Genomic DNA, 57,671 nt, shown 5'->3' with positions numbered 1-57,671 from the left:
TGGGCGAGCGGTAGAACGAAATCACGCAGCGCCGATTGCCCTGACGCGATACCAGATTGCACTGGTGCGAGCTGCCACGCGGATGCGCGCTGTTGGCTTTGGCCTTCATCTGGATCAGCAGTGGGTCTTGCATGCGCAGCATTTCCCGCAACAGCGGATGGTCATTCAGCGCATGCACGGTCTGCGGGGCAGACCAGTCATTTTGCAGCCCGGCGCTGCCGAGCAGCTTGATGTCGAGCACGCTGTCGCGCAGTTCGTCCAGGGTCCATTCACTCAGGTCGACCAAGTGAATCGGTACCCATTTATCCACCAGATGCAGCATGTTGGCGGCGAAGTTTTCCTGGCCGCTGTTAGAAATCAACTCGCCCATTTCTGCATAGAAATGCGGGCTGTGCGTGTCGCCAATACTGCGGGTCAGACTCATAGCCATCTCATCCTTGATGTCGAAAACCGTCAACGGACGCCCTGGGTCTGTGTGGGGCTATCCGTACTCCTTGAACGTAACTCGGCGTTCGAGATTTTATTTAGCCATAGCGATTTGTCCTACGTATGTAGCGGAAACGAGGGACACAACCTGCCATAAAGTCCACGTCATTAATTCGACGTTTCTGACGGCGGATGCCACCCACGAAAAGCCACAAACGAATTTTAGGATTATTTAACCATATGATATTTAACGAAAAATAATTTCAGCTAAACACGCTGGAGAAAACCACAGCGGCCAGATATAGCCAATCTCCTACAACGCTTTAATCGATCCAGCAATGAACCATCAGCCAGACCCGGTTCTGTCCCCTCGGATGTCCGGGTTTAGGGTGACAGACAGGCCCCGACCCCCATGCTCAAATCCGGCAATTTCGGCGTAATGGGCCCCTGCGCGGCCAGTGCCTGACCCCCATGAGAAGGATCTTATGAAGCATTCCACCAGCCTGCCGCCCAGCTTCCCCCTCACTGCCGCCCAACAGGACATCTGGCTCGACCAACTGCGCGTGGGCAACTCGCCGCTGTACAACATTGGTGGGTATGTCGACTTCGCCGGCCCGATCGTGCCGGACCTGATCCAGCGTGCCGTCGAGCTGCTGGTAGCCAAGCACGATGCCTTGCGTACCCAACTGCACAGCGACGCCAACGGCTTGCCCCGGCAAACCTTCGCCGCCACGTTGAAGGTGGAGGTGCCACACCACGATTTCTGCGCATTGCCCGATCCGCAGACGGCCGCCCAGGCCTTGATGCAAGCGCAAATGGCGCGGCCCTATGCCATGGCCGGTGAACCGCTGTTTCGCTTTTTCCTGGTCAAGCTCGACGACGACCATTACCGCCTCGGCACCCAGGCCCATCACCTGATCCTCGACGGCTGGGGCTTCGGCCAGATGCTGCAATCCCTGGCTCGTCTCTATACCGACCTGAAGCAGGGTCGGCCACCGGAGCCGCATGCGCCGTCCTATATCGACTTTATCGACACCGACCAGCGCTACCTCCAGTCCGCCCGTTATGCCCGCGACCGTGCCTACTGGCTGGATAAATACAAGGCATTACCCGAGCCATTGTTGGCACCTCGGCACAACGCCCAGGCGCCAAGTAACACTCTGGTAGAACCGTTTCCGGTGGCACTGCTCAACCGGATGGAACAAGTGGCCAACCGTTACCAGGCCTCGGCATTCCATGTGCTGCTGGCCGCGATGTACGTGTATTTCACCCGCACCAGCCAGCGCGATGAGTGGGTGGTGGGGTTGCCGATTCTTAACCGTTCCAACGCGCGGTTTCGCTCCACAGTAGGGTTGTTTGCCCAAGTCAGTGCGGTGCGGTTTCAGTTCGATCAGCAACTACCTTTCAGCGCACTCGTGCGTGGCGTGCGTGACCAGCTCAAGCAGGACTTTCGCCACCAGCGTTTCCCTTTGAGCGAGATGAACCGTGAACTGGGCCTGCGACGATCCGATCGCGGCCAGCTGTTTGATCTGTCGGTGTCCTTCGAGCAAGACGACCATGACCTGCGTTATGGTCAGGTCCAGGCTCGTGCGATCAAGGTGTCCAACCACCATGAGCCGCTGCCGATTGCCATCCACCTGCGCAGCAACCGTTACCAGGACACCGCGTGCCTGCATTGCGTGTACAACGAGGCGTATTTCAGGCATGACGAGGTACAGGCGTTGGCGCAGCGCTTCACCAGTCTGCTGGAGCAGGGGTTGCAGAACACCGCGTTGACGGTCGCCGAGTTTTCCCTGGTGACACCCGCCGAACAGGCCCAGCTGCAGCAGTGGAATGCCACTGCACAGCCCAATGCCACACCGCAAACCCTGCACCGGCGCATTGAAGCGCAAGCTGCGCGCGCTCCGGAGGCTATCGCGGCGGTGTACCAGGGGCGGCAACTGACCTATGCCCAACTTGATCAGCAGGCCAATGCGCTGGCTCATCAACTGCTGGAACACGGCGTACAGCCGGATGATCGCGTGGCGATCGTGGCCCGACGCGGGCTGGACACCCTGGTCGGGCTGTTGGCGATTCTCAAGTCCGGCGCCTGTTATGTGCCGGTGGACCCGGCCCATCCCGCCGAGCGCCTGAACTACCTGCTGCACGACAGTTCACCCGTGGCGGTGTTGACCCAGCATGACGTGCTGCCGCGCCTGCCCATGCTGGACGTGCCGGTGATCCGGCTGGATCAGCAAACCTGCGCCCTCAGTGACAGCCCGCGTGTGGTGGTCACACCATCAAACCTTGCCTATGTGATCTACACCTCAGGTTCTACGGGGTTGCCCAAAGGTGTGATGGTCGAGCACCACACAGTGTCGAACCTGGTGGACTGGCACTGCCGGGCGTTCAACCTGCACGCGGGCAGCCACACCGCCAGCGTGGCCGGGTTCGGCTTTGATGCGATGGCCTGGGAGGTCTGGCCGGCGCTGTGCGTGGGGGCGACGCTGCACCTGGCGCCGGCGCACGACGGCGCCGAAGACATTGACGCGCTGCTCGACTGGTGGCGCGCGCAGCCGTTGTACGTGTGCTTTCTGCCGACACCGGTGGCCGAGTACGCCTTCAGCCAGCGCCTGGAGCATCCGACCCTGCGCACCTTGCTGATCGGCGGCGACCGCTTGCGCACCTTCACGCGGGCGCAGACCTTCGATGTGATCAATAACTACGGCCCCACCGAAGCCACCGTGGTCGCCACGTCCGGGCGTGTCGAGGGCGGCCGGCCGCTGCATATCGGCGGGCCAATCGCCAATGCCACGGTCTATTTACTGGATCAACAGCAACGGCCGGTGCCCATCGGTGTGGCGGGGGAGTTGTACGTCGGCGGCAAGGGCGTGGCGCGCGGTTATCTGAACCGTCCCGAGCTGAGCGCCGAGCGCTTTCTGCACGACCCTTTCAGTCAAGGCCGGATGTACCGCACCGGCGATCTCGCGCGCTGGATGCCCGATGGCAATCTTGAATACCTGGGGCGCAATGATGACCAGGTGAAAATCCGTGGTGTGCGTATCGAGTTGGGGGAAATCGAGTCCGCGCTGGCCAGCCATCCTGCCGTCAAGGAAGCGGTGGTGCAGTATCGCGAAGGTCAACTGCTGGCCTGGTTTATTGCGCAGCACAGCGTCGCCATCGAAGGGCTACGGGCCCATCTGCAAGCCTCGCTACCGGACTACATGCTGCCGGCGGCCTATGTGAAGCTGGATGTGCTGCCCCTGACCGCCAACGGCAAACTCGACCGCAAGGCGCTGCCTGCACCCACGCAGGCGGCGTTTGTCACGCGCTTGTTCGAGGCGCCGCGCGAGGGTGTGGAAACCCGACTGGCGCAGATCTGGGCCGAGCTACTGCAAGTGCGGCAGATCGGGCGGCATGACCATTTCTTTGAGCTGGGCGGGCACTCGCTGTTGGCGGTGCAGTTGGTACAACGCATGCGTCAGGCAGGGTTGCATGCCGATGTGCAGGTGCTGTTCGGCCAGCCGACGCTCGCCGCGCTGGCAGCGGTCACGGGTGGCAGCGACGTGCACGTGCCTGCCAATCGGATTCCGTCAGGTTGTACCCATATCACGGCAGACATGCTCGCACTGGCTGAACTCGACCCGGACAGCCTTGAGCGCATTGTCGCCGGTATCCCCGGTGGCGCGGCGAATGTGCAGGAAATCTACCCGCTGGCGCCGTTGCAGGAAGGCTTGCTCTACCATCACATCACCGACGAGCGCGACCTCTACCAGCAACATGCGATGTTCAGCTTTGCGCGTCGCGAGCAGTTGGACGCGTTTGCTCAGGCCTTGCAGCAAGTGATCAACCGCCACGATATCCTGCGCACCAGCCTGGTGTGGGACGCTCTTGAGCAGCCGATGCAAGTGGTGTGGCGCGAAGCTCGCTTGCCGCTCGGACCGCTCAGCGAACAGCATGCGCCGCTGGACTTGCGCCAGGCCCCGCTGATGGCGCTGGACTATGCCGAAGACCCGCACAACCAGCGCTGGATCGCCAAGTTGCGCTTCCACCACCTGGTCAATGACGCCACTTCAATGACGGTACTGGCGGACGAAATTCGCGCGCATATGCTGGGTCAACAGGCGCAGCTTCCCGCGTCGGTGCCGTATCGCAATGTCGTGGCGCAGAGCCGCTGCACTGAGCGACAGGCCGCTCACGAGGCGTTCTTTCGAGAGCAATTGGCGACTGTCGACGAGCCGACCCTGGCCTTCGGTATGCAGGAGCACCAGGTCGATCGTGCTGAGATCGAAGCCTTTGAATGCCCGATAAACGACGCCCTCAGCCAACGCCTGCGCGGCCAGGCGCGTGCTCTTGGGGTCAGCGCCGCCAGCCTGTTTCACCTGGCTTGGGCCCAGGTACTCAGGCAGGTGTCAGGGCGCGACGACGTGGTGTTCGGCACCGTGCTGCTGGGCCGTTTGCAAGCGGGCGAGGGCGCCGACCGTGCCCTCGGCATGTTCATCAACACCTTACCGTTGCGTGTGCGGCTGGCCGGGCAAACCGTGGTCGACGCGCTGAGTGACACTCACGCGCAGCTGAGCGCTTTGTTGGCGCATGAACAGGCGTCCCTTGCGCTCGCCCAGCGTTGCAGCAGCGCGTCGCCGCTGTTCAACAGCTTGCTCAACTACCGACACGCCAGTGCCGACATGGATTTCAAGCTGGTGCCAGGCGTCGCTTTGCTCGGCAGTGAAGATATCCTCAGCTATCCGCTGATGGTCACGGTGATTGATGTCGCAAGCGGCTTTGATCTCAAGGTCATGGCGCCCTGCAAGGTCGGCGCCGAACGACTCTGGGGCTATCTCGATACCGTGCTCAACGGGCTCGTGGACGCGCTTGAACACACGCCGAAAGCGCCCTTGCGCGAGGTGCAGGTGTTACCCGCCAGTGAGTTGCGCAGGTTATTGGTGGACTTCAATACGACCGAAACCGACTACCCCGAAAACCTCACCGTACACGCATTGTTCGAAGCCCACGCGCGCCACATTCCGCATGCCATCGCTGTGCAAGCCGGTAGACGGCAATTGACCTACCGCGAGCTCAACGAGCGCGCTAATCAGTTGGCCTTCCACCTGCGCGAGCGCGGGGTGCAGCCCGATTCACGGGTGGCGCTGTGTGTCGAGCGCGGCCTGGATCTGGTGGTGGGATTGCTGGCGATCCTCAAGGCGGGCGGGGCCTATGTGCCACTGGACCCGGGCTACCCGCGCGAGCGCCTCCTTTACATGCTCGAAGACAGTCGCCCCGTGGTGCTGCTGGTGCAGGCCGCTACCCGCGATCTGCCGGGCGAAGTGTCGATCCCGGTTCTCGACTTCGACCGTTGTGCCTGGAGCCAGGCGCCAACCGGTAACCCATTGGTGCCAGGCTTGACCGTCGCCAGCCTGGCCTATGTGATGTACACCTCAGGCTCCACAGGCACACCCAAGGGCGTGATGGTTGAGCATCGCGGCCTGGGCAACCTGATGCATTGGGCTTCCCTGCTGTGCCCGAACGCCGAGGGCGGTGCGTTGCTGCAAAGGGCGCCGTTCAGCTTCGACGGTTCGGTGTGGGAGCTGTTCTGGCCGTTGACCAATGGCATGCGCCTGGTACTGGCTCGGCCCGATGGTCATCGCGACCCGGCCTACCTGGCACAGGTGATTCGCGAGCAGCACATCACCGTGATTCAGTTTGTGCCGGCGATGTTGCAGCAGTTTCTCGAACTGGAGGAGTCGGCCCTCTGCACCAGCCTCACTGACGTTTTGTGCGGCGGCGGTGAACTCTCCGAAGCGTTGGCCCGTGGCGTGCAGGCGCGCTTGCCCAAGGTGCGATTGCACAACGTCTACGGCCCCACCGAAGCAACCGTGGACAGCTGCGCCTGGACTCTGGAGCCGGATGCGCCGGTGCCCACCCGGCAATTGCCGATCGGGCGGGCGATCAACAATACCCGCCTGTACGTGCTGGATGAATACGATGCACCGGTACCAATGGGCGTCAGCGGCCAGTTGCATATCGGCGGTGTCGGCGTTGCCCGCGGCTACCTGGGGCTGGCTCAGATGACTGCCGAGCGTTTTATCGACAGCCCCTTCGTGGTCGGCGACCGTCTGTATCGCACCGGCGACCTGGTGCGTTACTTGCCGGATGGCAACCTGGAATTCCTGGGGCGCAATGACTTTCAAGTGAAATTGCGCGGCGTGCGCCTGGAGCTGGGCGAAATCGAGTCACGCCTCGCGGCGCACCCGGCGTTGCGAGAGGTGGCGGTGTTGATTCGCGATGAGCGTTTGGTGGCGTATTTCACCTTGCGCGGCCAGGCGCCGACCCTGGAAACCTTGCGCGCCCATGTGCTGGAGCAATTACCCGAATACATGGTGCCGGCGGCCTTTGTCCAGCTTGACGCATTACCCCTCAACCCCGCCGGCAAACTCGACCGCAAGGCGCTGCCGGAGCCCGGATTGGAGTCGGTGGTGAGTCGTGCTTATGAAGCACCGGTAGGCGAAGTGGAAACGTTGATGGCGGGTATCTGGGCCGACGTCTTGAAGCTGGAGCGGGTAGGGCGCCACGACCACTTCTTCGAACTGGGCGGGCATTCCTTGCTGGCGGTAAACCTGGTGGCGCGCCTGCGCAAGGCAGGGCTGGCGGTGGATGCGCGAACCTTATTCAGTCAGCCGACACTGGCGCAGTTGGCCGCGTGCACGGTGGCGCAGGTGTCACGCGTAGAGGCCCCTCAAACCGCGATCCCCCAACTCAACCGCCGCCGCCGAATCTGAAGATTGAGTTGAAATACAATTAATCGTGAGAGGGGGCTTGCTTCCGATTGCGGTGGTTCAGTTTGTACATGGGGCGCACTTCAATTCGCCAAATGCGGTGCGCTTGCTGTTCGGCAGGTGCAACTGCACACGATGGCTGCTGATCGATTGCAAGCTCTGCAGAGGGAGGGGCGCCAGCGTCGTCGGCAACATCACTTCCGGCGGCACGCTCACCGACAACTGGACCCGCGGGGTATGGCGAGCACAACGCAGTTGCCGGAATCCACAGATCATCGAGCCTGGCGCATTCACCCGCCTGGGCTAACTGAATCCATTGCTCTGGCCGCGCTCCCCAATCGGGTGTGCCTAGGGGCATCAACCAGCGGAATTCAAGGGGCATCTACAAGCGCCATGCCTGCCGCTGCAACAACCGTTTGAGCGTCTGGGCCCGGCTGATAGACAGTCGCTGGTGCTGCCCCTGGTGTTTGCCTGGCAGCCCAGATCCTGTGGGGGACGTAGCCAAGTACCCTGTAGTAACCCACGACAAGACCTTGCCGGTGTCGCTTCCGGAGCGGTTTACTCGGTTCGGGGTTATTCGTAACGGGACGGAGTGTCGGTCGGGCGGTAAAGGACAGGTGGCGGTGCACATCAACAAGATGAATTGATTGCTTAGTGACGAAGTGGATTCCAATTAGGGGTGCATCTTTGTTCGGAAGGTCAGGTTGAGTTGAACCATTTGTCGGATTATTTCCTGATTTTTGTGAATGTGATCTTCTTCCTACAAAAAACGTTTGCGATAGAACTTGTTTGTTTTTATAGGTCGACAATGCGTAACGTATTAATTTTATAAAGTTTTGATGTTGTCATCTAAGTTGAAATGCGGTTTTAGTGTTTTATACAACCATTAAGCGTCCGATTTTTTTGAGTGAAACTTCCTGTTGTTGATAGTCAGGCTTCCTAGATGAGGTTTTTGAAAGTGTTGCCATTTTTTTAGGTAGGGCTAGAGTGTTTTTGTCGCTTGTTAATAAGTGGCTCACGATCAACGCAGGTACGGAAGTTGGAGAGTTGAAATGGCCAATGAAGAGTTTGGAGAGTTTATTTTTAGTTTTGATGCGGAGTATGGTTTTAACCCGTATGCAGGTAATGCCGGTGCGTCTGGCAGTCAAGGAGGCTGCGGTGGTAGCGGAGGGTGTGGCGGCGGCGGTGGATGTAACGGAGGAAGTGGTGGGTGTCATAATTCGATAACGGAGCATCCAACAGCGGCTGAGTAGATTCAGTAATCACTCACCTAAAGAGGTTTTCTGGCGTACTACAGAAAACCTCTACAGGAGATCGTGCTATGAATATAATCATACCCAATTATGAGATCCTAAATTTTGAAACGGAAAGCCTAGTCATTTCTGAGCTTGGAATGTCGAAAGTCCACTCGCAGCCGTTGCTGAAAGCATTACGTAAACTAAAGCTGTCGAAGGTGATGACGAGAGTAGAGTTTGATGAGGTACTAACGGAAAACGGCCTGAGTAAAAATAAGGCGTTTGAGTTTCTAGAAAGAATTATTCCTTTTAAGTTTGTGGAGGAAGTGTATTTTGAAGAGACGATAGTTGTCCATGACTGGCAAGGTCAGGTTGATGTTGAAGCGTTGATTAAGAAAGATGTTTCTGGCAGTCTGGAATTTAAGTCGTTTTCAAGTGGCATGGTTGAGCGGGTCCGGGGTAAGAGATGCTTCATTGTTTTGTTGTGTCATTCCTATGAATATGAAAGTGTTAAAAGTTTATATTTCGAACTCGCGTACGCATCGCCCGAAAGCGCCATTAGCGTGTGCTGGCAAATGGGTAACTTTTTTTGTATGGGGCAGCCCTATATTGCAGAGATAGGAAATCCTTGTCATTTCTGTACCGTCGACAGGCTTAATAATAATGAGTCGATGATGCCGGGCAAAAATAGTTGGGCGAGTGTTCTGGCTTTTTGTAGGAAAAAGCATGTGGGTGTCCCTGCCAAGTCACTTAGCCTTTATCAAGAGATGATCGTTGTCGGTGCGGTTATCAGAATGATAAAATTTTTCACTCAATACAGTGACGGTTGTAAATACCAGGACAATATTCTGCATGGCGCATACCTTCAATTAACCGATGGCCAGATTTTCGAAGAGCCTAATTCGCACTGGTACATGTGTGATTGCTTGAGGGGAGAAAAGTGAAAAATATTCCTCATGACTACTATTTAAGATTCATAGAATCCGCAGTGTATGATGAAGTGCTTGAATTTCATTGCAAAGGCAATTTTACGTTTCATAAGGCGATCAAGGATCGCACCTGTCTGCATCGGTTGGATGAAAAGCACCTCGGGCAACTAACAGGGAATGAATTGGCTTTTTATCCAGACTTGGATTTGACAGTGACGTTCACCTTGCCTCAGGAAGAAAGAGTTAAATCGTTGTACAGAAATGAATCGTGTGAACGGTTTTTACCTCTGCCTTTAGATTTTACGGATGTTGAAAAATTGATGTGTCCATTGCTTTCAAGGAGGAATGATTCACACAAAAGAGGATATCCAAGAGGCGGTGCACTTTACCCTGCCGAAGTTTTTCTCTGTTCACTGACTGAGGAGAATTCTAACTGGCCCTGCGCTGGGAAAATTTTGCATTTACTCCCGAGATCCCGAAAATTTGAAGTGATGCAGATTGACACGGACATCGAAGCGCTAAAAGCGGCCCTGCTGTCTTCTCCCCATGACATCGGAACACCCAGCCTTGCGCTCATTTACGTAAGCTATATGCCGAAAAATTTGTTCAAGTATCGGTACCGTGGGTACCGGATGGCACTTATGGAAGTTGGCTCAATTTATATGCTTGTGGAACTGCAAGCTAAAAAGCTGGGGCTGGCGTGTCGGCTGTGGTCTGCGTATACAGACTCGATGCTTTGTAAGGTTCTCGGGATTAACCCTGCTTTGTTCTTTCCAATGTGCGTTCATTTTATAGGTAAACAGCATGAGACTTATTAATGCAATGCAGAAGCCAGATCTCCCCGGAATACTATTATTTCAGCCTGCGTGCGTGCGCTCCTTACCTAATACTGTAGAAGTGTCAGATGCCCTGTCCGCGAACGGGTCTGGTGTGGGGGATGGTTCGAATTCAATTAAAACAGGTTTGGGTGAGTATTTTGAGCGTCGTCATTTTTACAGAGAAGTTCTTCCAAGACGACGAGGTTGTCTTGGTGAATTTTTAACAGAGCCTGAGGTGTGTCGTTTTGCAGAAGCATTTATTCAGACGGCGTCCAGGAAATTTTCAATCGGGGAAATTGAAGAGTATAACTTTGCTTTGACTGAAGTGGTTAGGGCGTCGGACTTTACTAAGTGTTTTATTCCTACCGCTTGTATTTCGCTCTCGTCGTATGGTGCAGATGAGGATAGCGTGCTTTATCCCCTGCGAGATACATGTGGGTGTAGCTTTCACTGGCATTCAGATGTCGCCTTCTTGGGAGCAATTAAGGAATACTTTGAACGCCAAATGCTTATCAGGTTCTGGCTGACGAAGAAATGCCGCTCTCGAGTTTCTCTTGCTCACGTGAGTGAAATGCTAGTGGGGAGAAGTGTTCAGTACTTATGTAGTGCTCTGGCTGCTTCAGGAGAAATAAGCTTTTTTGATATATCCGATGCCAGGTTTCCTGGCGTTTGTATACTGGTTGTTTATGGGCAGAAACAAACTCAGCGTCACGTAAAATATTGTGCCGGGATGTCCTATTCGTCGGACCTGCCTGTCGCCTTGGAGAAGGCGTTGCTTGAACTATGGCAAACGTTTCGGTTTATGGACTTGTTCAAGGCGACTGATTCGGAAGAGGCGATGCTTGAAGACTCCTATATTCGTTATTTCCTGAGTTGCAATACGTATAAAACCTATCAGGAGATTACCGACGTTCTAGAGTGCGGAGGTGTGGCGTCTCAGCACCCATTTACCCTTCCCGGATTCTTGTCGATACTCAAACAGTTGGATATTTTGGGTTATTTTTATTCAAGGTTCGAGAAGGTCAATGGAGTAGGTTGTGTTTTTGTTAAGTTTGTCTCTCCTGACGTGTTCCTTCATATGAATAATTCGAAAAATTTCAATTTAAAGAATAAATATTCGAGAGGGTTCAAGTCCTCGATACTGCGCTCCCGGTTGGAAAAGATGGTCCCGTTTCCGTGAGGTGAATAATGAGTCCGTATTCCTTGTTCAAGCCCGTTAGGCTGGCTGCGCTATTTGTGAAGGAGCAATTAAAAGAGCCTGTGGCATTGTTTTGGACAGTGATCTCTCCCGTGGTGACCTACTATCTGATCATGTACACGAGGGCGCCAGTGAGTAAGGCGCCAAGCGATTACTTTTCCAGCACCTCATGGTTTTATGCTTTTGTGTCTTCAAGCGTTGCATTGTTTGGTTTGGCGTTTTATATAGTGGGCCGAAGAGAAAGTGGTTTTCTGCGGTCTTTCGTTTATACAGGTCGCACGAAAATTATCTTTCTTGTTGGGCAGTTCCTTGCCTATTCGGTTGTTTCGATAGTGTACTGCTCTGTTTTCTACGTGCTGACACGCAATGCCTCTGGTGTTGCCGGTAGTGCTGGGGTTGCGGAGTATCTAGTCGTTATTGGGCGATTTTATGTCTGTTTCCTGATGTTCTCTATACCCTCATTGTTGCTGACATTGGTCCCTCTAGGGTTTCAGAATGCGAGTACTGTTTTTTCCATGTTGTCTCTGGCGATGTTGGCGTTGGGAATAGTCAGTCTCAATTCCTCCAGTCCAATGCTTGCTTACGTCAAGTTTATTAACCCTATGTGGTGGGCAAATAGGGTGATGTTGGCTGGGGTCGCGGAATACTGGCTTGTTGTTTTGGTGGTTTTCGTTTTATTGGTGTTTTTATTTGTGGTGATGGTTCGATTTTTAATAATTAATCCAGTGTGGAGTCGTTATTGATGGCGCGACTTATCGTAAGCTCACTTCATGTCAGGTATGCCAGTCATGTCGTGTTCCAAAGCGCTTCGTTGGGAGTTGAAGCCGGTATGATCTCGGGTTTGCTGGGTCCTAACGGCTCTGGCAAAACCACCTTTTTTGATGTGATTTGTGGTCTCAAGAAAATAAATGGCGGTGAGATAAACAGCTCCTTCTCCAAGCTGCTTTACCTGTCGCAAATCGTCAGCACACCGCCCGTATTTCGCATGTTCGATATCTTCAAAATGACCATGCTTTTTTGCTCCGACAAAAAGGTCACCCAACAACATGCGCTCGATAAAATCGAAAAATGGAGCCCTGGTATCGCAGAACGATACTGCGAAATCTGGAACAAAAAGTCCTCTCTTTGCAGCTACGGGGAAAAACGTTGTTTTTTCACCCTTTCCCTGCTTTGTGCCAACGCGGACTTTGTGATTCTTGATGAGCCTACTGCAGGCGTGGATCCTGAATTTCGCTACCACATCTGGAGATGTCTGGAGGGCGCGGCGGCGGAAGGGGTTGCGGTGTTGGTTTCATCACACAACGTTGATGAAATTGTTGCTCATTGCGATGACTTTTACATGCTGAGTCAGCAGCGTTTCGACCGCTTCACTGACGCGCAGGGCTTCATGAATGCTTATGGTGCTAACAGTTTGGATGAGGCTTTTATTCACGCGGCAAGCCTGCCAAGAATCTAAAGCAGGCTTTGTCAGGTGCTGTCAGTTACCCATCGGTACAAACGCCACGCTGCCGCCTGAGCGCTTCTTGAACATCCGCTCGCCATTGTCTGGCTGAGTAGTGACCACCGTGTGATCTTTGCCCAGGTAGGCCAATGGCGTCGGGTCGTCCTTGGAATACTGCGCGACGATAATGGTGTGCTGCGGGTCGAAGCCCTGGCCGCTGGTTTGTTCCAGCCAGGCCATCAAGGCAGCGCTGTCGCCCTGGCGTGGGAAGTCCTGGGTTTCGCTGACGTAGTAGAACGGTTTGCCGCCGTTCTGCAGGTACATCGGCAGCTTGTTGTCGACTTCCACCAGCACCATCTGCCATTGGTTCCACGGTGCGCTTTTGACCGCTTCGGCTTGTACATCCTCGGCGAAGCGGGTTACGCCGCCATTGCCGGTGGTCCAGGGGTAGATCACACCCAGCACCAGCATCAAAAAGCCCGCGGTAATACCAAAGCCTTTTTGCCAACGTGGCCAGCTGGCGGTTTTTTTCTCCAGACGCTCACTCAACCACCAGGCGGCCAGCAACTGCGCGAAAGGCACCAGTGGCAACACGTAATAGCTGCGGCGGCTGCCACTGGCGGTGAAGAACACAAACAGCAGGCCCAAGCCCCATACCAGCCAGCGCACGTTTGGTGGCGTCCGGCGCCAGTGGCGCACAGCCAGCCACAAACCGAGCAACCAGCACGGCGCCCATGGCAGGGTGTAGGCAGGCAGGTAGATCAAGTAAGTATAGATCGGCCCCATGTGGTCGAACGGGTCGAAGAAACGTACGACGTTTTCCTTGAACACCAGTTCGAGGCCGCTTTCGCCGTAAGTTGGCGCGCCATAGAAGTGGGAAAGCACAAAAGGAATCGCGTAGAACGCTGCAGCGATCAGCATGGCCAGCAACAGGCGCAGGTTCAGGTGACGCTTGTAGCGGTGTTCGCTGAGCAGGTGCGGTAACAGCACCAGGCCCGGCAGCACAAAGCCGATCAAGCCTTTGAACAGCGACGTCGCGGCCAGCAGCAGGAAAAATACCGTGTAGCGCCCCAGCCGGGTGTCATCCGGCCCACGCCAGTACCACCAGACAGCTGCCAGCACACCACACACAGTGAGCACATCGGCGGTGGCCACCCGTGCCCAGAACAGAAAGTAGAAGGTGGTGGCCAGCATCCAGCCGGCAATCAGCCCGGTGCCTTTGCGAAACAAGCGTTCGCCAATCAGATAGACCAGCCAGATACTCAGCCAGGCCCCAATGACCGACGACAGGCGCAGCGACCACGGGCCGAGCCCGCCCATCACGTTGGCGAAACCGGTGATCAGCCAGTAAGAGGGCAGGGGTTTATCGTAATAGGGCGCGCCCTTGAGGTACGGGTCGAAGTAGTCACCGCTCTGCAGCATCTGCAGAGCGATGTTGGCCCAGCGGGTTTCCGGCCCCCACAAGTCGCGACTGCCCAGGCCCAGCAGCAGGAGTAACGCCGAGACGCCAAGCAGCAACACCAAGGCGCCGCGTTCGGTTTTCCAGAAGCTCATGGGCTTTTCTCACAGCAGACGTAACGTTAAGGAAGCTTCGGATAGATGATCAGTAACAGGGCGCCCTTGCGATACCGCTTGCCTCCCGGTGGTAGCTGGCCTTCTTCACGGTGTTCGCTGGTGCTCTTGACCCGCATCAGCACGCCCACAGAACCTTGCTGGCGCGCCTCGGCGAGCCAGGTCTGGACGCTGTCGAGGTCGACCTTGCGCTGCACCGAATCGGCATACGTCAGGCCATAGCGCAGTTCGCCTTCGGTGTCATAAAACGACACTTCAGGCCGACGCAGACGCCAGGACAATGCCGACGCCGAGCCCAGCTCGTTGCTTAGCAGAGCATGGGTTTGTTGCAATTCATCCAGATGCTCAAGCACGAACTGATCAGGCATTTCGGTATCGGTGATCATTGCCGGCATACCTGCCGGCAACAACGCCACCAGCAAACCGATGCCCAGTGCCGGTGTCGCCCATAAGGTCAGCGGGCGAACCGCTTGCAGCAGGTTGGCCAGGATCCAGGCCAACAGCACGATGAAGGCCAGGGACAGGCTGAACATCTCGGCGTGACTGTTGCCGTACATCGGGTTGCTGATTTGCAGGTAGATCAACCCCACCATCGCCACCAGGCCGATCACGGCATTAACCAGGCCATTGATCAGGATCGTGCGTGTTTTGCCTTGTTTGATCAGGTCAGTCAGCGCATGGCCCATCAGCAGGGCCAGGGGCAGCAGGCACGGCATGATGTAGGTCGGCAGTTTGCCGCGGCTCAGGCTGAAGAAGGCCAAGGGCAGCAGCATCCACAAGGCGATAAAGACGATGGGCGGCTGGGCTTTTTCTTTCCAGGTTTTGATCAGGGTCGCCGGTAGCAACCCGGCCCACGGCAAGCATGCCACGACCATGATCGGCAGGAAGAACCACCATGCGCGTGCGTGCTGTGCGTTGTCGGCCGCGAAGCGACGGATGTGCTCATGCCAGAAGAAGAAGCGCCAGTAGTCCGGTTCCTGCAAGTGAATGGCCAGGGCCCACGGTACGCAGACCAGTGCGGCGACCACTATCGCCAATGGGCCATACCGCAACAACTCGCCCACGCGACGCTGCCAGAGTATGTACGGCACGGCAATCAGCACGGGCAACAGCCAGGCCAGAAAGCCCTTGGTCATAAAGCCCATGCCGCAAGCAACGCCCAGCACTGCCCAGGCGCCCAACCGGCCACGCGCGGTTTGGCTGTCCAGCGCAAACCACAGCGCAACCAGGCTGAGGTTGACCCAGAACGTAAATTGCGGATCGAGGTTGGAATACCCGGCCTGGCCGGCTACCAGCCCGAAGCTCATGTAGAGCAGGGCGCAGGCGAAGCTTTTGCGTGGGTCGTTCCACAAGCGGCGGGCGATGAGGTAAGCCAGTACGACGCTCAGCCCGGTGGTCAAGGCCGAGGCAATACGCACGCCGAACAGGTTTTCGCCGAACACAGCCTGGCCCAGGGCGATCAGCCAATAGCCGGCGGCGGGTTTTTCAAAATAGCGCACACCCATGAAATGCGGTGCGACCCAGTTGCCGCTCAGGAGCATTTCCTGGCTGACCTGGGCATAGCGGGTTTCATCCGGGATCCACAAACCGTGCAGGCCCATGGGCAACAGGTAAAACACCGCAAAGGCCAATAGCAATAGCGGTAGGGGTTTCAATCGGGTCATGAAAACGTCGCTCCCTGACGTTTAATGGCTGCATAGGAGGGTGTACAAGTAATAACGGAAAGCATCACAAAGTTCACTAAGTGGCTGAAAATATTCATGACGTCCTGAAGTAACGGGCGCAGCTAAACATGCCAGAAGAGGGCTGTCGCCTTGCTGAACATGAATGTTGCGAAGTGTGTCGAAAAGTGTCTAGAGCTTCTTCAGCACGTTAGCCCACGCCACGCTGTTGATTTTTCCCAGCGTCTCGAACTTGCCGTTTGCCAGCACCCGCACAAACAAGGCACTGCCATACTCGGAAAACCTCGCACGGGGGAAACCCAAGGCTGTTTCGAAGTCGGAGATACAGCCGCTGTGAGTGACAAATACCAGATTGCGTCCAGGCTGTTTGTGGCTGAGCAATTCTTCGCCAATGGCTTTGCCGCAAATGGTTTTTTCGCTGGTGGTCAACTCGGCCTTGCCGAACATGAAGTGCGAAGTCTGTGCCGTACGCAACGCCGGGCTGGCAATCACGTCGCTGTTTTCCATACCCAGGGCCTTGAAGGCCTTGCCCACTTCTTGAGCACGCTGGGTGCCCAGGACGGTGAGGCCTTCAGGCGCTGCGAAGCACGGGTTGGGCGAACGGTCGCAGCGCTCTTCATGACGCACTAATACGATCAATTCGCCTTTGCGCCATGCGGGCACTACTTGTGAGTTCAGCAGGCGATCGCCAATGCCAAGATCACGCGGAGATGCTGGCCACAACATAAACCCGGCGAGCAGCAGCACGATGACTGCAAGGCCTGCCCACCACTTTTTGAATCCTTTGAAATAGCCACGGCGCACGCGCGGTTTGGTCAGGGTAAGGTCAACCACATCATTCACCATGGGCACTGTAGGCAGTGTTTTATTAAGTAGGCGCAACGCATCGACGCAATCCCGTAGGGGAGTGAGAGGCTGTCACAGGGCTGCTGTCTTTTCGCTGAACATCTCGCGGTTATAAGAAGTCGCGGCTGGCAACTAACAAGTTGCCGAATTTCGACGCGTGGAGGGCAATTTAGAGGGGCGAGGGTGGGCAAGCGGTGAAATCCATGTGAAAAATTTGCGTAGGGCTGACAGTCAGCCGTTATTCTCGTTCGGAGTCCTTCAAACGAGCGTTCTTATGTTGCAGGTGCAAGGTGTGCTTAAAAGCTATGTCACCCCGCAAGGCCCGTTGCCAGTGCTGGCGGGCGTCGACTTGTACCTGGGTGAGCGTAGCAGCTTGGCGCTGATGGGCGAGTCGGGCAGCGGAAAAAGTACCTTGCTGCACCTGGTGGCCGGGCTCGATCGGGTGGACGGCGGCCGTATTCAGGTGGGCGAGCAACGTCTGGATCAACTGAGCGAGGCGCAACTGGCCCGCTGGCGTCGTACCGAAATTGGCCTGGTGTTCCAGCAGTTCAACCTGATCGGCAGTTTGCGTGTCGAGGACAACCTGGCGTTCCAGGCCCGCTTGGCAGGTCGCTTTGACCCGCAGTGGCAGGCGCAGTTGGTTGAGCGCCTGGGCCTGGGGGACTTGCTCAAACGCTATCCAGAACAGCTGTCCGGCGGCCAACAGCAGCGGGTCGCGGTGGGGCGTGCGTTGGCGTCGCGCCCCGCTTTACTGCTGGCCGATGAGCCCACCGGCAATCTCGACGAAGCCACCAGTGATGATGTGCTGCAATTATTGCTGGACCTGCTGCGCGACAGCCCGACCAGCCTGTTGATGGTCACCCACAGCCCGCGCATCGCTGCGCGCCTGGACCAGCAGGTGGTGTTGCACCGTGGCCGTGTCGTGCCTGCGGATGCGTGTTGAGATGGCGGTGTTTTATTGGACGTTGCGCGCGCTGCTGAGCCATTGGCGGCGGCACCCGGTGCAGTTTTTCAGCGTGCTGACCGGGCTGTGGCTGGCCACTGCGCTATTGACCGGCGTGCAGGCGCTCAACAGTCAGGCGCGAGACAGCTACGCGCGTGCCAGCCAACTGATTGGCGGTGAGCCGCAGGCCAGTCTCACTGCGCCGGACGGTGCGAGCTTCCCCCAAACACTGTTTGCCGAACTGCGCCGCGCCGGGTGGCCGGTGTCGCCGGTGGTGCAGGGGCGTTTGGTGCTCAAGGGGCAAGAAGAACAACGCCTGCAATTGATGGGCATCGACCCGTTGTCGTTGCCTGGCGGCGGGGCCGTGGCGGGACAGCGGTTGAGCCAGGCCCAGAGGGTTGCGTTTTTCAATCCGCCGGGGCGTACCTGGATCGCCCCGCAAACCTTGTCGGCCCTGGGCTTGCACGAAGGTGAGCAACCGCTGACCACAAGCGGGCGAGCGTTGCCGCCGTTGCAGGTGCAGCAGGACATGGCCCCCGGCGTGTTGTTGACCGATATCGGCTTTGCCCAGCCCTTGCTGGAGATGCCCGGGCGACTGTCACGCTTGCTGCTGGACAAGGCGTTTGCTGCCAGCCACCCCACACCGCCGGCCACGCTGCAACTCAAACAGGGTGAGGAAAACAACCTCGCGCGCCTCACCGAAAGCTTTCACCTGAACCTCGACGCCCTGGGCTTTTTGTCCTTTGTGGTGGGGCTGTTTATCGTCCACGCGGCCATTGGCCTGGCGCTGGAGCAACGGCGTGGGCTATTGCGCACCTTAAGGGCTTGTGGGGTCAGCGCTCGGATGCTGATCCTCAGCCTGGGTGTCGAACTCGGCGTGTTGTCGCTGCTGGGCGGCGTGCTCGGTGTCGCGAGCGGTTATCTGTTGGCGAGCCTGTTGCTGCCGGATGTGGCCGCCAGCCTGCGCGGTCTTTACGGCGCTGAGGTGCCGGGCCAATTAAGCCTCAGCCCAGGGTGGTGGTTGGCTGGGTTGGGCTTGAGCCTGCTGGGCGCGCTGCTCGCAGGCGGCAGTAGCCTGTGGCGCGCGGCGCGTTTGCCCCTGCTGGCGCTGGCCAATGCCCAGGCCTGGCACGATGCCCATGGGCGCTGGTTGCGGCGTCAGGGCTGGGTGGCGGGGACTGCGCTGGTCATCGCCTTGCTGGCGCTGTGGTTGGGTGACAGCCTGGCCGCCGGGTTCGTGCTGATGGCCAGCCTGTTGCTGGGGGCGGCGCTCGGCCTGCCGGTGGTGCTCAATGGTGTGTTGACGGTGGTGCTCGGGCGCAGCCGCTCAGTGCTGGGCCAGTGGTTTCTCGCCGACTGCCGCCAGCAACTGCCTGCCTTGAGCCTGGCGTTGATGGCATTGCTGCTGGCGTTGGCGGCGAATATTGGTGCGGGTTCCATGACCTCGGGCTTCCGCCAGACGTTCAACAACTGGCTGGAACAACGCCTGACTGCCGAGTTGTACCTCAACCCGCAAAACCCGGCCCAGGCCGAACAGCTCACGACCTGGTTGGCGCAGCAACCGCTGGTGCAAGCGGTGCTGCCTACGTGGCAGGTCGCGGTGCAATTGCAGGGCTGGCCGGCGGATGTATTTGGGGTGGTCGACGACCCGACTTATCGCCAGCACTGGCCATTGCTGGAGGCCGCGAGCGCGCCTTGGGACCGGTTGCTGCAAGGCGATACCGTGATGCTCAGTGAGCAATTGGCGCGCCGGTTAAGCGTGCGGCTGGGGGACGCGATTGCTATCCCCACACCTGCCGGCCAGTGGTCGCCCAACGTGGTGGGGATATACGCCGACTACGGCAACCCCAAAGGCCATCTGCTGGTCAACGCGCAGCACCTGTTGGCGCATTGGCCGACGCTGACACCGGCGCGTTTCAACCTGCGGGTGCTGCCGCAGAACGTGCCACCGTTGGTGCGTGAAATACAGCGCGTATTTGCCCTGGAGGACAACCGCATCGTCGATCAGCAGCAACTCAAAGGCTGGTCGAGCCAAGTGTTTGAACGCACCTTCGCCGCCACCGCCGCCTTGAACAGCCTCACCCTCGGCGTGGCCGGTGTGGCGTTGTTTATCAGCTTGCTGACCCAGAGCCAGAGCCGTCTGGGTCAACTCGCGCCACTCTGGGCGCTGGGGGTGACGCGGCGGCAATTGATGCTGCTCAACCTTGGCCAGACCTGGCTGCTGGCCGTATTGACCCTGGTGCTTGCTTTGCCGTTGGGCCTGCTGCTGGCATGGTGCCTGGACGCAGTGATCAATGTGCAGGCGTTCGGCTGGCGTCTGCCGTTGCAGGTGTTCCCGTGGCAGCTTGCCCAATTGTTGGGGCTGGCGATGCTCGCCACCCTGTTGGCGTCGGCCTGGCCGCTATGGCAGTTGTACCGCAGCCGCCCGGCTGATCTGCTGAGGACCTTTGCCAATGAAGATTAAAGCGCTGTTGTGGGCAACGGTATTGCTGTTGAGCGCGTGCGACAAAGTGCCCGCGCCGCAAGAAAGCTTCGCGGGCCTTGGCAGCGATGCGGCGGACTTTGCCCAAGTGGTGCCGGGTAGGGTCTTCAGTTTCCCCGAGGACCATGGCCCGCATGATGGCTTTCGCATCGAATGGTGGTACGTCACTGCCAATCTCAAAGACGCGCAAGGCAATCTGTTCGGCGTGCAGTGGACTTTGTTTCGCAACGCGTTGAAGGCCGAGCCTACGCAGCCGGGCTGGCACGACTCGACGATTTGGCTGGGCCATGCCGCCGTCACCTCCGCTACCCACCATTACGCCGCCGAGCGCTACGCCCGTGGCGGTATTGGCCAGGCGGGTGCTCAGGCAGTGCCGTTCAATGCCTGGATCGATGACTGGAATTTCGTCACCCGCCCAGGCGCGGCAAGCTCGTTGGCGGATATGCAACTCAAGGCCGGCGGCCCGCAGTTCGCCTACGACTTGCACCTCACGTCCAGCCGTCCACTGGTGCTGCAAGGTGACAAGGGCTATAGCCGCAAATCCGATCAGGGGCAGGCGTCCTACTACTACAGCCAGCCGTTTTTTGCGGCGGCCGGCAGCGTCAGTATCGACGGTAAAACCTACCAGGTCAGCGGCCCTGCCTGGCTCGACCGCGAATGGAGCAGCCAACCCCTGGCAGCCAGCCAGACCGGTTGGGACTGGTTCTCGCTGCACCTGGACCGTGGCGAGCAGTTGATGCTGTTTCGCGTGCGGCAAAAAGACGGCGCGGGTTACCTGACCGGCACCTGGATCGACCAGCAGGGCCAAACCCAGACCCTGCACAATGCCGATATCCAGCTCACACCGCTGGCCACCACCGACATTGACGGGCGAGCTATTCCCACGCGCTGGTCGCTGAAAATACCCGGTAAACAGCTGGATATAACCACCCAGGCCGTCAACCCGAAAGCGTGGATGAACCTGAGTATTCCGTACTGGGAAGGGCCGGTGCAGTTTGACGGTGGCGTGGGGTATTTGGAGATGACGGGGTATTAACCGCGCTTGTTCTCTTGCCAGCAGGCAACGAGTCCATATCAATATAAAAAATACTGTACATGCATACAGCTATGTCCTACAGTCCATCCCAGGTGACCGGATGTCACCGGTCACCCGAGCTTCAATTTTTTAACTATGGATGGATAAAAAATGAAACCCACAAAAGCCCTGATGCTGGGCGCGGCCATGATGGCCTCCTGCTTCATTTCGGCCTCTGCCCTGGCCGAGCAAACCCTTCCCCAACTCACCCCCGGAACGGTCAACCAAGGTGTGATCGATGCGCTGAAACCTGGCGGCACACTGACTGCAGTGCCGATCTCGGACGAGCTACGGCAAAAGTTCCTGGACGCCAAAAATGGCAAGGTAAACGCAACGCCCAAGGCGGCCAAGTCGGCGCCGTTCAACACCGCCGTCAGCGCGTTGAAAAAACCGAGCCAGGCCAGCCTTAAAAGTGCTGCTGTCGCCGCCTTTGAACCGCTGTTTCCCACCCTGGAGATCAACACCCTTTACACCATCACCGAGGTGCAAACCGGCCAGGAATTTCCCTACCACTTCAACCTGCCGAAAAACGCCCGGGTGCTGGTGCAGTTGATCAATCAGAGTGCCGGCGCCGATATGTCGCTGACCCTGTTCCGTGATGACGGCCAGGGTAATCCGCAGTTGATCGACACCTCCGACAACCCGGGCAATGCCGATGAATACCTGGGCGGCGTACTGCCTGCTGGGGACTACTACTGGTACATGGTGGCCAAGACCGCGAACAACGCGCAGTTCAGTTTCGGCGTGGCGGCGGACACCAACATCGATGCCTTTGAGCCCAATGACAGCGCGCAAACCGCCTTTGTGCTGCCGGACTCGATGAACAAGGTGACCGGTAACCTCGACAATGCCAACGACGTCGATTACTTCGACTTCAAGGCCGTGCGTGGCCAAAGCGTGAGCATGTACCTGGCGGGCGATGAGAGCGGCAGCCGCAACCAGTGGATCTTCGACCGCTTCGATGGCACCAATTGGGTCACCGTGCCGGCCGGTTCCACCTCGACTTACCCGAGCGTAACGCCGGGCGCGACCGTCAAGGTGCGGGTGCGTGCCAACCCTGCGGTGACGCAGGACCCGACCAAGCAGTACGCATTGAGCCTGGGCTCCACGCCACGGTTGAACACGTCGGAGGTGAAGGGCGACAACATCGTGCGGGTGCCGGCATCGATATTCTGGATGGCGACCCAGGCTGGACGCACGTTGAACTGGAGCACCAATTGGTCCGACTCCACTGGCGCGCCTCTGTTGGGGGTCACGCCGGTCCTGCGCGTCGACAAGCGCTTTGATGGCGCCGAGTTCCACTGGACCGACTTCAAGGCCAGCACCAACAGTGCGGGCACATCCCAGGCCAGTGCCGCGCTCGGTGAATGCTTCGGCGAATACCGCGTGCAATACCCGGACAGCAGCACCGGTGTGAAGTACAACTGGGAAACCACCTTCAACTTCGGCGGCTGGCGTATCGAGTTGGCAGAGTTCCCGGGGGTGGGTGTCGGCGGTGACAATGTGCCTTATGTGACCTTTGGGCACATCTGCACGCAGAACATCATCCACTGATACGCTGAGTCATGGAAAAGGGGCAGCCTGATTGGGCTGCCCCTTTTTTGTCAGTCGCGAGCCAGCGCCTGTTTCAACGGCAAGCGCGCCATGCTCGTGCTTTTCAACGAGCCGAGGTACAACCAATCGCCATATTCCCGCGCGGTGGTAATCGGCGAGTAATTGCCCGGGCTGCCATCCTGCAAGTTGGCGATGACCTGGCCGTCGGTGTCCAGCCCGAGCACGAAGGCTTTGTGCTCGATGGGTTTGGGCACCACCATCAACGCCCGCACCATGACCTTGCGCAAGAAGGGATAGCCGGCGAAACCATCCAGCAATGGACTGCGTGGCGAATACAGGGCGACCCAGAAACGGTCGCGCCCGTTGAAACTGAGGTTGTCCGGCAAGCCTGGCAGGTTGTCGGCAAACAGATCGTGGCTGCCGGCTCGAGCGCCTTTGAGCCAATAGCGGCTGATGCGATAGGCGCCGGTTTCATTGACCAGCACATAGTTTTCATCCGGGCCCAAGGCCACGCCGTTGGCGAATTGCAGATGGTCGAGCAACACCTGGGTGGTCCCGTTACTGAAGTCATACCGCAACAAGCGGCCGTCGCCGCCATGCTCGATCACGGCTTCGCCATCCTGGCCGTAGCCCCAGCGGCTTGATGAATCGCTGAAATACCCATAGCGCCCGCTGGCGTCGATGGTCACGTCATTGGTAAAGCCAAACGGTACGCCGTTCGCGGCGCTGCTTAACGGCGTGAGTTGGCGATTGGCATCGAGTGCAAGCAAGCCCTTGACCCCGTCAGCCACGATCAAGCGCCCATCCGGGTGAAACGCCAGGCCGAGGGGCCGGCCGCCGGTGTTGGCCAGCACTTCCAGGGTATGGCTGTCGGGCGATGTGCGGATGATGCGCCCGTCATGCAAGCCGCTGATCAGAAACCCCTGGGCATCCAGCAACAGGGCTTCAGGGCCGGGAATGTCTTGTGCGCCAATCTTTTGTACGGCCTTAAGCCGCTGGTTCTCGGCGTAGGTGCCTTCCCTCATCGACGGCGCCTTGGGCGCAGACCAATTCACCGGTTGCACTTTGGTCGGCATCAACAGCAGAAAGGCGATCACCGCAAGCGCAAGCACGAACAGTAAATGACGCAGGTTTTTGGGGCGGTGGCTCATGACTATTCCTGGTTGTCGTAGGCGTTCGGTTCCCAGTGCAAGGTACCGAACAGGTAATCCATCAGCGGTAGAACGATATTGAAGTTGCGCCCTTGCATGAGCTCGCGACGGTGATGCAGAGCGTGCAGTTGGTGCATCTGGCGAATCCACGGCAGGCGCGCCACCGGATGGTGGGCGGGCAGGTGTTCGCAGGCATGGAACACTTCATAGAGCAAGTAGCCGAGGATCATGCACCCGGCAAACAGCCCGGCCACATTAGGGCTCAGCTGCTTGAGCAGCCACCACGCGGGGAGGGTGATGGCCAGGCTGTGCAGCACGATCAACCAGGCGGGAAACAGAATCACACGCCAGTCTTTGGGGCTGTCGAAGGTCATGTGGCCGGGGGTGAAGAAGCTGTGATGATCGCCGGTGTGGCGTGCGTAGAACAGGCGGGCGAAGGGGTGTTTGTGGTGCCCGAGGTGGCGGTGCACGAGATAGATGCAGAGGTTGAAAAACACTAGGGTCAGGGGGACGGTCAGCCACTGGAGTGGGGTGATGTGTTCGGTGGAGCACCAGGCCAGGGTGATGCAAAAGAGGCCGTAGCCGAGGACAAAACTTGCATGCAGCCATGGGTTGTAATGGCGGTTCACTTCGCTGCGGTAGCGGGTGCGAAAGGTTTCGGTGGGGTGTGCCATGGCGGGAAGCTCGGTATTTTTTTGTTGGAGGCTGAGCTTAGTTGGTGCGCGAGATTGTGCGAGTTTTTGCGCAGTACACGCAGCCTCTGTGGGAGCTGGCTTGCCTGCGATGGCATCCACGCGGGATGCCTGATGCACCGGGGTGTCGGCCTCGCGGGCAAACCATCTGTCACATTTGATCTCGTTCGATTTGGAGTGCCATTCGGCCCCGAGTGACCAATGGCCTCTTGCACAGCCCCCATTTACTTGCTAGTTTCTCGCAAAATGTTAACGATAACATTTGCTCTAAAAATAAAAACAAAACAGAGACCCACGCCATGAAAATGCTCCCGAAAACCCTGTGTTTACTGGCTGTCAGCATCACCCTCGGCAACGCCGCTCCCGTTTTCGCCGACGCCGCCAAGCCCATCCGCATCGGCGCCTCCTTCCAGGAGATCAACAACCCTTATTTCGTCACCATGAAAAACGCCCTCGAAGAGGCCGGCGCAACCATCGGTGCGAAACTGATCATCACCGACGCCCGCCACGACGTGTCCAAGCAGGTCAGCGACGTCGAAGACATGCTGCAAAAAGGCATCGATATCCTGCTGATCAACCCGACCGATTCGGTCGGCGTACAGTCTGCGGTCAAATCCGCCCACGCGGCCGGTGTCGTGGTGGTCGCAGTAGACGCCCAGGCCGATGGCCCGCTGGACTCTTTCGTCGGCTCGAAGAACTTCGACGCCGGCTTCCAGGCCTGTGAATACCTGGCCAAAAATATCGGCGATAAAGGCAATATCGCGATCCTCGACGGCATCGCCGTGGTGCCGATCCTCGAACGTGTACGCGGTTGCAAAGAGGCCGTAGCCAAACACCCCGACATCAAGATCGTCAGCATCCAGAATGGCAAGCAGGAACGTGACCAGGCGCTGACCGTCACCGAAAACATGCTGCAGGCCCAGCCGACGCTCAAGGGTATTTTCAGCGTGAATGACAACGGCTCCCTCGGTGCACTCTCGGCCATCGAAGCCAGCGGGCTGGACGTGAAATTGGTCAGCGTCGACGGCGCGCCGGAAGCGATCAAGGCGATCCAGAAACCCGGCAGCAAATTCATCGCAACCTCGGCGCAATACCCCCGCGACCAGATCCGCCTCGCCCTGGGCATCGCCCTGGCCAGGAAGTGGGGCTCGCAAGTACCCGCCACTGTCCCGGTGGACATCACTTTGATCGATCAGGCCAAGGCCAAGGACTTCAGCTGGTAATTCGCCCAGGCCCCACGCAACCCGTGGGGCTTAAGGTCACCTACTGAATACGAGGTCGGCGGTATGAGCAGTCTTCTGAAGCTGGAAAATATCTGTAAGCGTTACCCGGGCGTACAGGCCCTCAAATCCATCAACCTGCAAGTGGAGCGCGGCGAGATCCATGCGCTGCTCGGGGAAAATGGCGCGGGCAAATCGACCCTGATGAAGATCCTCGGCGGCGTCGAGCATCAGGACGAAGGGCAAATCCTGATCGACGGCCAGGCGCGGCAGTTCGCGACCTACCGCGATGCGATTGCCGCCGGTATCGGCATTGTGTTCCAGGAATTCAGCCTGATTCCCTACCTCACGGCCGTGGAAAATATCTTCCTCGGCCATGAGTTGAGCAACCGCTTCGGCCTGTTGCGCAAGCGTGAGATGGTCGAAGCATCCGAGGCGTTGTTCAAGCGCCTGGGCGTGACGATCGACCTGCAATGTGCGGTCAAGCACTTGAGTGTGGCCGAGCAGCAGTTTGTCGAAATCGCCAAGGCCCTGGCCCTGGATGCGCGCTTGCTGGTGCTTGATGAGCCGACCGCTACCCTCACGCCCAGCGAAGCCGAGCTGCTGTTCGACATCATGCGCGAGCTCAAGCGCCAGGGCGTGGCGGTGATTTTTATCTCGCATCACCTGGAGGAGATTTTCCAGGTGTGCGACCGCATCAGTGTGCTGCGCGACGGCGGCAATGTGGGCGTGACCGATGTGGCCGACAGCGATATCGACCACCTGGTCGAGATGATGGTGGGCCGCCGCCTGGAATGCAGCTTTCCACCCAAGCCGACTACCGAGCGCGGCCCGCTGTTACTGGAGGTCAAGGACATCCAACTGGTGCGCAACGGCCCCCACAACAGCTTCCAGCTGCACAAAGGCGAGATCCTCGGCTTCGCCGGGCTGGTGGGCTCAGGCCGCACCGAACTGGCGCTGGGCATGATGGGCGCGCTGCCGTCAGTGAGCAAAGACGTTTGGCTGCGCGGCGAAAAAGTCACGCTGGATGACCCGGCGCAGGCCCTGGCCCAAGGCATCGGCCTGCTTCCGGAAAGCCGTAAGAGTGAAGGGCTGATCACTGATTTCAGCATTCGCGAAAACATTACCCTGAACAATCTGCCGAAATACCAGAACGCCAGTGGCTTGATCGATAAGGGCCGCGAATGCGCCAGCGTCGACAGCCTTATGACGCAGCTGTCGATCAAAGCCCCCAGCGGCGAAAGCCGGGTGTTCAACCTCAGCGGCGGCAACCAGCAAAAGGTGGTGATTGCACGCTGGATCAACCACCACTGCGACGTGTTGGTGTTCGACGAGCCCACACGCGGCATCGACGTCGGCGCCAAGGCACAGATCTACGCACTCATGCGCAGCCTCACCGAACAGGGCTACGCAATCATCATGATTTCCTCCGAACTGCCGGAAGTCATCGGCATGTGCGACCGCGTCGCCGTGTTCCACAAGGGCGCCATCGTCAAGGTACTTGAAGCGTCCTCCGTCAATCCTCAAGAGGTCATGCGCCATGCAACAGGGGGCTCAAGTGAATACGTCCATTAACACCGGCGACACCGGCCGACTGCGCCTGAACCTGGCGCGGCTGGTGCGTTCGCCGGCGTTTTATCCCTTTGTCGGACTGGTGGTGGTGACCCTGGTGATGATCCTCGCCAGCGACACTTTTCTCACCGCCAGCAACTTATCGAACATCGCCCGCCAAGTGTCGATCAACGCGATTATTGCGGTGGGCATGACCTGCGTGATTCTCACCGGCGGCATCGACCTGTCGGTGGGGCCGGTGATGGCGCTGTCCGGCACCCTGACCGCCGGCCTGATGGTCGCAGGCCTGCCGCCGGGCTTGGCGATTGGCGCCGGGATGTTGATCGGCGTGGCCTTTGGCATTGGCAACGGGCTGTTCGTCGCGTACCTGCATATGCCGCCGATCATCGTCACCCTGGCGACCATGGGCATCGCCCGTGGCCTGGGCCTGATGTACACCGACGGTTACCCGATTTCTGGGCTGCCGGAGTGGTTCGGCTTCTTCGGTCGCCAGAGCCTGTTCGGCATCGAAGTGCCGATCCTGATCATGTTGATCACCTACTTTGCCGCCTACGTGTTGCTGCAACACACGCGCATCGGCCGCTACATCTACGCCATCGGCGGCAACGAAGAAGCGGTGCGTTTGTCCGGGGTGCGCGCGGCGCGTTTCAAGTTGCTGGTGTACGGCATCAGTGGCCTGACGGCGGCGATTGCCGGGCTGGTGCTGACCTCACGCCTGATGAGCGGCCAGCCGAATGCCGGCGTGTCGTTCGAGCTGGATGCGATTGCGGCCGTGGTGCTCGGCGGAGCCTCGATTGCCGGTGGGCGCGGCGTGATCGTCGGCACGTTGCTCGGCGCGATGTTGCTTGGCGTATTGAACAACGGCCTGAACATGCTCGGCGTCTCGCCCTACGTCCAGAGCGTGATCAAGGGCGCAATCATCTTGCTGGCGATCTTTATCAGCCGTCAGCGCCATAAATAAATGCCTCTCAAGACAGGATCGAACACCATGGACAAGCACATCGAAATGCAAGCCGTCGTCTGCCACGGCCCGAAGGACTACCGCCTGCAACGCATCAGCAAACCCCAGGCACGCCCCAATGAACTGGTGATTCGCATCGCCGCCTGCGGCATCTGCGCCAGCGACTGCAAATGCCACTCGGGTGCGGCGATGTTCTGGGGCGGCGACAACCCGTGGGTCAAGGCACCCGTGGTGCCGGGCCACGAGTTTTTTGGCTACGTGGTGGAAGTGGGCGAGGGCGCTGAAGAGCACTTTGAAGTCGCGGTCGGCGACAAGGTCATCGCCGAACAGATCGTGCCGTGCGGCAAGTGCCGCTTCTGCAAGTCGGGTAAATACTGGATGTGCGAAGTGCACAACATCTTCGGCTTCCAGCGTGAAGTGGCCGAAGGCGGCATGGCCCAGTACATGCGCATTCCCAAAACCGCTATCGTGCACAAGATTCCGGAGTCGGTGTCGCTGGAAGACTCGGCACTGGTGGAGCCCATGGCCTGCTCGATTCATACCGTCAACCGTGGCGAAATCCAGCTGGATGACGTGGTGGTGATCGCCGGTGCGGGCACCCTCGGGCTGTGCATGGTCCAGGTGGCCGCGCTGAAGACCCCGAAAAAACTGGTGGTGATCGACATGGTCGATGAGCGCCTCGAACTGGCCAGGCAATTCGGCGCCGACGTGGTGATCAACCCATCCCGCGACAATGCCCGCGAGATCATCAACGGTCTCACCGACAACTACGGCTGCGACGTGTACATCGAAACCACCGGCGTACCGGCCGGCGTGACCCAGGGCCTGGACCTGATCCGCAAGCTCGGGCGCTTTGTCGAGTTCAGCGTATTCGGCGCCGAAACCAGTGTCGACTGGTCGATCATCGGCGACCGCAAGGAGCTGGACGTACGCGGCGCGCACCTGGGCCCCTATTGCTACCCGATTGCCATCGACCTGTTTGAACGCGGCCTGGTCACCTCCAAAGGCATCGTCACCCATGACTTCCCGCTGGATAACTTTGCCGAAGCGTTCGAGTTGGCCAACTCGACGAAGTCGATCAAGGTGCTGTTGAAGCCGGTGCTTTGAGATGAACTATGTCATGGGTGTCGACATTGGAACCCAGAGCACCAAGGCGCTGCTGGTGGATGGTCAAGGCACGATCATCGCGCAGCACAGCCAGGGGTATCGCGTGGATACCCCGAAAGTGCGCTGGGCCGAGCAATGGCCGCAGATCTGGCTCGATGCGGTCGAGGCCTGCGTGGCGCAGTGCATGGCCAAGGCCGGCGTGGCAGCGGAGCAGGTCAAGGCGCTGTGCATCAGCAGCCTGTACGGCGGCTCGGGAATTGCGGTGGATGCGCAAATCACACCGCTGCACCCGTGCCTGATCTGGATGGACCGCCGTGCCGGCGAGCAGGTGGCCTGGGTGCGCGAGCATGTCGACCTTGAACGCTTGTTCGCGGTCACCGGCAACTCGGTGGACAGCTACTACGGCTTCACCAAGATGCTCTGGCTCAAGCAGCATCAGTCGCAGGTGTGGGCCAATACGCGTTACCTGCTGCCGCCGAACAGCTATATCAATTGGTGCCTGACCGGTGAGTTGGCGGTGGACCATAGCAGCGCCGGCAATATCGGCGGCGTCTATGACGTGGCGCAGCGGGGCTGGTCCGAGGAGATGCTCGCGGCGCTGCAGATTCCCATGGCGATGATGCCCGAGCGGCTGGTGTATTCCGGTGAGGTGGTGGGTGGGCTGTTGGAGAGCTGGGCCCTGCGCCTGGGCCTGCAGGCAGGCACACCGATCCTCGCCGGTGGCGTGGACGCGGCCATGGCCACTCTGGCCGCAGGCGTTACGCAGCCGGGCAATCACGTGGCGATGATCGGCACCAGCATGTGCTGGGGTTATTTGAACCAGCACGTCGATGCACGCCACGGCCTGGTGAGCATGCCGCATGTCTACAACGGCCATCAGGACTTGTACATCTTCGGCGGTGCAATCACCGCCGGGGCATCGGTCAGCTGGTTTCGCGAGCAGTTCTGCCAGGCCGAAGAGCAACAGGCCAAGGCCAGTGGCCAGGACAGCCTGGTGTTGCTGGAACAGAGCGCGATGAAGATCCCGGCCGGCAGCGAAGGCTTGTTGTTCCTGCCGTACCTGATGGGCGAACGCAGCCCGGTATGGGATGACCACGCCAGCGGCAGTTTTGTCGGGCTGAACCTGTATCACAGCCGCATTCACCTGTACCGCGCGGTGCTGGAGGGGGTGAGTTTTGCCCTGCGGCACAATATCGAAGCCGGCACCCAGGGCGCGCAATCGCTGGACCCGCGCCTGATTGTGGTCGGTGGCGCGAGTCATTCGGATTTGTGGATGCAGATTATTGCGGACATCACGCGGTACCCGGTTTACACCATCGTTCAAGAGGTTGAGGCGGCGATGGGCGCCGCGTTGCTGGCCGCGCATACGGTGGGGTTGGTGAGTGATGGGGAGATGGAGAAGGGCTGGGTGCAATTGGAGCTGCGCGCGCAGCCCAAACGCGAAAATGTCATGACCTATGACCGCGCGTTTGGCGAGTATTTGAAGCTGTATCCCGCGCTGAAACCGATCATGCACTGCTTGCAATCCGATTGATTCAACACGGTCCGAATGTGGGAGCTGGCTTGCCTGCGATAGCGGTGTATCAGTGGCAAATGGGCTAACTGACCCACCGTAATCGCAGGCAAGCCAGCTCCCACAGTGGACCTTTATTGTCTATGGAAGAGTGACCATGACCACCACCTTCAACTTCACCCACCAGCGCATCCTCGTCACTGGCGCCACCAGCGGCATTGGCCATGAAATTGCCCTTCAGCTCATCAACAGCGGCGCCGAAGTCTTCGCCCTCGGCCGCGACGCCGAGGCCTTGGCCAAGTTGGGCTGCAACACCTTATGCGTGGACATCGCCGACAGCGCCGCCCTCGACAACGCCCTGCACGACCTGCCGCCACTGCACGGCCTGGTCAACTGCGCCGGCATTTCCCGTCTTGAACCCGCCGCCGCCATCAGCGCTGCCGCGTTCGACCAGGTGATGAACGTTAATGCCCGCGCCGCCGCCCAGGTCGCGAGCCGGGTCGCTGCAAAAATGATCGAGGCAAAGATTGCCGGCAGCATCGTCAACGTCTCCAGCCAGGCCTCGCTGGTGGCGTTGGATGATCACCTCAGCTACTGCGCCTCCAAGGCTGCACTGGACGCCATCACCCGCGTGCAATGCGCCGAGTGGGGCCGCTTCGGTATTCGCATCAACAGCGTCAACCCCACGGTCACCCTCACGCCGATGGCCGCCATGGCCTGGTCGGACCCGGCCAAGCGCGACCCGGCGCTGGCAGCCATCCCCTTGGGGCGTTTTGCTGAGACGCTGGACGTGGCTCTGCCGGTGCTGTTCCTGCTCAGCGATGCCGCCGGCATGATCAGCGGTATAAGCCTGCCGATCGATGGCGGCTACACCAGTCGCTAGCCGTTTTCCAACTGGCCGGCGATGACCACCTTGTCCCGTGGCTTGTACGGGTCTTCCAGGCGGTCAAGCAACAGGCGTACCGCGCTGCTGCCGGCCAGGGAGGCGTCGTGGGCCACGCAGGCGATTGGCACGCCAAAGATATCGGCGAAGGGCAGGCGGTCGATGCCGCAGATGGTCAGGCTTTCATGGGGGATGTTGTGCATGCGCAAGGCGCGCAGGGCGCCGAGGGTGATCAACTGGTTAAAGCCCATGATCGCGTCCGGTGCGCAGTGTTCGGCGAGGTAGTCGAGGGTATGCAGGTAAGACGGCATCAGCGTGTAGTCGCCGGCCTGTACTTCGACCTGAATGTGGGGGTGTTCGGCCAGCACTTCGCGCAGGCCCTTGAGGCGCTCCACGGTGATACGTGAATGCTCGGGGCCGGTCAGCACCAGCAGGCGCTTGAGGTCGGGCGTCTGGCGCAACAGATAGTGCGCGGCCTGGATACCGCTGTGGTAATTGTCGAGCACCACGCGGCTGAACGGGCTGTCGTGGAGTGTACGGTCGAGCAACACCACTGGAGTCTTGCCGTTGCCCAGGCGCTCCAGGTAATCGGGCTGGTAGCTCGGCTCATCGGAGACCGGCGACAGGATGATTCCCGCCACGCGGTAACCCAGCAACGTGTCGACGGCTTTGCTTTCCAGCTCGGCCAGTTCGTCGGTGTCCACCAGCATGATGGTGTAGCCGTGCTGTTTCGCCTCGCGGGAAATTGCCTTGATCATTTCGCTGTAGAACGGGTTGTCCACCGACGCGGTGATCACGCCAATGATCAGGCTTTCACTGCGTTTGAGCCCACGGGCGAAGGCGTTGGGCACATAGTCCAACTCCCGCGCGACTTCGAGGATGCGCGCCAGGGTGGCGGGTTTGACCTGATCAGGTTTGTTCAGCGCCCGCGAGACCGTGATGGTGGTCATGCCGACCCGTTTGGCAATGTCGCTGATGGTGACAGACTTTTTCTTGTTCATCGGTAAGGCTGCAAAAGGAAACACCCGCAGGCTAGCACGCGCCGTGGTGTACGGTGATTCAAATCAGCGGGTCCCAGCGTTGCGACCAGTCACTTTCGGCTTTGACCACATCGCGCAGCAGCGCCACCGCCTGCTGCAACACTGCACAATCGCGTGCGCGTGAGTACACCAGGTAGGTCGGGAAACTGAATTCCGGCGCCTTCGGCACCCGCTGCATCACGCCGCTGTCCAGGTAGCTCTGCACCACGCGCGTGCGGAAATACCCGGCACCGCCATTCTCCAGGATGTACTGCAACGCCAGCGGCCCGAGGTTGAAGCTCAGCGCGGCACGGGCTTTGTCGGGCAGGGCAGCATCATGTTGCTGGCGAAAACCCGGGCCCCAGTCGATGTAGACGTACGGGGCCGGCTTACTCGCCAGTTGCACCAGGATCAGTTTTTCTTCCAGCACCTGTTCCACCTGCAACCCCGGCCAGTACTGCGGTTGGAACACCAAGGCCGCATCGAGCACGCCCAGTTCCAATTGACGCAGCAGGTAGTCGCCTTCGCGCACTTCGGTGCGCAGGGCGTGCCCCGGGATGTGTTCGCGCAGGGCCTGCGCCCAGCCGAGCATCAGCGGGTTGCACAGGCTCACCTCGCCGCCGATATGCAGCACATTGCGGTAGCCATCCGGTAGCGGCAGGTCACGCTTGGCGGCTTCCCAGGTTTGCAGCAACTGGTTGGCGTAGACCACAAAGGCTTCGCCATCGGCGGTCAGCCGCGCACCGGCGCGGTTACGCACAAACAGCGTGCTGCCCAACTGGCTCTCGAGGTTTTTTACGCGTGCGGTGATGGCGGTCTGGGTGACGTGCAGTTTCTCGGCCGTCGCAGCCAGGCTGCCGCAGCGGGTGATTTCGAGAAAAGTGCGTGCCAGTTCGATGTCCATGCAGGTCTCGCTGGTTGCTCAAGCCCGGCAGTGTAAGCCTTCAGGCGGGCGAAAAGATCAGTTCGACATCAATGCGATGCCCCTGGCGCAGGATGTACTCCTGCAAGGCCTCTCGATTGCGGATGAGGTAGCCGGGATCATAGACGAAACAGATTAAATGTTGGCAGTGCGGATGTTCCGCATAGCGGGCGATATCGACAATCAGTTCCTCACCCAGCTTTTTGTCCTTCAGCCCAGCGCGGGTCATCTTCACCTCAATGGCGACTTGCAGGTCATGCAGCAGGAAGTCCATACGCGATGAGGCGCCTGCGCAGCTGGGCACGGGCTCTTCGGCACGCACGTCGGCGATGTGCATGCTCAGGAGTGCGCGCAGAAGGTCTTGCACATCCGGTTCGTTTTTCACCGAAAGGCCTGTTCGGCCGTTCTGTCGCTGGTTCAGAGCAAGACAGAAACGATGGAAGTGATGCAGCAGGTGCCGCACGGTGTCGAGCGGCGAGGGGGCAGGTGCGTTCGGCTCATCATCAAAAAAACGCGCCAGTTGGCGCTCTTCAAACGCGAGGATAGCCGCCGGTTCTTTCAGCCTCGTGTAGATCAGCAACAACAGCAAGATGGTTTCGACGAGGATGAACAGCAACAGCCCTGGCAATGCCGGGCGTATGGTGATTTGCGGGTCGTAACGGTATCGGGGGAGCGAGTTGCCGGTTTTTTCGGCCTGTGGGAGCAATTGGAACCTAAGGCTGACATACACCCAGAGATTGCCCCGGTCGGGCACGATGAAGCCGGAGAGCACGTCCAGCCGTTCCTGGCTCGGCTCACGGTTGTATGCTTTCAACTGATCGAACAGGACGGAGGTATTCTGCCGAAACTCATCGGACGTCATGAGGGAGTAGATCGCCGGGTTCGTCTGGTCGGCGGGCTCGAACACCTCACGGATTAACAGCGCATAGTTGATCGCGGTGCTCACCATGATCAGTACCAGCAGCAGGCTTGTCCTGTTCTTGTTACGTCGGGTACTGAGAATCATCAGGGCGAGTGCCTGCGACGGCGTGGTGCACCAGATCGACTTGAGCCAGTTGATCATTGGATGCCGATCGACCAGTGACGGGTCGTCTGGTCTTCGTGACGTTTGTCGATATCGGTTTCGTATTGGCACTGCGGGCCTTCGCAACTGTATTCGAGCTTCAAAGGCGGCAAGGTCTGCATGAGGAACAGCGATTTGGGTTGGGGTGTTGCATCAGACGGTACAGCCTTGGGTTCAGGGGCTGTGTAGGTCAGGTCCAGCGCCGCGTGGCAGGCCATGACGGGCAGAAGGGTGAGCAGCGCACTCGCCAGAACGGTCCTTGTGAATACCATTTGAAACAATCCGCGCAACAAAAAATGAGGCGCGAATTATAAGTCAAACGCGACCGGTGATGCACACGGCAATCCCCGGTCGAAAAGCGCCATTCAGAGCATGCGCGGTGCTTCAAGGTGATCGGTGGGAAATGCCTTGGCATACACCTGGCAAACCCGCAGCACCTGCTCATCGGCAAACCGCGCGCCCACCACATGCAAACCCACCGGCAAGCCATTCGCCGCCAACCCGCACGGCACCGATGCCGTCGGTTGCTGTGTCAGGTTGAAGGGATAGGTAAACGGCGTCCACTCCATCCACTCATGCATGCCCGAACCCGGTGGCACGTTGTGCCCGGCCTCGAACGCAGTGATCGGCATCATCGGCGAGACCAGCACGTCGTAGTGCTCATGGAAGGCCGCCATCCTGGCGACCAGTGCCGCGCGGGTTTCGAGGGCAGCGCTGTAGTCGCAGAGGCTGAGCTGTTCGCCGCGTTGCGCAATGCGCAGCAAGCCCGGGTCCAGCAGCTGTTTTTGCGCCTCGCTCATCGGCCCGGTCAGGCGTGCGGCACCGGCGGCCCACAAGGTGCTGAACACCTCCAGTGGGTCGCTGAAACCGGGGTCGATCTGCTCGACATGCGCGCCCAATTGCACCAGGCCCTCAACCGCCTGGGCGACCACCTTGGCGACGTGCGGATCAACATCCACGTAGCCGAAGGTCGGGCTGTAGGCAACACGCAGGCCCTTCAAGTCTGTACTCGGCGTGAGCCACGGCGAGGTTCGCGGTGCGCCGATCAGGCCATCGCGTGCATCCGGTTGAGCGACGGTTTGCAGCATCAGCACGCTGTCTTCGACGGTGCGGGTCATCGGCCCCAGGTGCGACAGGATTGTCATGGAGCTGGCCGGCCATTGCGGTACATACCCAAAGGTCGGCTTGAGGCCGAAGGTGCCGGTGAATGCACACGGAATTCGGATCGAGCCTCCGGCATCGCTGCCCTGGTGCAGTACGCCAAGGTTCAGCGCCGCCGCCGCGCCAGCACCACCGGACGAGCCGCCCGCTGTGGTGCGGGTGTCCCATGGGTTACGGGTGATGCCGTACAACGGGTTATCGGTGACGCCTTTCCAGCCGAATTCAGGGGTGGTGGTCTTGCCCAACAGTACCGCGCCGGCTTTGCGCATCAAGGCCGAGAAAGGCGCGTCCACGTCCCATGGGCCTTCGGTTGAGGAGGTGCGTGAACCCTTGCGGGTGGGCATGCCAATGGTCAGCGTGAGGTCTTTTATTGATGACGGCACCCCATCCAGTGCCCCGCACGGTTGACCTTTTATCCAACGTTGTTCCGACGCCCGCGCAGCCTGCAATGCCCCTTCAGGGTCAACATGGCAGTAGGCATTCACCACCGGGTTGTAGCGTTCGATACGCAACAGCGCGTCCTCGGTGACTTCCACCGGCGACAGGGTTTTGTCGCGAAAATACTCCAGCAGTTGCACTGCCGTCAGTTGGCCAATCTCACTCATGCCAGGTCCCCCTGGGCTGCGTTGACCATGGCGCGCAGCAATACCGCGCAGCCCGCCGCCAGGTCATCCGGCGCAGCGTTTTCGATTTCGTTATGGCTGATGCCGCCTTCGCACGGCACAAAGATCATCCCGGCCGGGCCCAGTTCGGCGACGAAAATCGCGTCGTGCCCGGCGCCGCTGACAATGTCCATATGGCTCAGGCCCAGGGTGCTCGCGGCGTCACGCACGGCGCTGACGCAGGTCGGGGCGAAGTCCAGTGGCGGGAAGTCGGCGGTCGGCGTCAGTTCAAAACTCAGGCCGTGGCGTTGGGCCGTGGCTTCGATCACACCGCGTACCTCATCCACCATCGCCTGCAGGGTGTCGGTATGCAGGTGGCGCAGGTCGATGGTCATGTGCACCTGGCCGGGAATCACGTTGCGCGAGCCCGGGTGCAGGTTCAGGCAACCGACGGTGCCACAGGCGTGGGGCTGTTGCTGATGGGCGATACGGTTGACCGCGCTGACCACCTCGGCGGCGCCCACCAGGGCGTCCTTGCGCAGGTGCATCGGGGTGGGGCCGGCGTGGGCTTCGACGCCGGTTAGGGTCAGGTCGAACCACTTCTGGCCGAGGCAACCCATGACCACGCCAATCGTGGTGGCCTGGTCTTCCAGTACCGGGCCTTGCTCGATATGCGCCTCGAAATATGCGCCCACCGGGTGGCCGAGCACCGCACGCGAACCGGCATAGCCGATGCGCTGCAATTCGGCACCCACCGACAGGCCTTGCTCGTCCTGTTTGTCGAGGGTGTCCTGCAAGTCGAACTTACCGGCAAACACCCCGGAGCCCATCATGCACGGCGGGAAACGCGAGCCTTCTTCGTTGGTCCACACCACCACTTCGATCGGCGCTTCAGTTTCCAGCTGCAAGTCATTGAGCGTGCGGATCACTTCCAGCCCGGCCATCACCCCGTAGCAGCCGTCGAACTTGCCGCCGGTGGGTTGGGTGTCGATATGGCTGCCGGTCATGACCGGGGGCAGGGCGGGGTTACGCCCGGCCCGGCGTGCAAAGATATTACCGATGGCGTCGACACTGACGCTGCACCCGGCCGCCTCGCACCATTGCACGAACAGGTCGCGGGCCTGGCGGTCGAGGTCGGTGAGCGCCAGGCGGCACACGCCGCCTTTAACGGTGGCGCCGAGCTGGGCCAGGTCCATCAACGATTGCCACAGGCGGTCGCGGTTGATCAGCGGGGCGTTGCTCTTGAGTGGTTGCGCAAAACTGTTCATGTGCAATCTCCGGTCAGGCACTCAGGGCCAGGTAGCGGTTCTTGATCGTCGGGTCGGCGCGGAAGGCGGCGGCGCTGCCTTCGTACACCACGCGGCCCTGTTCGAGCACGTAATGGCGGTCGGCGAGCTTGTCGCAGACCACCAGGTTCTGTTCCACCAGCAGCACCGGCAGGCCATCGTCCTTGACCTTGCGCAGGATCTTCACCAGCTCGTCGACGATCACCGGGGCGAGGCCTTCGGTGGGCTCATCGAGAATCAGCAACTTGGGGTCGTTGAGCAGGGCGCGGGCGATAGCGAGCATCTGTTGTTCGCCACCGGACAGGGCGTGGCCGGCGTTTTTACGGCGTTCCTTGAGGCGCGGGAACATGCCGTACACGTCGTCCATCTGCCAGCGGCTGGTCTTGCGCACGGCGATGCGCAGATTTTCCTCTACGGTAAGCAGGCGGAAAATCCCGCGGTTCTCCGGCACCAATGCCAAACCCTGGCGAGCGATTTCAAAGATTTTTTGCCCGACCAGCGCCTGGCCGTTGAAGTGAATCTGGCCCTGACGCGGGCAGATAATGCCGAGGATGCTGCGCAGCGTGGTGGTCTTGCCGGCGCCGTTGCGGCCGAGCAGGGTCACCAGTTCGCCGGGGTTGACGGTCAGCGACACGCCTTCGAGCACGTGGCTCTTGTCGTAGTAGGAGTGGATATTCTCGACGATCAGCATCAGGCGGCTTCTCCCAGGTAAGCGGTGCGCACGCGTTCATCGGCGCGCACGAATTCCGGCGTGCCTTCCACCAGGATCTGCCCGTGGCTCATCACCGTGATGCGTTGGCTGATGGACATGACGATGCTCATGTTGTGTTCGATCAGCAGCACCGTGTGGTCGCGGCCGAGGTCGCTGATCAGTTGGGTCATGATCGGGATGTCATCGATGCCCATGCCCGAGGTGGGCTCGTCGAGCATCAACAGTTTTGGTTTGGAGCAGATCGACATGCCCACCTCCAGCACCCGCTGCTGGCCGTGGGACAATTCGCCGGCCAGGGTGTCGGCGCGGGCAGTGAGCTGCAGGCGTTCGAGCACTTGGTCGGCCATCTCCAGGTGTTCGCGCTTGCTGTCCACCCGACGCCAGAAATTCAGCGCCTTGGCGCCGTCGCGGCCTTGCGCCGCCAGGCGCAGGTTCTCGCGCACGCTGAGGTTCTGGAACAGGCTGGTGAGCTGGAACGAGCGCGCCATGCCCAGGCCGACGCGGGCGTGGGCGGGTTTACGCATCAGGTTCTTGCCGTCGAAATGAATCGCCCCGGCGGTGGCCTGGCGTTCGCCGGTCAGGCAGTGGAACAGGCTGGTCTTGCCCGCGCCGTTAGGGCCGATGATGGTGTGGATGGTGCCGGCTTCGACCTTGAGGTTGACCCCGTTCACCGCGTGGAACGCGCCATAGGCCAGTTCCAGGTTTTTGGTTTCCAGCAGGATGCTCATAGCCCTTCCTCCTTGACGACGACGGCGGCGGTTTTGCGGCTGCCACGTACGCGTTCGAACAGCGACGACAAACCGCCCCACAACCCACCACGCATGAAGATCACCACCAGGATCAGAATCACCCCGAGCAGCATCAGCCAGCGCGGCCACAGGTCGGAGAGGAAGTCTCCCAGCAGCACGATGGAACCGGCGCCCAGCAACGAGCCGAACAGCGAGCCGGTGCCGCCGACGATGGTCATGATCAGGATGTTCTCGGACATCGCCAGGTCGATATTCGACAGGGGTACAAAGTGCAGCAGCATGGCGTACAGCGCGCCCGCAATCCCGGTGACCGCGCCGGACAGCACAAACACCAGGATCTTGAAATGGCGCGTGTCGTAGCCGATGGCCGAGGCGCGGGTCTCGTTTTCGCGGATCGCCATCAAGGTGCTGCCGAATGGCGACGCGATCACGCGGCGTGCGCCGATAAAGATCAGCAGGAACAGCACTGCGACAAAGCCGTAGAACGCGCGGGCGTCGCTCAGCGACAACAGCACGGTGTCACCGATGCGGATTTCCGGGCGCGGTACGCTGAGCAGGCCGTTGTCGCCGCCGGTCCAGTCGCTGAGGGTGTAGGCGACGAAGTAGGCCATCTGGCTGAACGCCAGAGTCAGCATCACGAAGTAAATGCCGGTACGCCGGATCGCCAGGGCACCCACCAACAGCGCCAGGAAACCACCGGCCACGGCGGCGCCGAGCAGGGCGGTGAACAGACCCAGTTGCAGGTGGATCATCAACAGTGCCGCGCAATAGGCGCCCGCTCCGAAGAAGATGCCTTGGCCAAACGACAACAGCCCGGTGTAGCCCAGCAACAGGTTGCAGGCCAGGGCGGCCATGGCAAAGATCAGGATCTCGGTGGCCAGGGTCGCCGACGGTAGTATCAACGGCAGGCCGATCAGCACCGCCAGGACCCATAGCAGCATGGCCTTGGACTGGGTCTTTGCGAACGGCAGGGGGTTTTTCTCGCTCATGTCAGGCTCTCCCGAACAGGCCGTAAGGACGCACCAGAATCACCACGGCCATCGCGCCGTAGATCATCAGGCTCGCGCCTTGGGGCCAGAGTGTGGTCATCAGGCTTTGCACCACGCCTACCAGTAAACCGCCGACCAGTGCGCCGCTGAAGGAGCCCATGCCGCCGATCACCACCACCACGAAGGCGACCCCGAGAATTTCCGGGCCGACGAAGGGTTGGGCGCCACGCAACGGAGCGAACAGCACGCCGGCGACGCCGGCCAGGGCCACGCCCAGGGCAAAGGTCATCGAAAACAGACGGAAGATATTGGTGCCCAGCAGCGATACGGTTTCAGTGCTTTCACTGCCCGCGCGCACCAGGGCGCCAAAGCGCGTGCGTTCCAGCAGCAGCCACAGACCCAGGCCCACCAGCCCGGAAAACACGATCAGAAACAGGCGGTAGTAGGGGTAGACGAAATCACCCACCACCAGCACGCCGCGCAGCAGTTCCGGTACGGCGACGCTTTTGCCCACCGGGCCCCAGATCATCACGCTGGCTTCCTGGATGATCAGCGCAATCCCTAAGGTCACCAGAATCTGGAACATGTGCGGCAAGTGATAAATCCGCTGGATCAATAATCGCTCGATGACCCAGGCCAGTGCGGCCACCACCAGCGGCGCGATCAGCAGCGCCAGCCAGAAGTTGCCGGTGAGGCTCACGGCGGTGTAGCAGATGTAGGCCCCCAGCAGGAAAAACGCGCCGTGGGCGAAGTTGACGAAGTTGAGCAGACCGAAAATGATCGTCAGCCCGACCGCGATCAAAAAGTAGATCATCCCCAGCCCAAGGCCGTTGAGTATCTGGAACAGGTAAAGATTAAGCATGCAGAAACCCTCGGACAGGTGGCCGCGGGGGCGGCCCTGTCGTGTGCAACCGGTGATGGTTCAGCGGATCAGCCGAGCACGCAGCTCGTGGCGTCCACCGGCGGGAAGGACTGGCCGGCGCTGAGCACTTTGGCCAGGTCGTCCTTGTCGGCCATGTCGGCGCTGGCTTTGCCGATCATCAGGTAGTAGTCCTTGATCACCTGGTGGTCACCGGCGCGGATTTGCTCCTTGCCGGTCGGGCCTTCGAAGCTCAGGCCTTGCATGGCCTTGGCGACGGTCGGGCCGTCGAAGCTGCCGGTAGCGATAATGGTGTCGAGCATGACCTTGGTGCTGATGTAGTCGGCGGCCAACGGGTAGGTTGGGTTGATGCCGTACTTGGCCTGGGTCAGCTTGACCAGTTCACGGTTGAGCGGGCTGTCGACCTGGTGCCAATACTGCGCACCGAGGTACACGCCTTCGAGCACATCGCTGCCCAATTCCTGGAATTGATCAAGGCCGGCGGACCACACCAGCAGCACTTTCATGCGCTCCTTGATGCCGAAGTTCACCGCCTGGCGCAGCGTGTTGGACGACTGGCTGCCGAAGTTGAGCAGGACCAGCACATCGGGTTTGGCCGCGATGGCGTTGGTCAGGTAGCCGGAGAACTCTTGCTCCTGTAATGAGTGATAGCTGTTGCCGACGTGTTCCAGGCCGTTGTCCTTGAGCACGGTTTTCGCGCCTTCGAGCAAGGCTTCGCCGAATACATATTGCGGGGTGATGGTGTACCAGCGCTTGGCGTCCGGCAGCAGCTTGATCAACGGCACGATGGTTTCGCGGATCGCGCCGTAGGTGGGTACCGACCAGCGGAAGGTCGCCTTGTTGCAGTCCTTGCCGGTGACTTCATCGGCACCCACCGGGGTCATGAACACGCCGCCGACCTTGTCTACTTCCTTGGCCACCGCCAATGCCGATGACGACAGGGTGCAACCCTGGAAGAACCGTGCGCCATCCTGCTGGATCGCCTCCTGCACCTTGCGCACCGCCTTGCCGGCGTTGCCTTCGGTGTCGATGACTTTGTAGTTCAGTGTGCGGCCGAGAATCTCGGGATGCTGCTCCACCGCCAGCCGCGAACCCATGTCGGCAAACTTGCCATAGCTGGCAAAGGCGCCGGACATGGATTTGAGGCCGTAAAAGGTAAAGGGCTCGGCGGCGAATGCAGAGCGCACGCTCAGCGGAAGGCTGAGCGCGGCGGCGGCGGTAAGACTGGCTTTCAACAACGTACGACGCTGCATGGGGTGACTCCCTGGATTAGTTATTGGCAGGAGCGGCAATGGCGATACGGTGGAGCTGGCCTGTGGGCAGGCCTGTTATTGAATTGGGTGAAACGGTCTGACGGTTGAAGCTCGGTCAAATGTGGGAGCTGACTTGCCTGCGATGGCATCAACTCAGTTCGACTGATGAACCGGGGCGCCTGCATCGCAGGCAAGCCAGCTCCCACATGGATTGGGTTTGCACAGGGGGATTGATGGTGTTCTCAGTGGTTGTGATCAAACTCCAGCAAAAAGTGCGGGCTGACCTCGCCTTCAAGGGCGCTCATATGGTGTTCGGCGTCGCACATGTGTTCATGCATCAAGCTGCGCACCGCGCTTTCATCCTCGGCGCGAAAGGCGATCAGCAACTGCTTGTGGTAGTCGAGGTTGGCCGCGTCGAACTGCTTGCGCTTGGGCTTGTAGGCTTTTTTCAGCACCACCAGGTCGCGCAGCAGATCGTTGAGAAACTGCGCCATAAAGCTCAGCAGCGGGTTAGGGCACGCGTTGGCCAGCAGATTATGGAACTCCAGCTCCGCCAGCCGCTGTTCGCGCTGGCCGGCTTCGCTGTCTTCCGGCGCGCTGCAAAAATCCACGTTGTCTTGCAGGGCCTGGTAGTCGTCTTCACTCAAGCGCCCGAGCACCGACACCGCCAGTTCCACCTCGATGACCTTGCGCAGTTGGTACACCTGCTCGCCGTCCAGGTGCTGGAAGTGCAGGTAGTTGCGCAAGGCGCGGCTGGCCGGTTCAGTGCCGGCCTGATTCAAGTAAGCGCCACCGCTGGGGCCGGTGCGCGTGCTCACCAGGCCTTCCACTTCCAGCGCCTTGAGCGCTTCACGCGCCGACCCTTTGGAGCACTGGAAGCTTTCCATCAGCTCACGCTCGGTGGGCAGGCGGTCGCCGGGCTTCAGGGCATCGGTGACGATGGAGCGCTTGACCGACTCGACAATCACGTCGGAGAGCTTCTGTCGTTTGCGTCGTAGCGGACGGCTGAGCATGGTGGTCTATTGATCCTATTAATGCGGATAAATAGCACTTAATAACGATTGGGCAGGAGCGTCAACGCAGGGTGTCGTTTTCGAGGCGAACAGGTCGTAAACGCGGTGATTATTCCCAGTTACCAAGGTCGAGGCAGCGCGTCGAGGACGGCGGCTGTTTGCCGGACACCAGAAAATCACCCACCCACCGGTTGACGCACCCGGCGGCAACGGGTTTAGCCGACTCCTTGAGCAACAGCTGCTCGACGCCGGCAGCGACCGGTTCACCGTGCTCGGTGTTGACCAGGACCATGCGTGCAACGCGTTCCGGAAACAGCGCGGCATACCGGCCACCGACCCGGGTGCCTTCAGCGTTGCCCAGGTAGTTGAGCTGGGTGTCGCCCAATTGCGCGCGCACGAACTCCATATCACGTGCGGCCTGCTCGACACCGTTCTGTTGGCTGAGGTCGCGGGGGCTCAATTCGATAACGTCATAACGGTTGACCAATGTGCGATAGGCCTGGGTGGCGTAGGACTCCCAGCGGCTGACCAAATGGACGGCGAAGGTCGTGCCCTGACCCTTTTGCGGTGCCCCCGACTGGATGAACACCATGCCCTCACGGCTGAGCGGTTGCCGGGCGCCGACACGGGTCAGCGATAGGCGCACATTGCCACGCTTGGGGTCGGCATAGTCGCGAGGCACGTTTACCCTGCCGCACTGGGTTCGGTCCAGCACCTCTGGGTCCGGCCGTTCGAAGGCGGGGAAGGGGCAGTCCAGCAGCCAGTCAATTGCGCTGGGCACAATCAAGGGCGCGGCAAGCGCCCGGGTTGCTATCAGCCAGAGGCAGATGCACACCAGGCTTCTTACTAGAACGCTGGGTTTCATCAAGAGGTTCCGGGCAGCCGTTTTAAGGCGGCTTTTTTACCAAGGACCTTGGGTCAAAGAATGTAGGGTTGATAAACGTTTTGTGTAGGAATGTGGAGTTTTGTTATCGGATTTTGGCATCCCAGCCGCCACCCAGGGCTTTGTACAGCGCAATGCTGGCTTGCAGCCGTGACAATCGCAGTTGCACATTCGCGTCCTGGGCCGCATACAGCGTGCGTTGGGTTTCCAGCACGGTCAGCAGGTCTTCGGCACCGGCCTGGTAGCGGCTTTCGGCGATCTTGAAGGCGGTCTGGGCCTGTTGCAGTTCCTCGGTTTGCCACTGACGCTGCTGGTCCAGGTGGGTGATGCTGCTGAGGGATTTCTCCACATCGGCAAAGCCGTTGATGATCGCGCCACGATAGGTTTGCAGCAGTTCGTCCTGACGCGCGCGCGCCTTGTCGCGTTCGGCGCTTAAACGTCCATTATTGAAGATCGGCGCCACCAGGCCCGAGGTCAGGTTGTAGAACGGACTGCGCAGCAGATCTGCGGCCTTGTAGGACCCCGAACCCAGCGTGGCGCCCAAGGTCACAGTGGGCAGCATGGCCGAGCGGGCCACGCTCACATCGGCACTTGCCGCCGCCAGTTGTGCTTCGGCCTGAGCCAGGTCGGGGCGACGGCTGAGCAGTTGGCTGGGCACTCCCGGGCCAATGACCGGCCAGGTCAGCGCCTGGAACGGCTCGCTGCCCAGGTCCAGGGCCTGCACCGGCTGCCCGAGAAGGGCCGCGAGGGTGATCAACGATTCTTCGGCCACTTGCTGAATCAGCGGCAACTGGCGTTGCTGGCTGGCCACCAGACTCTTTTGTTGCGCCAGTTCCAGTGCGGTGGCGGAGCCCGCGTCGTAGCGGGTTTGCACGAGGTCGAGCACATGGCGTGCATTCGCCAGGTTGAGCTCGGCGATCTGTTGGCGTTGGCGAGCAGCAAGCGTTTGCGCATAGCGGTCGGCCACGTTGCTGAGCAGTGTCAGCTCCACGGTGGCCTGGTCAAACTCACTCGCTCGCAGGCTTTGCAGGGCGCTGTCGCGGGCGGCGGCGCTCCCGCCCCAGAAGTCCACTTCATAACTGGCGGTAAGGTTGGTGCCAAAGCTGTCGACGGTTTTGTTGCTTTCTGTGGCGTCCAGCGAGGCGTTACCGCTGCCGCGCAGCAGTTTTTCGCGGCTGGCGGTGAGGTTGAAGTTCACTTCGGGTAACAATGGTGCCCCGGCAATGACCGCACTGGCCTGGGCCTGGCGCACCCGTGCCATGGCGGCGGCCACGTCATGACTGTCGCGGCGAGCCTGGTCGATCAAGCGGTTGAGTTGCGGGCTGCCGAATTGCGTCCACCAGCGCTGGTTGGTCGCCTGCGCTGCCTCCCGCTCGGCATATTGCCACGCCGCAGGCGGCGCAATGCCGCTGTCGACGTCGTACGGAGTGCCTGCGCAGGCGTTGAGCAACAGGCACAGGCTAAGCAGCGACAGGTGCGGTGTGATGGATCGTTTATTCACTGGTCAACGCCTTAACCGGATCGAGCCGGGCAGCTTTACGGGCCGGCATAAAGCCGAATGCGACACCGGTGACCAGTGCACAGCCAAATGCGCCGAGTACCGCCACCAGGGAAAACTGCACGGCGACTTCTGCCAGCACCAGCACGCCGCCTACCAGCAATGCGAGGGCAATGCCGAACAGGCCGCCGACGACCGAGAGCATCACTGCCTCGGTGAGAAACTGGCGCAGAATGTCACGCTGGCGCGCCCCGGTAGCCATGCGGATACCTATTTCGCGGTTACGCTCGCGCACGGTCATCAGCATGATATTCATCACGCCAATCCCGCCCACCAGCAAGGAAATCGCAGCGATCGAACCGAGCATCAGCGACAGCGTATTTTGCGTGCGTGCCTCGGCCTGGATCATCGCCGCGTCATTGGTCAGGTGGTAGTCGCGCTTGTTGTTGTGCAGCGTTTGCATCAGTTGATCGATGGCTTGTTCAGCCTCATGCACCTTGCGCGCATCGGCGGCGGCAATCACCACGTATTCGGGGTTATAGGTGCCTAACAGGCGCACGCTGGCGGCGGTGTAGGGGATGGCAACGCGGTCGTCGCTGTCTTGCAAACCGGAGCTGGAGCCTTTTTCCGCCAGCACGCCAATCACTTGGAACGGCACGTTTTCTATCAGAATGTATTGGCCGATGGGGTCGATAACGCCCTTGAACAGCTTTTCGCGTACGCGATGACCGATCACTGCCACCGTCGCCCCGGAGCGCTCGTCGGCCTCGGTGAAGTAACTGCCCTCGACCACCGGCCAGTTGAAGATGTCCGGGAAGTTGGTGTCATTGCCGCCGACATAAGCCATGTAGTCGACATTACCGAAGCGCACACCGGCATAGTTGCCATTGACGGGCATGATGCGCTTGACCTGCGGCAGCGTCGCCAGGGCCGCGACATCGTTGAGGGTCACGATACCCATCGGTGTACGCGGGTTGGGCGAAGACCCGCTGAGGTAGATGATGTTGGAGCCGAACGCCCCCATCTGTGCCATTACCTGGCGTTTGCTGCCTTCACCCACCGCCAGCATCACCACCACCGACGCCACGCCGATGATGATCCCCAGCAGCGTCAGCGCGGTACGGAACCGGTTGATCCACATGACCCGCCAGGCTGCCAGTACAGCGTCCATCAGTTCGGCTTTCCAGGCGCCGTTATGTTCGGCGCCGTCGGCGAGGCGCTGGCGCAGGTCGACGGCTTGTAGCGCGTCGCTGTTGGCCGTGACGGGCACATGGGTTTCGCTCAATGCCGAATCGCGGATGATCAGGCCGTCGCGAATCTCGATGATGCGGTTGGCCCGCGCCGCGACTTCGCGGTCGTGGGTAATCAGGATGACCACATGGCCCTGGCTCGCCAGTTCGTCCAGCAGGGCCATTACTTCGGCGCCACTGTGGCTGTCGAGCGCGCCGGTGGGTTCATCGGCGAGGATGATATGCCCGCCGTTCATCAGTGCGCGGGCAATCGACACACGTTGTTGCTGGCCGCCGGAGAGTTGATGCGGGCGGTTGCCGGTGTGATCGGCCAAACCCAGGCGGGTGAGCAGGGCCTTGGCGCGGGCGTGGCGTTCGGTTGCACTGATACCGGCATAGATCGCCGGCATCTCGACGTTTTCCTGGGCCGAGCCCGAAGGGATCAAGTGGTAACCCTGGAACACAAACCCAAAGGCTTCTCGGCGAAGCCAGGCCAGTTCGTCGCTGCCCAGATGCGCGACGTTTTCCCCCGCGAACCGGTATTCGCCTTCAGTGGGGCGGTCGAGGCAGCCGAGGATATTCATCAAGGTGGATTTGCCTGAGCCGGAAGCGCCGACGATGGCGACGAATTCCCCGGCATGGATCGACAGGTCGATCCCGCGCAATACATCGACCTGCGGGCTGTCGCCGCCGCCGTAGGATTTGCGGATGTTCTTGAGTTCGATCAGCGGCGTGGTCAAATCAGCCCCCACTGCCGTTGGCCGGGCCGATCAACACATGATCGTCTTCGTTCAGGCCTTCCAGCACTTCAACCCGCAAACGGTCGCTGATACCCAGGCGTACTTCGCGTTTTTCGATGGCGCCGTTTTTGGCCACGACCCGGGCAATCGGCTTGTCGGTGCCGGGGCTGCCGAGCAGGGCTGCTACCGGTAGGGTGAGGACGTCCTTGACCTGGCTGGCGACGAAAAATACTTGAGTGGTCATTTCGGCCATCAGCGCGTTATCGGCGTTGTCCACATCCAGCAGCACGGTGTAGAGCACCACGCGGCCACTGCCGGTTTTGCTCGTGCTGTTTGGGCTGCCATTGCCCTGGCTGGTTTCATTCAGCGGCTTGGGCGGTATCGGCAGAATCTGGCGTACGGTGCTGGTCCATCGCCGGCTGCCGCCGCTGAGGGTGGTGAAATAGGCGGTCATGCCGGGTTTGACGTGGCCAATGTCGGCTTCGGAGACCTCGGCCCACACGGTCATCGGCGATAGCCTGGCGATGCGCAGGATCAGTGGCGTCTGTTGTTGAGCGTTGAGCGTCTGGCCAACCCGCGCGTCCACCGCGACGACTGTGCCGGCCATCGGTGCGAAGATGCGCGTGTAGCCCAACTCGGCTTCGTCGCTGCGCAGGCTGGCCTGGGCCTGGCGGATCTGCGCCTGGAACATCCCGACGCGCGCCTGGGTGGCGTCCAGCTCGGCCCTGGCAGTTTGCACGTCTTCTTCGCGGGTGGCGTTCCCGGCCGCGAGGCGTTGCTGGCGTTGGTATTTCTGGCGCGCCAGTTCGTGCTGAGCCTTCTGCTCCTGCAACTGAGCCTTGAGGTTTTCGATGGCGTAGCGGCTGGCGTCGAGTTTGGCCTGTTGCGTGGCGGGGTCGATTTCCACCAGCAATTGGCCTTCCGAGACCTGATCCCCGGCTTCGACATGGATCTTGCGAATCTGCCCGGACGCCTGGGCGCCCACATCGACGTACCGGCGCGGTTGCAGGGTGCCCAGTGCCGTGACGCTGTTTTCAATGTTACCGCGCGTTACGGTGACCGTGGCCAAGGTGTCGCGGCCTGGCGGTAGTACCTGCCAGGCGGCCAGCGCAATGAGGGGAATCAGGCACGCGACAGCAAGCAGGGCGCGTCGGGCGGGGCGAGGGCGTTTCATGCGTTGGTTCCAGCCAGGAAGTTTGGACCGCAGTTGCGGAGGGCTGACTGTTATACGAGAAAATCGCCCGAAGATTTAGGTGCTTACATATGCCGTAACAGCTCCGTCAAATAAAAAAATCGTGCGTTGATGCAAGACTTCTTTAAAAGTAGATGAGAATTACTATAAATTGCACGCACTCAAACTGCCACTATCCGCTGGCTGTCGTCTTTAGCATTCAAGGATCTGATGCCGTCTTCCCAGGCGGTCGGGAGTCATGTTGGAAAACTACTATCGCGAGCTGGTGTGTTTCCTCAACGCCAAGCTGGGCAACCGTCAGGTGGCCGAGGATGTGGTGCATGACGCTTACGTCCGGGTTCTGGAGCGCGCCAGTGACACGCCGATCGAACAACCGCGCGCCTTTTTGTACCGCACCGCGTTGAACCTGGTGATTGACGGGCATCGGCGCAACGCCTTGCGCCAGTCCGAACCCCTGGAAGTGCTGGACAGCGAAGAACGCTTCGCCACCGGTTCACCCCATGCCAGCCACGATCAGGCCCGCCGCCTCGATATGCTCGAGCGCGCCCTGGCCGAGCTGCCGGTGACCTGTCGCGAGAGCTTCCTGCTGCGCAAGCTCGATGGCCTGTCCCACCCGCAAATCGCCGAGCACCTGAGCATTTCCCGCAGCCTGGTGGAAAAACATATCGTCAATGCCATGAAGCACTGCCGGGTGCGTATGCGCGAGTGGGACGCGCACTGATCAATGATTAGTTAAATTTTATTTCACTGTCCTCGTTTCCTATCAACACATGACCTGTTGTTGAGGTCTTGCAAGGTATTCCCGCCCCACCGGCAAGGGGCTTATCCAGAGGACACTGGAATGACACAGGCAATTGCTTCGCCCGCGGTTCACGACCTGATCGGTATCGGTTTCGGCCCATCGAACCTTGCGCTGGCCATCGCCCTGCAGGAGCGTGAAAAAGCCCAGGGTAAACTGGATGCACTGTTTCTCGATAAGCAGGCCGACTACCGCTGGCACGGCAATACCCTGGTGACCCAGAGCGAACTGCAGATTTCGTTCCTCAAGGACCTGGTGACCTTGCGCAACCCCACCAGCCCTTACTCCTTCGTCAACTACCTCAAGGCCCACGACCGCCTGGTGGACTTCATCAACCTGGGCACCTTTTACCCGTGCCGCATGGAGTACAACGACTACCTGCGCTGGGTTGCCGGGCAGTTCCAGCCTCAGGCACGCTATGGCGAGGAAGTGTTGGCCATCGAGCCGATCCTGCATCAGCAACACGTCGAAGCGTTGCGCGTGATCTCCCGCGATGCACTGGGCGAGCAGCATGTGCGCACCACGCGTTCGGTGGTGGTCAGCGCCGGTGGCACGCCTCGTGTGCCGCCGGCGTTCAAGGCGCTCAAGGAGGACGGCCGGGTGTTCCACCATTCCCAGTACCTGGCGCGCATGGCCCAGCAGCCATGCGTTGAAGGCAAAGCGATGCGGATTGCGATCATCGGTGGTGGCCAGAGCGCGGCTGAAGCCTTCATCGACCTCAACGACAGTTTTGCGTCGGTGCAGGTCGATATGATCCTGCGCGGTTCGGCACTGAAGCCAGCCGATGACAGCCCGTTCGTCAACGAAGTGTTTTCGCCGGCGTTTACCGATCTGGTGTTCCAGCAAGTCGGCGCCGAGCGTGAGCGGCTGGTCGCCGAATACCAGAACACCAACTACTCGGTGGTGGACCTGGACCTGATTGAACGGATCTACGGTATTTTTTACCGCCAGAAAGTCTCCGGCGTTGCCCGCCAGGCCTTCCGCACCATGACCGTGGTCGAAAAAGCCACCGCCGGGCCGCTGGGCATCGAGTTGACGCTGCGCAACAACGCCAGCGGCGAAACCAGCCTCAGCCATTACGACGCAGTCATCCTGGCCACCGGCTACGAGCGCCAGATGCACCGCGAACTGCTGGCGCCGCTGGAAGCCTATATGGGTGACTTCGAGGTGGCCCGCGACTATCGCATCGTCACGGACGAGCGCTGCAAGGCGGGGATCTACATACAGGGTTTCAGCCAGGCCAGCCATGGCTTGAGTGACACGTTGCTCTCGGTATTGCCGATTCGTGCCGACGAGATTGCCGCGTCGCTGTATGAAAACGATCGCAGCCGGGGCAAGGGGCGTTCGGTGCAGGATTTGCTGCTGGCCACCGCCAGCTGACAGGCTGCACTTGTGACGGGCCGGGCTGCCTGATACTGTACAAAAAACCAGTATCGGTAGCCCTCCATGCAGTTGATCGAAAAACTCAGCATCCTTGCCGACGCCGCCAAGTACGACGCTTCCTGCGCCAGCAGTGGCGCGCCCAAGCGCAGCTCCGAGGGCAAGGCGGGCCTGGGCTCCACCGATGGCATGGGGATCTGCCACAGTTACACCCCGGATGGGCGCTGTGTGTCGTTGCTCAAGGTGTTGCTGACCAACTTCTGTCTCTACGATTGCCAATACTGCGTCAACCGCCGCTCCAGTGACGTGCCCCGCGCGCGTTTCAGCCCGGAGGAGGTAGTCACCCTGACCCTGGATTTCTACCGCCGCAATTGCGTCAGCGGGCTGTTTCTCAGTTCCGGCATCATCCGTTCGGCCGACTACACCATGGAGCAACTGGTGCGGGTCGCCAAACTCCTGCGCGAAGAGCATGACTTTCGCGGCTATATCCACCTCAAGACCATTCCCGAAGCCGACCCGGCGCTGATCGCCGAGGCCGGGCGCTATGCCGATCGGTTGAGTGTGAATATTGAACTGCCCACCGATGCCAGCCTGCAAACCCTGGCGCCGGAGAAGCAGATCGTGTCGATCAAGCAAGCGATGCAGACCATCTACACCGGCGAACAGACCGTCCTCAACGAACCGCGCGCTCCGCGTTTCGCTCCGGCTGGGCAGAGCACGCAGATGATCGTCGGCGCCGATGACACCGACGACAGCACCATCTTGCATGGCGCTGAGGCGTTGTATGGCAACTTCAAGTTGCGCCGCGTGTATTACTCGGCGTTCAGTCCTATTCCCAACAGCCCGAAAAGCGTGCCCCTGGCGGCACCGCCACTGATGCGCGAGCACCGTTTGTATCAGGCGGACTTTCTGTTGCGCAGCTACGGTTTCAGCGCCAACGAACTGTTTGAAGGCCCAGGCCACCTGGCGCTGGATATCGATCCCAAGCTGGCCTGGGCTCTGGAACACCGCGAGGTATTCCCGCTGGACTTGAACCGCGCCGAACCGACCCTGATCGCGCGTATCCCCGGCATCGGCCTGCGCACCACCCAGCGTTTGGTGGACCTGCGCCGCGAACGCAAGATCCGCTTCGAAGACCTGGCGCGCATGCGCTGCGTGCTGGCCAAGGCCAAGCCGTTTTTCATCACCAGCGATTACCACCCGCAACAGGCTGAAAGCACCAGCGTGCTGCTGCGCGAACAACTGCGTGACCGCCCGCAGCCACAGCAAATGGGGTTGTGGGGATGATCAGCCTGGAATGCGACAACCTCTTCAGCACCTGGCGCGAACAGGCACGCTGGCTGCTCAGCCATCAGGTCGACCCCAGCCAGGTGAGTTGGGGCGAGGCCGAGGTGGCGGACCTGTTTGCGACCGACGAGCCGATCCCTGAGCAGCTTGGCCCATTTCAGGCGCGAATTCCCAAGGCGCTGTTGGAGCTGTTGGAATCGGCCGCTTGTTACCACGGCGATCAGCGCTGGAGCTTGCTGTACGAGGTGCTGTGGCGGGTCAGCCATGGCGACCGCACCGCAATGCTCGCGGGCGACAAACTGGGCAGCGAGTTGCAACGGCGGATCAAGCAGGTCAGCCGCGAAGCCCATCACTTGCATGCGTTCGTGCGGTTTATCGCGTTGCCGGCAGAGGCGGGCAGCGAGTTGCCGGAATATGTGGCGTGGCACGAGCCGGCCCATGACATTCTGAAGTCAGCCAGCCAACACTTTGTCGGGCGCATGGGCCGTCATCGTTGGATGATTGCCACTCCGCTGGACGGGGTTTATTACGACGGGGAGCAGTTGATTCATCAGCGCGAGTGCCCCGATGCGTGGCGGCAACTGGCGCAAAATGTCGAAGACCCGCACAGCGCCATGTGGCTGACCTACTACAGCCACATCTTCAACCCTGCGCGGTTGAACCCCAAGGTGATGGAAGGGCACCTGCCCAGCCGGTTCTGGAAGAATCTGCCGGAGGGAAAATTGATTCCGGGGCTGATCAGCGAGGCGCGTACGGGGAAGCAGAAGGATGGGCAGGCGAAGCTTGTAGGCGCAAAGCCCGGTAAGCGCATTGCGAACCCTATCAATGTGGGAGCTGGCTTGCCTGCGAGGGCGGTGGGCCAGTCAAATCAAAAGTTGACTGATAAACCGCCATCGCAGGCAAGCCAGCTCCCACATGGGGTTTGTGTTGTTTAGTTCGTGTGCGGGGTCGGGCTTTCAGCGGGAGGGCTGACGAACTGCTTCAACGGCGAATCGAAGTCATCAGTTTTAATCGGCGGGCGATAGTTTTGAGTACTGGCGGGCATCACATTCTTCAGTGCGTAATCTGCGCCGGAAGGTTGAGTGCCTGAAGCAGTGGGTTTACTTGCAACGCCAGGTAGCTCTTTCAGGCAGTTTTCTTTCTCGATCCCGTCCGGGAAATCACGACAAGCCTGTTCGCGGTTTTTGCGAATACACTGTTCGCGATCAGCAGGCACCAGGCGATTCTGACACGAAGCTCCCGACAATATCCCCATGGCCACCTTGAACCAGTTGGCTGTAGCGTCGCTGCCGGGTGGGGCTGCCTGGGTGGCAGTAGAGACGAGGCAGGTGAGTAATGCGCAGATCAATAATGATGTTTTGATGGTGTTCATCCTTGAGGCCGCCAATCAGAAGAGTGGTTTGTATAACACCGTGGTGTTTCAAGCTGCAACATGATGATCATTCCCACGCTCTGTACGATCTGCAGCGATGGACGGTGTTTAAGCCAGCTCAGTCGCGGTGTTTTTAACCACCGCCAACTCCGGATGCGCCACCAATTTATCAATGTGCAACTCGTCGTTGTTCAACCAGGTCTCCGTCAGCACGCGGTAGTGCTCCATGTCCCGGCAGCGCATGCGCAGGCTGTAATCAAACGGCCCACTGATCAACTGGCATTCGAACACCTGCGGGCAGGCTTTGACGCACGCTTCAAAGGCCTTCTGCGCCGAGCGCCCGCTTTGATTGGACAAGGCCACCAGCACCAGCAGTGACAGCCCCGGCGAGACCATCTGCACATCGATGATCGCCCCATACCCGCGAATCACGCCGCGCCGCTCCAGCTTGCGCACGCGCTCCAGGCAGGGCCTGGGCGTGAGGTGCACCAGTGACGAGAGCTTTTCGTAGGTGATACGCCCCTGGTGCCGCAACACGTCGATGATGGCCTCATCGATGCGATCCAGCGCAGAGGAAGAATGGGGTCCGTTGGCCTTGGTATCCATGAGTTCACTTCAAACGATTGGAAAGAAATTGCTGCAAACGTTCGCTGCTGGGGTGGTCGAGGATCTCGGCGCCGCCTTGTTCTTCGACTCGGCCCTGATGCAAAAACAGCACTTGGCTGGACACCTGGCGGGCAAAGCCCATTTCGTGGGTGACCATCAACATGGTACGACCTTCCTCGGCCAACGTCTGTATGACTTTGAGGACTTCTCCTACAAGTTCAGGGTCCAGCGCGGAGGTCGGTTCGTCGAACAAAATGATTTCCGGCTCCATCGCCAGCGCCCGTGCGATGGCCACGCGCTGTTGCTGGCCACCGGACAGAAACGCCGGGTATTGATCCGCCACACGGCCCGGCAAGCCGACTTTGTCCAAGTACATTCGTGCACGTTTTTCAGCCTCCGCCGCGCTGACATTCAGCACCCGGCGCGGGGCCATGGTGATGTTTTCGAGCACGGTCATGTGGCTCCACAGGTTGAAATGCTGGAACACCATGGCCAAGCGCGTGCGCAGGTTCTGCAGTTGCGCCTGGTGCGGCGCGCGGGTGCCGGCGCGGCCTTGCTGCATCTCGATGCTGATGCCGTCGAGGGTGATTACCCCAGCGTCCGGTTGTTCGAGAAAGTTGATGCAACGCAGCATCGTGCTTTTGCCCGAACCGCTGGCGCCGATCAGGCTGATCACATCGCCCTGGCGCGCATTGAGGGAAACGCCCTTGAGCACTTCGTGGTCGCCGTAGCGTTTATGAATGCCTTCGACCTGGAGTTTGACGGCTGCCGTTACCGCCTTGGCGGACGGCGCGGTGTGTACATCTGCGGGATAAGTGGCCAGGGCCTGCGCGGACTGATTCATGGGTTAGCCTCGGGTAGGAACAAGAAAACGCATCCAGCGACGTTCGGCCAGTCGAAACAGGCCCACCAGTGCAAAGGACAGCAGCATGTAGAGCAGGGCGGCGATACCGAAGGCCTGGAACGTCAGGAACGTTTCGGCGTTGGCATCGCGGGCCACCTTGAGGATGTCGGCGACGGTGGCGGTAAACGCCAGCGAGGTGGCGTGCAGCATCAGGATCATTTCATTGCTGTAGGCCGGCAATGCACGGCGCAGCGCGGCGGGCACCACCACAAACAGGTTCAGCCGCCAGCCATGCAAGCCGTAGGCGCGTGCTGCTTCGATTTCACCATGGGGAATATTGCGGATCGCCCCGGCGAAGATTTCCACGGTGTAGGCGCAGGTGTTGAGCACAAACGCCAGCAGGGTGCAGTTCAGCGCATTGCGGAAAAACTGGTTGAGCAGGGCGTTGTCCTGCACCACCTCCAGGCTGTACAGCCCGGTGTAGCAAATCAGCAACTGGATATACAGCGGCGTACCGCGAAACAGGTAGGTGTAGACCTCAACCGGCCAGCGCAGCCAGAAGTGCTCCGATACGCGGGCCAGCGCCAGTGGGATCGACAGCACAAAACCCAGGATCACCGAGATGACAAACAGCCACAGCGTCATGGCGACTCCGGACAAGCCGGCGCCGTCGCTGAACAGGTAGGCCAGGCCGTATTGCTGGAACAGTTCGATCATCGCGCCATCCCCTTGATGCCGAGGTTGTAGCGCCGTTCTAGACGCTTGAAGATGCGGTTGGAAAGGGTGGTGATCACCAGGTACACCACGCCGGCGAGGATCAGGAAATACAACGGCTCGTTGGTGCTCTTGCCTGCGTTTTGTGCGGCCTTGACCAGGTCCGACAGGCCAATGATCGACACCAGCGCGGTGGACTTGAGCAGCACCAGCCAGTTATTGCCCAGGCCCGGCAGAGCAAAGCGCATCAACTGCGGGAACAGAACCAGGTGGAAGCGCTGCCAGCGGCTCAAGCCGTAGGCGGTGGCGGCCTCAAGCTGCCCGGCCGGCACGCTGAGGATCGCGCCGCGAAAATTTTCGGTGAAATACGCACCGTAGATAAACCCTAGGGTGATCACCCCGGCGGTAAACGGGTCGATTTCAAAATAATCCCAGCCGAACACTTCGCTGAGGTCGTTCAGCCACAGTTGCAGGCTGTAGAAAATCAGCAGGATCAGCACCAGGTCCGGCACGCTGCGGATCAGCGTGGTGTATAGCGTGGCGGGCACGCGCAGCCCTTTGACGCTGGAGAGCTTGGCGCCGGCCGCAATCAGGCCCAAGGCGAGGCTCAGGGCCAGGGCCAGAAATGCCAGCTTGACCGTCATCCAGGCACCCTGGGCGAGCATGGGGCCGTAGCCTTGCAGGTTGAGGAATTCGTTCATGGGGGGGAGATCTCGATGGAGCACAGAGATTTACTGTGGGAGCTGTTTTTTTGTGGCGAGGGAGCTTGCTCCCTCGCCACAAAAAGCCAATTCCCACAGGGCTGGCGTTGACTTACTCGTTGTAGATATCCTGATCGCCGAAGTACTTCTTCTGGATCTGTGCGTAGGTGCCATCGGCCTGCACGGCGGCGATGCCTTTGTTGATCAGCGCGCGCAAGTCTGCGTCGTTTTTGCGCAGGCCCATGGCGATATCCAGGGGTAGGGTCGGGTCCTTGAAGGCCGGGCCGGTCTTGAAGTCGGCGCCTTCAGGCTTGGACAAGAAGTTGAGCTGGGCTTCGAGCTTGTCGGTCAGGGTGGCGTCGAGGCGGCCATTTTGCAGGTCGGCGTAGTTCTGTTCCTGGGACTGGTACGCCTTGATCTGCGCGCCGAGCTTGGCCAGGTGCGCGCGGGCATAGGCTTCTTGCAGCGAGCCTTGCAGCACGCCGACCTGTTTGCCTTTCAGGGATTCGGGGGTGTCGCCGAAGTCGGCGCTTTTGCGGGTGATCACCGAGGTCGGGCTGAGGAACAGCCGGTCCGTGAAGTCGATGACTTTTTCGCGCGCCGGCGTCACGGCCATGGATGACATGATCGCGTCGAACTTGCGTGCGCGCAGGGCCGGGATCATGCCGTCGAATTCGTTGTGCACCCAGGTGCATTTCACTTCGAGCTTGGCGCAGATGGCGTTG

The 57,671-nt window shown here is 60.0% G+C and carries 48 protein-coding genes and 1 pseudogene (2 of these 49 running past the window's edge); 21 read left to right on the top strand and 28 right to left on the bottom strand.

Annotated elements, in window-relative coordinates; all coding sequences use genetic code 11:
• Window positions 1-424 carry the 5' portion of a helix-turn-helix transcriptional regulator gene (locus A7J50_RS18315; RefSeq protein ID WP_064454972.1) on the bottom strand. The gene continues 371 nt to the left of window position 1, outside the view, so only the first 424 of its 795 coding nucleotides appear in the window; its start codon is at window positions 422-424; its stop codon lies off the left edge, out of view.
• 487 nt (window positions 425-911) lie between these two features.
• Here A7J50_RS18315 and A7J50_RS18310 point away from each other — a divergent pair, with 487 nt between their 5' ends.
• The 7 genes from A7J50_RS18310 (at window position 912) to A7J50_RS18280 (ending at window position 12,814) form a co-directional block, all read left to right on the top strand.
• Window positions 912-7,181 carry a non-ribosomal peptide synthetase gene (locus A7J50_RS18310; protein ID WP_064453085.1) on the top strand — a complete coding sequence of 2,090 codons (6,270 nt, stop codon included), beginning with the start codon at window positions 912-914 and terminating at the stop codon, window positions 7,179-7,181.
• 990 nt (window positions 7,182-8,171) lie between these two features.
• On the top strand, window positions 8,172-8,405 hold the full coding sequence (locus tag A7J50_RS31425; protein ID WP_156526292.1) for a hypothetical protein: 234 nt from the start codon (window positions 8,172-8,174) through the stop codon (window positions 8,403-8,405).
• Between the two features lie 94 nt (window positions 8,406-8,499).
• Window positions 8,500-9,357: an McbB family protein gene (locus tag A7J50_RS18300; protein WP_064453083.1), complete on the top strand. Its 858-nt coding sequence runs from the start codon at window positions 8,500-8,502 to the stop codon at window positions 9,355-9,357.
• Window positions 9,354-10,160, top strand: a complete 807-nt coding sequence (locus tag A7J50_RS18295) for a SagB/ThcOx family dehydrogenase (protein WP_064453082.1) — start codon at window positions 9,354-9,356, stop codon at window positions 10,158-10,160. Before A7J50_RS18300 ends, A7J50_RS18295 begins: the two co-directional genes overlap by 4 nt.
• Window positions 10,147-11,340, top strand: a complete 1,194-nt coding sequence (locus A7J50_RS18290; RefSeq protein ID WP_064453081.1) for a YcaO-like family protein — start codon at window positions 10,147-10,149, stop codon at window positions 11,338-11,340. Before A7J50_RS18295 ends, A7J50_RS18290 begins: the two co-directional genes overlap by 14 nt.
• 8 nt (window positions 11,341-11,348) lie before the next feature.
• Entirely contained in the window at window positions 11,349-12,101 is a 753-nt protein-coding gene (locus A7J50_RS18285; protein ID WP_064453080.1) for a hypothetical protein, read from the top strand.
• Entirely contained in the window at window positions 12,101-12,814 is a 714-nt protein-coding gene (locus tag A7J50_RS18280; RefSeq protein WP_064453079.1) for an AAA family ATPase, read from the top strand. The genes A7J50_RS18285 and A7J50_RS18280 overlap by 1 nt, the downstream gene beginning before the upstream one ends.
• A gap of 21 nt (window positions 12,815-12,835) precedes the next feature.
• Here the strand turns inward: A7J50_RS18280 and A7J50_RS18275 are convergent, their stop codons facing one another.
• The 3 genes from A7J50_RS18275 to A7J50_RS18265 all read right to left on the bottom strand — a co-directional run bounded on the left by A7J50_RS18275 (window position 12,836) and on the right by A7J50_RS18265 (window position 16,899).
• A complete protein-coding gene (locus A7J50_RS18275) occupies window positions 12,836-14,353 on the bottom strand; it encodes an ArnT family glycosyltransferase (RefSeq protein ID WP_064453078.1) in 1,518 nt (505 codons plus the stop codon).
• Window positions 14,354-14,379: 26 nt separating this feature from the next.
• The gene (gene arnT, locus A7J50_RS18270; RefSeq protein ID WP_064453077.1) at window positions 14,380-16,035 is read right to left on the bottom strand and encodes a lipid IV(A) 4-amino-4-deoxy-L-arabinosyltransferase; all 1,656 of its coding nucleotides are present in this window, start codon (window positions 16,033-16,035) and stop codon (window positions 14,380-14,382) included.
• 189 nt (window positions 16,036-16,224) lie between these two features.
• A complete protein-coding gene (locus A7J50_RS18265) occupies window positions 16,225-16,899 on the bottom strand; it encodes a hypothetical protein (RefSeq protein WP_064453076.1) in 675 nt (224 codons plus the stop codon).
• Between the two features lie 274 nt (window positions 16,900-17,173).
• Here A7J50_RS18265 and A7J50_RS18260 point away from each other — a divergent pair, with 274 nt between their 5' ends.
• The 4 genes from A7J50_RS18260 (at window position 17,174) to A7J50_RS18245 (ending at window position 22,953) form a co-directional block, all read left to right on the top strand.
• Complete coding sequence (locus A7J50_RS18260) at window positions 17,174-17,842, top strand: ABC transporter ATP-binding protein (protein WP_064453075.1); 669 nt, start codon at window positions 17,174-17,176, stop codon at window positions 17,840-17,842.
• Between the two features lies 1 nt (window position 17,843).
• On the top strand, window positions 17,844-20,306 hold the full coding sequence (locus tag A7J50_RS18255; protein WP_064453074.1) for an ABC transporter permease: 2,463 nt from the start codon (window positions 17,844-17,846) through the stop codon (window positions 20,304-20,306).
• Window positions 20,296-21,360, top strand: coding sequence for a lipocalin-like domain-containing protein (locus A7J50_RS18250; RefSeq protein WP_064453073.1), 1,065 nt, complete (start codon window positions 20,296-20,298; stop codon window positions 21,358-21,360). The genes A7J50_RS18255 and A7J50_RS18250 overlap by 11 nt, the downstream gene beginning before the upstream one ends.
• A 150-nt stretch (window positions 21,361-21,510) precedes the next feature.
• Complete coding sequence (locus tag A7J50_RS18245; RefSeq protein ID WP_064453072.1) at window positions 21,511-22,953, top strand: hypothetical protein; 1,443 nt, start codon at window positions 21,511-21,513, stop codon at window positions 22,951-22,953.
• A gap of 50 nt (window positions 22,954-23,003) precedes the next feature.
• Here A7J50_RS18245 and A7J50_RS18240 read toward each other — a convergent pair whose 3' ends face one another.
• A complete protein-coding gene (locus tag A7J50_RS18240; protein ID WP_064453071.1) occupies window positions 23,004-24,104 on the bottom strand; it encodes an SMP-30/gluconolactonase/LRE family protein in 1,101 nt (366 codons plus the stop codon).
• Window positions 24,105-24,106: 2 nt separating this feature from the next.
• Window positions 24,107-24,778: a sterol desaturase family protein gene (locus A7J50_RS18235; RefSeq protein WP_064453070.1), complete on the bottom strand. Its 672-nt coding sequence runs from the start codon at window positions 24,776-24,778 to the stop codon at window positions 24,107-24,109.
• A 317-nt stretch (window positions 24,779-25,095) separates the two neighbouring features.
• Between A7J50_RS18235 and A7J50_RS18230 the strand changes: the two genes are divergently transcribed.
• The 6 genes from A7J50_RS18230 (at window position 25,096) to A7J50_RS18205 (ending at window position 32,052) form a co-directional block, all read left to right on the top strand.
• On the top strand, window positions 25,096-26,019 hold the full coding sequence (locus A7J50_RS18230) for a substrate-binding domain-containing protein (protein ID WP_064453069.1): 924 nt from the start codon (window positions 25,096-25,098) through the stop codon (window positions 26,017-26,019).
• 63 nt (window positions 26,020-26,082) lie between these two features.
• A complete protein-coding gene (locus tag A7J50_RS18225) occupies window positions 26,083-27,591 on the top strand; it encodes a sugar ABC transporter ATP-binding protein (RefSeq protein ID WP_064453068.1) in 1,509 nt (502 codons plus the stop codon).
• Entirely contained in the window at window positions 27,557-28,549 is a 993-nt protein-coding gene (locus tag A7J50_RS18220) for an ABC transporter permease (RefSeq protein ID WP_064453067.1), read from the top strand. The genes A7J50_RS18225 and A7J50_RS18220 overlap by 35 nt, the downstream gene beginning before the upstream one ends.
• Before the next feature lie 27 nt (window positions 28,550-28,576).
• Window positions 28,577-29,656: an alcohol dehydrogenase catalytic domain-containing protein gene (locus A7J50_RS18215; RefSeq protein WP_064453066.1), complete on the top strand. Its 1,080-nt coding sequence runs from the start codon at window positions 28,577-28,579 to the stop codon at window positions 29,654-29,656.
• A gap of 1 nt (window position 29,657) precedes the next feature.
• Entirely contained in the window at window positions 29,658-31,190 is a 1,533-nt protein-coding gene (locus A7J50_RS18210) for an FGGY-family carbohydrate kinase (protein ID WP_064453065.1), read from the top strand.
• A 136-nt stretch (window positions 31,191-31,326) separates the two neighbouring features.
• A complete protein-coding gene (locus A7J50_RS18205; protein WP_064453064.1) occupies window positions 31,327-32,052 on the top strand; it encodes an SDR family oxidoreductase in 726 nt (241 codons plus the stop codon).
• On the opposite strand, the gene A7J50_RS18200 is transcribed toward A7J50_RS18205, so the two are convergent.
• The 16 genes from A7J50_RS18200 to A7J50_RS18125 form a co-directional block, all read right to left on the bottom strand.
• Entirely contained in the window at window positions 32,049-33,053 is a 1,005-nt protein-coding gene (locus A7J50_RS18200; RefSeq protein WP_064453063.1) for a LacI family DNA-binding transcriptional regulator, read from the bottom strand. The two genes, A7J50_RS18205 and A7J50_RS18200, sit on opposite strands and share 4 nt — an antisense overlap.
• 58 nt (window positions 33,054-33,111) lie before the next feature.
• Window positions 33,112-33,975, bottom strand: coding sequence for a LysR family transcriptional regulator (locus tag A7J50_RS18195; protein ID WP_064453062.1), 864 nt, complete (start codon window positions 33,973-33,975; stop codon window positions 33,112-33,114).
• Between the two features lie 40 nt (window positions 33,976-34,015).
• Entirely contained in the window at window positions 34,016-35,056 is a 1,041-nt protein-coding gene (locus A7J50_RS30830; protein ID WP_082895917.1) for a hypothetical protein, read from the bottom strand.
• Entirely contained in the window at window positions 35,053-35,328 is a 276-nt protein-coding gene (locus A7J50_RS18185) for a hypothetical protein (protein WP_064453061.1), read from the bottom strand. Before A7J50_RS18185 ends, A7J50_RS30830 begins: the two co-directional genes overlap by 4 nt.
• A 93-nt stretch (window positions 35,329-35,421) precedes the next feature.
• Window positions 35,422-36,822 carry an amidase gene (locus A7J50_RS18180; RefSeq protein ID WP_064453060.1) on the bottom strand — a complete coding sequence of 467 codons (1,401 nt, stop codon included), beginning with the start codon at window positions 36,820-36,822 and terminating at the stop codon, window positions 35,422-35,424.
• Window positions 36,819-38,087 (bottom strand): Zn-dependent hydrolase, encoded by a 1,269-nt coding sequence (locus A7J50_RS18175; protein WP_064453059.1) that lies wholly within the window; start codon window positions 38,085-38,087, stop codon window positions 36,819-36,821. The genes A7J50_RS18180 and A7J50_RS18175 overlap by 4 nt, the downstream gene beginning before the upstream one ends.
• Before the next feature lie 13 nt (window positions 38,088-38,100).
• Window positions 38,101-38,796 carry an ABC transporter ATP-binding protein gene (locus A7J50_RS18170; RefSeq protein WP_064453058.1) on the bottom strand — a complete coding sequence of 232 codons (696 nt, stop codon included), beginning with the start codon at window positions 38,794-38,796 and terminating at the stop codon, window positions 38,101-38,103.
• Window positions 38,796-39,545: an ABC transporter ATP-binding protein gene (locus A7J50_RS18165; RefSeq protein WP_064453057.1), complete on the bottom strand. Its 750-nt coding sequence runs from the start codon at window positions 39,543-39,545 to the stop codon at window positions 38,796-38,798. The genes A7J50_RS18170 and A7J50_RS18165 overlap by 1 nt, the downstream gene beginning before the upstream one ends.
• Window positions 39,542-40,555: a branched-chain amino acid ABC transporter permease gene (locus A7J50_RS18160; protein ID WP_064453056.1), complete on the bottom strand. Its 1,014-nt coding sequence runs from the start codon at window positions 40,553-40,555 to the stop codon at window positions 39,542-39,544. The genes A7J50_RS18165 and A7J50_RS18160 overlap by 4 nt, the downstream gene beginning before the upstream one ends.
• Before the next feature lies 1 nt (window position 40,556).
• A complete protein-coding gene (locus tag A7J50_RS18155) occupies window positions 40,557-41,417 on the bottom strand; it encodes a branched-chain amino acid ABC transporter permease (RefSeq protein WP_015884776.1) in 861 nt (286 codons plus the stop codon).
• Window positions 41,418-41,485: 68 nt separating this feature from the next.
• Window positions 41,486-42,688: an ABC transporter substrate-binding protein gene (locus A7J50_RS18150; protein ID WP_064453055.1), complete on the bottom strand. Its 1,203-nt coding sequence runs from the start codon at window positions 42,686-42,688 to the stop codon at window positions 41,486-41,488.
• A 242-nt stretch (window positions 42,689-42,930) separates the two neighbouring features.
• The gene (locus A7J50_RS18145; protein ID WP_064453054.1) at window positions 42,931-43,701 is read right to left on the bottom strand and encodes a FadR/GntR family transcriptional regulator; all 771 of its coding nucleotides are present in this window, start codon (window positions 43,699-43,701) and stop codon (window positions 42,931-42,933) included.
• Window positions 43,702-43,810: 109 nt separating this feature from the next.
• A complete protein-coding gene (locus A7J50_RS18140; RefSeq protein ID WP_064453053.1) occupies window positions 43,811-44,566 on the bottom strand; it encodes an alpha/beta fold hydrolase in 756 nt (251 codons plus the stop codon).
• Window positions 44,567-44,669: 103 nt separating this feature from the next.
• Window positions 44,670-46,085, bottom strand: a complete 1,416-nt coding sequence (locus tag A7J50_RS18135; RefSeq protein ID WP_064453052.1) for an efflux transporter outer membrane subunit — start codon at window positions 46,083-46,085, stop codon at window positions 44,670-44,672.
• Window positions 46,078-48,051 (bottom strand): MacB family efflux pump subunit, encoded by a 1,974-nt coding sequence (locus tag A7J50_RS18130; protein ID WP_064454970.1) that lies wholly within the window; start codon window positions 48,049-48,051, stop codon window positions 46,078-46,080. Before A7J50_RS18130 ends, A7J50_RS18135 begins: the two co-directional genes overlap by 8 nt.
• 1 nt (window position 48,052) lies before the next feature.
• A complete protein-coding gene (locus A7J50_RS18125) occupies window positions 48,053-49,225 on the bottom strand; it encodes an efflux RND transporter periplasmic adaptor subunit (protein ID WP_064453051.1) in 1,173 nt (390 codons plus the stop codon).
• A 256-nt stretch (window positions 49,226-49,481) separates the two neighbouring features.
• Here A7J50_RS18125 and A7J50_RS18120 point away from each other — a divergent pair, with 256 nt between their 5' ends.
• The 4 genes and pseudogenes from A7J50_RS18120 to A7J50_RS18105 form a co-directional block, all read left to right on the top strand.
• Entirely contained in the window at window positions 49,482-49,964 is a 483-nt protein-coding gene (locus A7J50_RS18120; RefSeq protein ID WP_064453050.1) for a sigma-70 family RNA polymerase sigma factor, read from the top strand.
• 120 nt (window positions 49,965-50,084) lie between these two features.
• Window positions 50,085-51,422 carry a lysine N(6)-hydroxylase/L-ornithine N(5)-oxygenase family protein gene (locus tag A7J50_RS18115; RefSeq protein ID WP_064453049.1) on the top strand — a complete coding sequence of 446 codons (1,338 nt, stop codon included), beginning with the start codon at window positions 50,085-50,087 and terminating at the stop codon, window positions 51,420-51,422.
• Between the two features lie 66 nt (window positions 51,423-51,488).
• Window positions 51,489-52,709: a putative DNA modification/repair radical SAM protein gene (locus tag A7J50_RS18110; RefSeq protein ID WP_064453048.1), complete on the top strand. Its 1,221-nt coding sequence runs from the start codon at window positions 51,489-51,491 to the stop codon at window positions 52,707-52,709.
• Window positions 52,706-53,527, top strand: a pseudogene (locus A7J50_RS18105) (TIGR03915 family putative DNA repair protein); the annotation flags it as partial. The gene A7J50_RS18110 and the pseudogene A7J50_RS18105, both read left to right, overlap by 4 nt.
• Before the next feature lie 113 nt (window positions 53,528-53,640).
• On the opposite strand, the gene A7J50_RS31420 reads toward A7J50_RS18105, so the two are convergent.
• The 6 genes from A7J50_RS31420 to A7J50_RS18075 form a co-directional block, all read right to left on the bottom strand.
• Window positions 53,641-54,081, bottom strand: coding sequence for a hypothetical protein (locus A7J50_RS31420; protein WP_156526291.1), 441 nt, complete (start codon window positions 54,079-54,081; stop codon window positions 53,641-53,643).
• 108 nt (window positions 54,082-54,189) lie between these two features.
• Window positions 54,190-54,687, bottom strand: coding sequence for an Lrp/AsnC family transcriptional regulator (locus tag A7J50_RS18095; RefSeq protein WP_064453046.1), 498 nt, complete (start codon window positions 54,685-54,687; stop codon window positions 54,190-54,192).
• A 4-nt stretch (window positions 54,688-54,691) separates the two neighbouring features.
• On the bottom strand, window positions 54,692-55,531 hold the full coding sequence (locus A7J50_RS18090) for an ABC transporter ATP-binding protein (protein WP_197627573.1): 840 nt from the start codon (window positions 55,529-55,531) through the stop codon (window positions 54,692-54,694).
• Between the two features lie 3 nt (window positions 55,532-55,534).
• Window positions 55,535-56,248, bottom strand: a complete 714-nt coding sequence (locus A7J50_RS18085; RefSeq protein ID WP_064453045.1) for an ABC transporter permease — start codon at window positions 56,246-56,248, stop codon at window positions 55,535-55,537.
• Entirely contained in the window at window positions 56,245-56,946 is a 702-nt protein-coding gene (locus tag A7J50_RS18080) for an ABC transporter permease (protein WP_064453044.1), read from the bottom strand. Before A7J50_RS18080 ends, A7J50_RS18085 begins: the two co-directional genes overlap by 4 nt.
• A gap of 112 nt (window positions 56,947-57,058) precedes the next feature.
• Window positions 57,059-57,671 carry the 3' portion of an ABC transporter substrate-binding protein gene (locus A7J50_RS18075; protein WP_064453043.1) on the bottom strand. The gene runs 167 nt beyond the window's last position, so the window shows 613 of its 780 coding nt (coding positions 168-780); its start codon lies off the right edge, out of view; its stop codon occupies window positions 57,059-57,061.

The sequence above is a fragment of the Pseudomonas antarctica genome, assembly GCF_001647715.1.
Lineage (GTDB): Bacteria > Pseudomonadota > Gammaproteobacteria > Pseudomonadales > Pseudomonadaceae > Aquipseudomonas > Aquipseudomonas antarctica_A.
The sequence above is the reverse complement of the archived record's forward strand: the minus strand, read 5'-3'. Positions and strand labels throughout refer to the sequence as shown.

Coding starts and splice junctions, on each gene's coding strand:
- A7J50_RS18150 (WP_064453055.1), bottom strand. CDS start 42,688: ATGCAGCGTCGTACGTTGTTGAAAGCCAGTCTTACCGCCGCCGCCGCG.
- A7J50_RS18080 (WP_064453044.1), bottom strand. CDS start 56,946: ATGAACGAATTCCTCAACCTGCAAGGCTACGGCCCCATGCTCGCCCAG.
- A7J50_RS18160 (WP_064453056.1), bottom strand. CDS start 40,555: ATGAGCGAGAAAAACCCCCTGCCGTTCGCAAAGACCCAGTCCAAGGCC.
- A7J50_RS18085 (WP_064453045.1), bottom strand. CDS start 56,248: ATGATCGAACTGTTCCAGCAATACGGCCTGGCCTACCTGTTCAGCGAC.
- arnT (WP_064453077.1), bottom strand. CDS start 16,035: ATGACCCGATTGAAACCCCTACCGCTATTGCTATTGGCCTTTGCGGTG.
- A7J50_RS18120 (WP_064453050.1), top strand. CDS start 49,482: ATGTTGGAAAACTACTATCGCGAGCTGGTGTGTTTCCTCAACGCCAAG.
- A7J50_RS18225 (WP_064453068.1), top strand. CDS start 26,083: ATGAGCAGTCTTCTGAAGCTGGAAAATATCTGTAAGCGTTACCCGGGC.
- A7J50_RS18220 (WP_064453067.1), top strand. CDS start 27,557: ATGCAACAGGGGGCTCAAGTGAATACGTCCATTAACACCGGCGACACC.
- A7J50_RS18125 (WP_064453051.1), bottom strand. CDS start 49,225: ATGAAACGCCCTCGCCCCGCCCGACGCGCCCTGCTTGCTGTCGCGTGC.
- A7J50_RS18145 (WP_064453054.1), bottom strand. CDS start 43,701: ATGCTCAGCCGTCCGCTACGACGCAAACGACAGAAGCTCTCCGACGTG.
- A7J50_RS31420 (WP_156526291.1), bottom strand. CDS start 54,081: ATGAACACCATCAAAACATCATTATTGATCTGCGCATTACTCACCTGC.
- A7J50_RS18310 (WP_064453085.1), top strand. CDS start 912: ATGAAGCATTCCACCAGCCTGCCGCCCAGCTTCCCCCTCACTGCCGCC.
- A7J50_RS30830 (WP_082895917.1), bottom strand. CDS start 35,056: ATGATCAACTGGCTCAAGTCGATCTGGTGCACCACGCCGTCGCAGGCA.
- A7J50_RS18205 (WP_064453064.1), top strand. CDS start 31,327: ATGACCACCACCTTCAACTTCACCCACCAGCGCATCCTCGTCACTGGC.
- A7J50_RS18170 (WP_064453058.1), bottom strand. CDS start 38,796: ATGCTGATCGTCGAGAATATCCACTCCTACTACGACAAGAGCCACGTG.
- A7J50_RS18290 (WP_064453081.1), top strand. CDS start 10,147: ATGAGACTTATTAATGCAATGCAGAAGCCAGATCTCCCCGGAATACTA.
- A7J50_RS18090 (WP_197627573.1), bottom strand. CDS start 55,531: ATGAATCAGTCCGCGCAGGCCCTGGCCACTTATCCCGCAGATGTACAC.
- A7J50_RS18185 (WP_064453061.1), bottom strand. CDS start 35,328: ATGGTATTCACAAGGACCGTTCTGGCGAGTGCGCTGCTCACCCTTCTG.
- A7J50_RS18260 (WP_064453075.1), top strand. CDS start 17,174: ATGTTGCAGGTGCAAGGTGTGCTTAAAAGCTATGTCACCCCGCAAGGC.
- A7J50_RS18115 (WP_064453049.1), top strand. CDS start 50,085: ATGACACAGGCAATTGCTTCGCCCGCGGTTCACGACCTGATCGGTATC.
- A7J50_RS18180 (WP_064453060.1), bottom strand. CDS start 36,822: ATGAGTGAGATTGGCCAACTGACGGCAGTGCAACTGCTGGAGTATTTT.
- A7J50_RS18285 (WP_064453080.1), top strand. CDS start 11,349: ATGAGTCCGTATTCCTTGTTCAAGCCCGTTAGGCTGGCTGCGCTATTT.
- A7J50_RS18230 (WP_064453069.1), top strand. CDS start 25,096: ATGAAAATGCTCCCGAAAACCCTGTGTTTACTGGCTGTCAGCATCACC.
- A7J50_RS18245 (WP_064453072.1), top strand. CDS start 21,511: ATGAAACCCACAAAAGCCCTGATGCTGGGCGCGGCCATGATGGCCTCC.
- A7J50_RS18140 (WP_064453053.1), bottom strand. CDS start 44,566: ATGAAACCCAGCGTTCTAGTAAGAAGCCTGGTGTGCATCTGCCTCTGG.
- A7J50_RS18255 (WP_064453074.1), top strand. CDS start 17,844: ATGGCGGTGTTTTATTGGACGTTGCGCGCGCTGCTGAGCCATTGGCGG.
- A7J50_RS18155 (WP_015884776.1), bottom strand. CDS start 41,417: ATGCTTAATCTTTACCTGTTCCAGATACTCAACGGCCTTGGGCTGGGG.
- A7J50_RS18200 (WP_064453063.1), bottom strand. CDS start 33,053: ATGAACAAGAAAAAGTCTGTCACCATCAGCGACATTGCCAAACGGGTC.
- A7J50_RS18195 (WP_064453062.1), bottom strand. CDS start 33,975: ATGGACATCGAACTGGCACGCACTTTTCTCGAAATCACCCGCTGCGGC.
- A7J50_RS18265 (WP_064453076.1), bottom strand. CDS start 16,899: ATGGTGAATGATGTGGTTGACCTTACCCTGACCAAACCGCGCGTGCGC.
- A7J50_RS18250 (WP_064453073.1), top strand. CDS start 20,296: ATGAAGATTAAAGCGCTGTTGTGGGCAACGGTATTGCTGTTGAGCGCG.
- A7J50_RS18095 (WP_064453046.1), bottom strand. CDS start 54,687: ATGGATACCAAGGCCAACGGACCCCATTCTTCCTCTGCGCTGGATCGC.
- A7J50_RS18175 (WP_064453059.1), bottom strand. CDS start 38,087: ATGAACAGTTTTGCGCAACCACTCAAGAGCAACGCCCCGCTGATCAAC.
- A7J50_RS18165 (WP_064453057.1), bottom strand. CDS start 39,545: ATGAGCATCCTGCTGGAAACCAAAAACCTGGAACTGGCCTATGGCGCG.
- A7J50_RS18275 (WP_064453078.1), bottom strand. CDS start 14,353: ATGAGCTTCTGGAAAACCGAACGCGGCGCCTTGGTGTTGCTGCTTGGC.
- A7J50_RS18280 (WP_064453079.1), top strand. CDS start 12,101: ATGGCGCGACTTATCGTAAGCTCACTTCATGTCAGGTATGCCAGTCAT.
- A7J50_RS18235 (WP_064453070.1), bottom strand. CDS start 24,778: ATGGCACACCCCACCGAAACCTTTCGCACCCGCTACCGCAGCGAAGTG.
- A7J50_RS18210 (WP_064453065.1), top strand. CDS start 29,658: ATGAACTATGTCATGGGTGTCGACATTGGAACCCAGAGCACCAAGGCG.
- A7J50_RS18110 (WP_064453048.1), top strand. CDS start 51,489: ATGCAGTTGATCGAAAAACTCAGCATCCTTGCCGACGCCGCCAAGTAC.
- A7J50_RS18300 (WP_064453083.1), top strand. CDS start 8,500: ATGAATATAATCATACCCAATTATGAGATCCTAAATTTTGAAACGGAA.
- A7J50_RS18215 (WP_064453066.1), top strand. CDS start 28,577: ATGGACAAGCACATCGAAATGCAAGCCGTCGTCTGCCACGGCCCGAAG.
- A7J50_RS18240 (WP_064453071.1), bottom strand. CDS start 24,104: ATGAGCCACCGCCCCAAAAACCTGCGTCATTTACTGTTCGTGCTTGCG.